Annotated in this window: 51 protein-coding genes, 2 tRNA genes, 3 rRNA genes and 1 other RNA gene (2 of these 57 cut by a window edge); 48 read left to right on the forward strand and 9 right to left on the reverse strand. The window is 58.1% G+C overall.

The window, feature by feature from the left end:
- From msrP to ACO06L_RS18740, 19 genes are all read left to right on the forward strand, one after another.
- Window positions 1-133, forward strand: partial view of a protein-methionine-sulfoxide reductase catalytic subunit MsrP gene (gene msrP / locus ACO06L_RS18650; protein ID WP_202348043.1) — the final stretch only. 842 nt of this gene lie to the left of the window's left edge; the window shows 133 of its 975 coding nt (coding positions 843-975); its start codon lies beyond the left edge, outside the window; its stop codon occupies window positions 131-133.
- The gene (locus ACO06L_RS18655) at window positions 133-756 is read left to right on the forward strand and encodes a sulfite oxidase heme-binding subunit YedZ (RefSeq protein ID WP_202348042.1); all 624 of its coding nucleotides are present in this window, start codon (window positions 133-135) and stop codon (window positions 754-756) included. Before msrP ends, ACO06L_RS18655 begins: the two co-directional genes overlap by 1 nt.
- Window positions 757-1,177: 421 nt before the next feature.
- Window positions 1,178-2,717 (forward strand): 16S ribosomal RNA (locus ACO06L_RS18660).
- Between the two features lie 91 nt (window positions 2,718-2,808).
- A tRNA-Ile gene (locus tag ACO06L_RS18665) sits at window positions 2,809-2,885 on the forward strand.
- Between the two features lie 123 nt (window positions 2,886-3,008).
- Window positions 3,009-3,084: transfer RNA gene (locus ACO06L_RS18670), tRNA-Ala, on the forward strand.
- A 322-nt stretch (window positions 3,085-3,406) separates the two neighbouring features.
- A 23S ribosomal RNA gene (locus ACO06L_RS18675) occupies window positions 3,407-6,299 on the forward strand.
- Between the two features lie 98 nt (window positions 6,300-6,397).
- A 5S ribosomal RNA gene (gene rrf / locus ACO06L_RS18680) occupies window positions 6,398-6,512 on the forward strand.
- Together the 16S, 23S and 5S rRNA genes with 2 tRNA genes alongside form the textbook arrangement of a ribosomal RNA operon.
- 130 nt (window positions 6,513-6,642) lie before the next feature.
- Window positions 6,643-8,193 (forward strand): 2-isopropylmalate synthase, encoded by a 1,551-nt coding sequence (locus tag ACO06L_RS18685; protein ID WP_202347028.1) that lies wholly within the window; start codon window positions 6,643-6,645, stop codon window positions 8,191-8,193.
- 36 nt (window positions 8,194-8,229) lie between these two features.
- A complete protein-coding gene (locus tag ACO06L_RS18690) occupies window positions 8,230-9,042 on the forward strand; it encodes a 2-isopropylmalate synthase (protein ID WP_202347029.1) in 813 nt (270 codons plus the stop codon).
- Window positions 9,042-9,527 carry a ribosomal protein S18-alanine N-acetyltransferase gene (gene rimI / locus ACO06L_RS18695; RefSeq protein ID WP_202347030.1) on the forward strand — a complete coding sequence of 162 codons (486 nt, stop codon included), beginning with the start codon at window positions 9,042-9,044 and terminating at the stop codon, window positions 9,525-9,527. The genes ACO06L_RS18690 and rimI overlap by 1 nt, the downstream gene beginning before the upstream one ends.
- Window positions 9,528-9,615: 88 nt before the next feature.
- Window positions 9,616-11,196, forward strand: a complete 1,581-nt coding sequence (gene prfC / locus ACO06L_RS18700) for a peptide chain release factor 3 (RefSeq protein WP_202347031.1) — start codon at window positions 9,616-9,618, stop codon at window positions 11,194-11,196.
- 21 nt (window positions 11,197-11,217) lie between these two features.
- Window positions 11,218-12,003 carry a TatD family hydrolase gene (locus ACO06L_RS18705; protein WP_202347032.1) on the forward strand — a complete coding sequence of 262 codons (786 nt, stop codon included), beginning with the start codon at window positions 11,218-11,220 and terminating at the stop codon, window positions 12,001-12,003.
- A gap of 193 nt (window positions 12,004-12,196) precedes the next feature.
- Window positions 12,197-12,625, forward strand: coding sequence for a 50S ribosomal protein L13 (rplM, locus tag ACO06L_RS18710; protein WP_008176556.1), 429 nt, complete (start codon window positions 12,197-12,199; stop codon window positions 12,623-12,625).
- 12 nt (window positions 12,626-12,637) lie between these two features.
- On the forward strand, window positions 12,638-13,030 hold the full coding sequence (gene rpsI, locus ACO06L_RS18715) for a 30S ribosomal protein S9 (RefSeq protein WP_064226992.1): 393 nt from the start codon (window positions 12,638-12,640) through the stop codon (window positions 13,028-13,030).
- A gap of 244 nt (window positions 13,031-13,274) precedes the next feature.
- Complete coding sequence (gene petA / locus ACO06L_RS18720; RefSeq protein ID WP_064226993.1) at window positions 13,275-13,868, forward strand: ubiquinol-cytochrome c reductase iron-sulfur subunit; 594 nt, start codon at window positions 13,275-13,277, stop codon at window positions 13,866-13,868.
- Window positions 13,868-15,100, forward strand: coding sequence for a cytochrome b (locus ACO06L_RS18725; protein ID WP_064226994.1), 1,233 nt, complete (start codon window positions 13,868-13,870; stop codon window positions 15,098-15,100). The genes petA and ACO06L_RS18725 overlap by 1 nt, the downstream gene beginning before the upstream one ends.
- Window positions 15,100-15,855 carry a cytochrome c1 gene (locus ACO06L_RS18730; RefSeq protein WP_064226995.1) on the forward strand — a complete coding sequence of 252 codons (756 nt, stop codon included), beginning with the start codon at window positions 15,100-15,102 and terminating at the stop codon, window positions 15,853-15,855. The genes ACO06L_RS18725 and ACO06L_RS18730 overlap by 1 nt, the downstream gene beginning before the upstream one ends.
- A gap of 108 nt (window positions 15,856-15,963) precedes the next feature.
- Window positions 15,964-16,593, forward strand: coding sequence for a glutathione S-transferase N-terminal domain-containing protein (locus ACO06L_RS18735; RefSeq protein WP_008176545.1), 630 nt, complete (start codon window positions 15,964-15,966; stop codon window positions 16,591-16,593).
- A 59-nt stretch (window positions 16,594-16,652) separates the two neighbouring features.
- Entirely contained in the window at window positions 16,653-17,069 is a 417-nt protein-coding gene (locus ACO06L_RS18740; RefSeq protein WP_227512626.1) for a ClpXP protease specificity-enhancing factor, read from the forward strand.
- Between the two features lie 44 nt (window positions 17,070-17,113).
- On the opposite strand, the gene ACO06L_RS18745 is transcribed toward ACO06L_RS18740, so the two are convergent.
- Genes ACO06L_RS18745 through ACO06L_RS18755 form a run of 3 tightly spaced genes read right to left on the reverse strand, consistent with a single transcriptional unit; the run spans window position 17,114 to window position 20,034 of the window.
- Window positions 17,114-17,704, reverse strand: coding sequence for a D-sedoheptulose-7-phosphate isomerase (locus ACO06L_RS18745; RefSeq protein ID WP_064226997.1), 591 nt, complete (start codon window positions 17,702-17,704; stop codon window positions 17,114-17,116).
- An 11-nt stretch (window positions 17,705-17,715) separates the two neighbouring features.
- A complete protein-coding gene (locus tag ACO06L_RS18750; protein WP_064226998.1) occupies window positions 17,716-18,081 on the reverse strand; it encodes a YraN family protein in 366 nt (121 codons plus the stop codon).
- Window positions 18,082-18,105: 24 nt separating this feature from the next.
- A complete protein-coding gene (locus ACO06L_RS18755) occupies window positions 18,106-20,034 on the reverse strand; it encodes a penicillin-binding protein activator (RefSeq protein ID WP_227715872.1) in 1,929 nt (642 codons plus the stop codon).
- A 75-nt stretch (window positions 20,035-20,109) separates the two neighbouring features.
- On the opposite strand from ACO06L_RS18755, the gene rsmI reads away from it, so the two are divergent.
- The 18 genes from rsmI to lpxC all read left to right on the forward strand — a co-directional run bounded on the left by rsmI (window position 20,110) and on the right by lpxC (window position 39,802).
- Window positions 20,110-21,006 (forward strand): 16S rRNA (cytidine(1402)-2'-O)-methyltransferase, encoded by an 897-nt coding sequence (gene rsmI, locus ACO06L_RS18760; protein ID WP_064227000.1) that lies wholly within the window; start codon window positions 20,110-20,112, stop codon window positions 21,004-21,006.
- A 53-nt stretch (window positions 21,007-21,059) separates the two neighbouring features.
- Window positions 21,060-21,409, forward strand: an RNA gene (gene rnpB / locus ACO06L_RS18765) — RNase P RNA component class A.
- Between the two features lie 304 nt (window positions 21,410-21,713).
- Window positions 21,714-22,166, forward strand: a complete 453-nt coding sequence (gene mraZ, locus ACO06L_RS18770) for a division/cell wall cluster transcriptional repressor MraZ (protein WP_064227001.1) — start codon at window positions 21,714-21,716, stop codon at window positions 22,164-22,166.
- Entirely contained in the window at window positions 22,163-23,146 is a 984-nt protein-coding gene (gene rsmH, locus ACO06L_RS18775; RefSeq protein WP_064227002.1) for a 16S rRNA (cytosine(1402)-N(4))-methyltransferase RsmH, read from the forward strand. The genes mraZ and rsmH overlap by 4 nt, the downstream gene beginning before the upstream one ends.
- A gap of 2 nt (window positions 23,147-23,148) precedes the next feature.
- On the forward strand, window positions 23,149-23,553 hold the full coding sequence (gene ftsL / locus ACO06L_RS18780; RefSeq protein ID WP_064227003.1) for a cell division protein FtsL: 405 nt from the start codon (window positions 23,149-23,151) through the stop codon (window positions 23,551-23,553).
- Window positions 23,554-23,587: 34 nt separating this feature from the next.
- A complete protein-coding gene (locus ACO06L_RS18785; protein WP_064227004.1) occupies window positions 23,588-25,327 on the forward strand; it encodes a peptidoglycan D,D-transpeptidase FtsI family protein in 1,740 nt (579 codons plus the stop codon).
- 4 nt (window positions 25,328-25,331) lie between these two features.
- Complete coding sequence (locus ACO06L_RS18790) at window positions 25,332-26,816, forward strand: UDP-N-acetylmuramoyl-L-alanyl-D-glutamate--2,6-diaminopimelate ligase (RefSeq protein WP_202347033.1); 1,485 nt, start codon at window positions 25,332-25,334, stop codon at window positions 26,814-26,816.
- A complete protein-coding gene (locus ACO06L_RS18795; protein WP_064227006.1) occupies window positions 26,813-28,201 on the forward strand; it encodes a UDP-N-acetylmuramoyl-tripeptide--D-alanyl-D-alanine ligase in 1,389 nt (462 codons plus the stop codon). The genes ACO06L_RS18790 and ACO06L_RS18795 overlap by 4 nt, the downstream gene beginning before the upstream one ends.
- The gene (gene mraY / locus ACO06L_RS18800; protein ID WP_064227007.1) at window positions 28,186-29,271 is read left to right on the forward strand and encodes a phospho-N-acetylmuramoyl-pentapeptide-transferase; all 1,086 of its coding nucleotides are present in this window, start codon (window positions 28,186-28,188) and stop codon (window positions 29,269-29,271) included. The genes ACO06L_RS18795 and mraY overlap by 16 nt, the downstream gene beginning before the upstream one ends.
- 15 nt (window positions 29,272-29,286) lie before the next feature.
- A complete protein-coding gene (gene murD, locus ACO06L_RS18805; RefSeq protein WP_202347034.1) occupies window positions 29,287-30,627 on the forward strand; it encodes a UDP-N-acetylmuramoyl-L-alanine--D-glutamate ligase in 1,341 nt (446 codons plus the stop codon).
- Complete coding sequence (ftsW, locus tag ACO06L_RS18810) at window positions 30,627-31,826, forward strand: putative lipid II flippase FtsW (protein ID WP_202347035.1); 1,200 nt, start codon at window positions 30,627-30,629, stop codon at window positions 31,824-31,826. The genes murD and ftsW overlap by 1 nt, the downstream gene beginning before the upstream one ends.
- A complete protein-coding gene (murG, locus tag ACO06L_RS18815) occupies window positions 31,819-32,904 on the forward strand; it encodes an undecaprenyldiphospho-muramoylpentapeptide beta-N-acetylglucosaminyltransferase (protein WP_064227010.1) in 1,086 nt (361 codons plus the stop codon). The genes ftsW and murG overlap by 8 nt, the downstream gene beginning before the upstream one ends.
- A complete protein-coding gene (gene murC, locus ACO06L_RS18820) occupies window positions 32,897-34,342 on the forward strand; it encodes a UDP-N-acetylmuramate--L-alanine ligase (RefSeq protein WP_064227011.1) in 1,446 nt (481 codons plus the stop codon). The genes murG and murC overlap by 8 nt, the downstream gene beginning before the upstream one ends.
- Before the next feature lies 1 nt (window position 34,343).
- On the forward strand, window positions 34,344-35,315 hold the full coding sequence (locus tag ACO06L_RS18825) for a D-alanine--D-alanine ligase (RefSeq protein WP_202347205.1): 972 nt from the start codon (window positions 34,344-34,346) through the stop codon (window positions 35,313-35,315).
- On the forward strand, window positions 35,308-36,147 hold the full coding sequence (locus tag ACO06L_RS18830) for a cell division protein FtsQ/DivIB (RefSeq protein WP_064227013.1): 840 nt from the start codon (window positions 35,308-35,310) through the stop codon (window positions 36,145-36,147). The genes ACO06L_RS18825 and ACO06L_RS18830 overlap by 8 nt, the downstream gene beginning before the upstream one ends.
- Before the next feature lie 36 nt (window positions 36,148-36,183).
- A complete protein-coding gene (ftsA, locus tag ACO06L_RS18835; protein ID WP_008176504.1) occupies window positions 36,184-37,419 on the forward strand; it encodes a cell division protein FtsA in 1,236 nt (411 codons plus the stop codon).
- Window positions 37,420-37,517: 98 nt separating this feature from the next.
- A complete protein-coding gene (ftsZ, locus tag ACO06L_RS18840; protein ID WP_008176500.1) occupies window positions 37,518-38,675 on the forward strand; it encodes a cell division protein FtsZ in 1,158 nt (385 codons plus the stop codon).
- Window positions 38,676-38,887: 212 nt separating this feature from the next.
- Window positions 38,888-39,802, forward strand: coding sequence for a UDP-3-O-acyl-N-acetylglucosamine deacetylase (lpxC, locus tag ACO06L_RS18845; RefSeq protein ID WP_008176497.1), 915 nt, complete (start codon window positions 38,888-38,890; stop codon window positions 39,800-39,802).
- An 11-nt stretch (window positions 39,803-39,813) separates the two neighbouring features.
- On the opposite strand, the gene ACO06L_RS18850 is transcribed toward lpxC, so the two are convergent.
- Window positions 39,814-40,260: a DciA family protein gene (locus ACO06L_RS18850; RefSeq protein WP_202347036.1), complete on the reverse strand. Its 447-nt coding sequence runs from the start codon at window positions 40,258-40,260 to the stop codon at window positions 39,814-39,816.
- A 215-nt stretch (window positions 40,261-40,475) separates the two neighbouring features.
- On the opposite strand from ACO06L_RS18850, the gene ACO06L_RS18855 reads away from it, so the two are divergent.
- The 6 genes from ACO06L_RS18855 to ribA all read left to right on the forward strand — a co-directional run bounded on the left by ACO06L_RS18855 (window position 40,476) and on the right by ribA (window position 48,000).
- Window positions 40,476-41,429, forward strand: a complete 954-nt coding sequence (locus ACO06L_RS18855; protein ID WP_202347037.1) for a M23 family metallopeptidase — start codon at window positions 40,476-40,478, stop codon at window positions 41,427-41,429.
- 181 nt (window positions 41,430-41,610) lie between these two features.
- Window positions 41,611-44,349, forward strand: a complete 2,739-nt coding sequence (gene secA / locus ACO06L_RS18860; protein WP_202347038.1) for a preprotein translocase subunit SecA — start codon at window positions 41,611-41,613, stop codon at window positions 44,347-44,349.
- Between the two features lie 127 nt (window positions 44,350-44,476).
- Window positions 44,477-45,694, forward strand: coding sequence for a bifunctional glutamate N-acetyltransferase/amino-acid acetyltransferase ArgJ (gene argJ / locus ACO06L_RS18865; RefSeq protein ID WP_202347039.1), 1,218 nt, complete (start codon window positions 44,477-44,479; stop codon window positions 45,692-45,694).
- Between the two features lie 2 nt (window positions 45,695-45,696).
- Window positions 45,697-46,680, forward strand: coding sequence for a Nudix family hydrolase (locus ACO06L_RS18870; RefSeq protein ID WP_202347040.1), 984 nt, complete (start codon window positions 45,697-45,699; stop codon window positions 46,678-46,680).
- A gap of 87 nt (window positions 46,681-46,767) precedes the next feature.
- Window positions 46,768-47,250, forward strand: a complete 483-nt coding sequence (gene moaC / locus ACO06L_RS18875; RefSeq protein ID WP_202347041.1) for a cyclic pyranopterin monophosphate synthase MoaC — start codon at window positions 46,768-46,770, stop codon at window positions 47,248-47,250.
- A 135-nt stretch (window positions 47,251-47,385) separates the two neighbouring features.
- The gene (gene ribA / locus ACO06L_RS18880; protein WP_064227020.1) at window positions 47,386-48,000 is read left to right on the forward strand and encodes a GTP cyclohydrolase II; all 615 of its coding nucleotides are present in this window, start codon (window positions 47,386-47,388) and stop codon (window positions 47,998-48,000) included.
- 79 nt (window positions 48,001-48,079) lie between these two features.
- On the opposite strand, the gene dxs is transcribed toward ribA, so the two are convergent.
- The 4 genes from dxs to ACO06L_RS18900 form a co-directional block, all read right to left on the reverse strand.
- Window positions 48,080-50,011: a 1-deoxy-D-xylulose-5-phosphate synthase gene (gene dxs / locus ACO06L_RS18885; protein WP_202347042.1), complete on the reverse strand. Its 1,932-nt coding sequence runs from the start codon at window positions 50,009-50,011 to the stop codon at window positions 48,080-48,082.
- Between the two features lie 133 nt (window positions 50,012-50,144).
- Entirely contained in the window at window positions 50,145-51,041 is an 897-nt protein-coding gene (locus ACO06L_RS18890) for a polyprenyl synthetase family protein (RefSeq protein WP_202347043.1), read from the reverse strand.
- Entirely contained in the window at window positions 51,041-51,295 is a 255-nt protein-coding gene (locus ACO06L_RS18895) for an exodeoxyribonuclease VII small subunit (protein ID WP_008176478.1), read from the reverse strand. Before ACO06L_RS18895 ends, ACO06L_RS18890 begins: the two co-directional genes overlap by 1 nt.
- A gap of 55 nt (window positions 51,296-51,350) precedes the next feature.
- Window positions 51,351-52,124: an NRDE family protein gene (locus ACO06L_RS18900; RefSeq protein WP_202347044.1), complete on the reverse strand. Its 774-nt coding sequence runs from the start codon at window positions 52,122-52,124 to the stop codon at window positions 51,351-51,353.
- Between the two features lie 89 nt (window positions 52,125-52,213).
- Between ACO06L_RS18900 and ACO06L_RS18905 the strand changes: the two genes are divergently transcribed.
- Genes ACO06L_RS18905 through ACO06L_RS18920 form a run of 4 tightly spaced genes read left to right on the forward strand, consistent with a single transcriptional unit; the run spans window position 52,214 to window position 55,179 of the window.
- The gene (locus ACO06L_RS18905) at window positions 52,214-53,011 is read left to right on the forward strand and encodes a sulfite exporter TauE/SafE family protein (protein WP_064227024.1); all 798 of its coding nucleotides are present in this window, start codon (window positions 52,214-52,216) and stop codon (window positions 53,009-53,011) included.
- A gap of 10 nt (window positions 53,012-53,021) precedes the next feature.
- Window positions 53,022-53,810: a prolipoprotein diacylglyceryl transferase gene (gene lgt, locus ACO06L_RS18910; protein ID WP_064227025.1), complete on the forward strand. Its 789-nt coding sequence runs from the start codon at window positions 53,022-53,024 to the stop codon at window positions 53,808-53,810.
- Window positions 53,807-54,646 (forward strand): thymidylate synthase, encoded by an 840-nt coding sequence (locus ACO06L_RS18915; RefSeq protein ID WP_064227026.1) that lies wholly within the window; start codon window positions 53,807-53,809, stop codon window positions 54,644-54,646. The genes lgt and ACO06L_RS18915 overlap by 4 nt, the downstream gene beginning before the upstream one ends.
- A 23-nt stretch (window positions 54,647-54,669) precedes the next feature.
- Window positions 54,670-55,179 carry a dihydrofolate reductase gene (locus ACO06L_RS18920; RefSeq protein ID WP_202347045.1) on the forward strand — a complete coding sequence of 170 codons (510 nt, stop codon included), beginning with the start codon at window positions 54,670-54,672 and terminating at the stop codon, window positions 55,177-55,179.
- Here ACO06L_RS18920 and ACO06L_RS18925 read toward each other — a convergent pair.
- Window positions 55,176-56,696 (reverse strand): DEAD/DEAH box helicase, encoded by a 1,521-nt coding sequence (locus ACO06L_RS18925; protein WP_202347046.1) that lies wholly within the window; start codon window positions 56,694-56,696, stop codon window positions 55,176-55,178. The genes ACO06L_RS18920 and ACO06L_RS18925 overlap by 4 nt on opposite strands.
- A 199-nt stretch (window positions 56,697-56,895) precedes the next feature.
- Between ACO06L_RS18925 and ACO06L_RS18930 the strand changes: the two genes are divergently transcribed.
- Window positions 56,896-57,011, forward strand: partial view of an acyl-CoA thioesterase gene (locus ACO06L_RS18930; protein WP_202347047.1) — the 5' end (the start) only. It continues 673 nt past the right edge of the window; only the first 116 of its 789 coding nucleotides appear in the window; its start codon is at window positions 56,896-56,898; the stop codon falls past the right edge of the window.

The raw sequence follows: 57,011 nt of genomic DNA on the forward strand, positions 1-57,011 counted from the left end.
GAGTCAGAAGCGTGAACGTAGGCTGCCTTCCGGTTTGCTTTCGCCTAACTGGATGGAGACCGTCAAGTTCAATGGTTATGGGGAGCAGGTCGCCGATCTGTACAAGGGTATGGATCTGAGCAAGTTTTATTGATGAGTGGTAAGCGAATGGTGGATCGCCCAGGCTTTGTCTTGGCTTTCCGCCTTCTGGTCGCGTTTCTCGCCTGTGTCCCTTTTCTGGCATTGGCTACCAATATTGCCAGCCAGTCTCTGGGGCCTGACCCGGGCCAGGAAGTGACAGAGTCACTGGGCCTTGCAGCATTCCAGTTGTTAATTGTGACCTTGGCCATGACTCCGCTTAGGCGCTGGTCTGGCTGGACAGGCTGGATCCGGGTTCGCCGAATGCTCGGCCTTTTTGCATTCTTCTATGCCGTACTGCACGTGTTGGCGTTTCTGCAATTCATACTCGGTTGGAGTGATCTTTGGGCTACGTTTACCAAGCGGCCCTATATTGTGGCGGGTGCACTATCTTTTCTTATGTTGGTGCCTCTGGCTCTGACCTCTACCAAGGGAATGATGAAGCGGCTGGGTAAAAGCTGGAAAGGATTGCACAAGCTGATCTACCTGATCGCCATCACCGCGTGGGTCCACTTTATCTGGCAGGCAAGAAGCGATATCGGTGAAATGGTCGCTTACGGCCTGGTAATCGTGGGTTTACTGGCATTGCGCTGGAAATGGAACGGGGCTCGTGGGTTGATTCCCTTTGCTAGAGGCTGATTTCAGCCTGAAAACTGAACGAAATGATCACTGTCTGATCAGCGAAGTACGTGGAAACCGAGACCGCTATAAATTAATTCAAAAACCTCGTTGACAGTTTTCCTGACGCCTGTAGAATGCGCACCACTTCTGAGGGACAAGCCACTAACGGCAACCTCCCAGACGAAAGGCAACTGTTTGAAAGTACTGAAGAAAACGAGTTTTAAAATTCTTCAGATTAACGGTTGACAAGGCAGCGGAACGATGTAGAATACGCGGCCTTGATTGAGCAACAGCTCAAACGCTCTTTAAAAAGTTGACCAAGTAATTCGTGTGGGCGCTGGCCGAGGTATTTCGGGTATGAAATATCAGGACAGTGACTCGTCGAAATTGAGTTTTGTCTTGAGCAAGAATAGAGAATCTTCGGATTCTTGTATGATTTAAACTGAAGAGTTTGATCATGGCTCAGATTGAACGCTGGCGGCAGGCTTAACACATGCAAGTCGAGCGGTAACAGGGGGTGCTTGCACCCCGCTGACGAGCGGCGGACGGGTGAGTAATGCATAGGAAACTGCCCAGTAGTGGGGGATAGCCCGGGGAAACCCGGATTAATACCGCGTACGCCCTTCGGGGGAAAGCAGGGGATCTTCGGACCTTGCGCTATTGGATGTGCCTATGTCGGATTAGCTAGTTGGTGGGGTAAAGGCCTACCAAGGCGACGATCCGTAGCTGGTCTGAGAGGATGATCAGCCACATCGGGACTGAGACACGGCCCGAACTCCTACGGGAGGCAGCAGTGGGGAATATTGGACAATGGGGGCAACCCTGATCCAGCCATGCCGCGTGTGTGAAGAAGGCTTTCGGGTTGTAAAGCACTTTCAGTGAGGAGGAAAACTCTGCGACTAATACTCGTAGGGCTTGACGTTACTCACAGAAGAAGCACCGGCTAACTCCGTGCCAGCAGCCGCGGTAATACGGAGGGTGCAAGCGTTAATCGGAATTACTGGGCGTAAAGCGCGCGTAGGTGGTTTGATAAGCGAGATGTGAAAGCCCCGGGCTTAACCTGGGAACGGCATTTCGAACTGTCAGGCTAGAGTATGGTAGAGGGTAGTGGAATTTCCTGTGTAGCGGTGAAATGCGTAGATATAGGAAGGAACACCAGTGGCGAAGGCGGCTACCTGGACCAATACTGACACTGAGGTGCGAAAGCGTGGGGAGCAAACAGGATTAGATACCCTGGTAGTCCACGCCGTAAACGATGTCTACTAGCCGTTGGGACTCTTGAAGTCTTAGTGGCGCAGCTAACGCACTAAGTAGACCGCCTGGGGAGTACGGCCGCAAGGTTAAAACTCAAATGAATTGACGGGGGCCCGCACAAGCGGTGGAGCATGTGGTTTAATTCGACGCAACGCGAAGAACCTTACCTGGCCTTGACATGCAGAGAACTTTCCAGAGATGGATTGGTGCCTTCGGGAACTCTGACACAGGTGCTGCATGGCCGTCGTCAGCTCGTGTCGTGAGATGTTGGGTTAAGTCCCGTAACGAGCGCAACCCCTATCCCTAGTTGCTAGCAGTTCGGCTGAGAACTCTAGGGAGACTGCCGGTGACAAACCGGAGGAAGGTGGGGATGACGTCAGGTCATCATGGCCCTTACGGCCAGGGCTACACACGTGCTACAATGGTGCGCACAGAGGGCTGCAAACCCGCGAGGGGGAGCCAATCTCACAAAACGCATCGTAGTCCGGATCGCAGTCTGCAACTCGACTGCGTGAAGTCGGAATCGCTAGTAATCGTGAATCAGAATGTCACGGTGAATACGTTCCCGGGCCTTGTACACACCGCCCGTCACACCATGGGAGTGGATTGCACCAGAAGTGGTTAGTCTAACCTTCGGGAGGACGATCACCACGGTGTGGTTCATGACTGGGGTGAAGTCGTAACAAGGTAGCCGTAGGGGAACCTGCGGCTGGATCACCTCCTTAAACGAAGCCGAAAGCTTCGGTCAGAGTCCACACGAATTACTTGGTTAGCTGAATAAAGAGAGCAGATGGGTCGTTGCAGGCCCGTGTTTTTGGGTCTGTAGCTCAGGTGGTTAGAGCGCACCCCTGATAAGGGTGAGGTCGGTGGTTCAAGTCCACCCAGACCCACCAGAATTGCGTGGCTCGTCGTTGCTTCCAAGCTCACGTGCTACTCGCACGCTACGCTTGCAAGCGCCTAGATCCACACAATTCTATAGCTGAGGTTGAATTGACCTGGCTTGTGTGGAAGATCGAGGGGCCATAGCTCAGCTGGGAGAGCGCCTGCCTTGCACGCAGGAGGTCGGCGGTTCGATCCCGCCTGGCTCCACCAAAAGCCTGAACGATCGATGCTTTAAACTGACTAACTCCGGTTAGTAGTGTACAGAAACGAATGTTTCATACTGATGAAGCCTTCCTTTCTGATCACTGGGTCAGATTTGCTCTTTAACAAATTGGACGAGATAGAACACGATTGATGGATTCCATTATCTCCGGAATTCATTGATCAGAGTGATAACGATTTCAAGCGTTATCCGGTGTTGTCGTTGAAGTGGTTGTTCTATTGCTTCAAGTGGCTGTCTCGAAACAGGGTTCTTTATCAGGCTTGCCTGGTGAGGGATGTTGAATCGTGATCAGTTGTCTTGGGGTTATATAGTCAAGCAACTAAGCGCATACGGTGGATGCCTTGGCAGTCAGAGGCGATGAAAGACGTGGAAGCCTGCGATAAGGTTCGGGGAGCTGGCAAACAAGCTGTGATCCGGGCATTTCTGAATGGGGAAACCCACCGACTTTCGGGTCGGTATCTTACACTGAATCCATAGGTGTAAGAGGCGAACCGGGGGAACTGAAACATCTAAGTACCCCGAGGAAAAGAAATCAACCGAGATTCCCTAAGTAGCGGCGAGCGAACGGGGACTAGCCCTTAAGCTAGACAACTGGTAGGAGAAGGCTCTGGAAAGTGCCGCCATAGTGGGTGATAGCCCCGTATCCGAAACCTGAGTCTGGTGAAATCGAGTAGGACGGGACACGTGATATCCTGTCTGAACATGGGGGGACCATCCTCCAAGGCTAAATACTCCTGACTGACCGATAGTGAACCAGTACCGTGAGGGAAAGGCGAAAAGAACCCCTGTGAGGGGAGTGAAATAGATCCTGAAACCGTATGCGTACAAGCAGTCGGAGCGGACTTGTTCCGTGACGGCGTACCTTTTGTATAATGGGTCAGCGACTTATGTTCAGTGGCGAGGTTAACCGTTTAGGGGAGCCGTAGGGAAACCGAGTCTGAATAGGGCGATTTAGTCGCTGGGCATAGACCCGAAACCGGGCGATCTATCCATGAGCAGGTTGAAGGTGCCGTAACAGGCACTGGAGGACCGAACCCACTGTCGTTGAAAAGCCAGGGGATGACTTGTGGATCGGAGTGAAAGGCTAATCAAGCCCGGAGATAGCTGGTTCTCCCCGAAAGCTATTTAGGTAGCGCCTCGGACGAATACCACAGGGGGTAGAGCACTGTTTCGGCTAGGGGGTCATCCCGACTTACCAACCCGATGCAAACTCCGAATACCTGTGAGTACTATCCGGGAGACACACGGCGGGTGCTAACGTCCGTCGTGAAGAGGGAAACAACCCAGACCGCCAGCTAAGGTCCCCAAGTACCAGTTAAGTGGGAAACGATGTGGGAAGGCTCAGACAGCTAGGAGGTTGGCTTAGAAGCAGCCATCCTTTAAAGAAAGCGTAATAGCTCACTAGTCGAGTCGGCCTGCGCGGAAGATGTAACGGGGCTCAAACTGGTCACCGAAGCTGCGGCTGCATACTTTGTATGCGGGGTAGGGGAGCGTTCTGTAAGCCTGCGAAGGTGTGTTGAGAAGCATGCTGGAGGTATCAGAAGTGCGAATGCTGACATGAGTAACGACAATGCGGGTGAAAAACCCGCACGCCGGAAGACCAAGGGTTCCTGCGCAACGCTAATCGGCGCAGGGTGAGTCGGCCCCTAAGGCGAGACCGAAAGGTGTAGTCGATGGGAAACGGGTTAATATTCCCGTACCTTGGATAGCTGCGATGGAGAGACGGAGAAGGCTAGGTGAGCCGGGCGACGGTTGTCCCGGTTTAAGCGAGTAGGGAGTGGACTTAGGCAAATCCGGGTCCACAATCTCGAGACGCGACGACGACTGCTCTTAGAGCGGGAAGTCATTGATGCCATGCTTCCAGGAAAATCTTCTAAGCTTCAGGCTATTCGAGACCGTACCCCAAACCGACACAGGTGGTCAGGTAGAGAATACCAAGGCGCTTGAGAGAACTCGGGTAAAGGAACTAGGCAAAATGGTGCCGTAACTTCGGGAGAAGGCACGCTGGTGGTAGGTGAGACCCCTTGCGGGTGGAGCTGACGCCAGTCGAAGATACCAGGCCCCTGCGACTGTTTATTAAAAACACAGCACTGTGCAAACACGAAAGTGGACGTATACGGTGTGACGCCTGCCCGGTGCCGGAAGGTTAATTGATGGGGTTAGCGCTTGCGCGAAGCTCTTGATCGAAGCCCCGGTAAACGGCGGCCGTAACTATAACGGTCCTAAGGTAGCGAAATTCCTTGTCGGGTAAGTTCCGACCTGCACGAATGGCGTAACGATGGGGGCGCTGTCTCTACCCGAGACTCAGTGAAATTGAAATCGCCGTGAAGATGCGGTGTATCCGCGGCTAGACGGAAAGACCCCGTGAACCTTTACTATAGCTTCACAGTGAACTTTGAGCATGTTTGTGTAGGATAGCTGGGAGGCTTTGAAGTGGGAACGCCAGTTCTCATGGAGCCAACCTTGAAATACCAGCCTGACATGTTTGAGGTTCTAACTTGGTCCCCTTATCGGGGATGAGGACACTGTGTGGTGGGTAGTTTGACTGGGGCGGTCTCCTCCCAAAGCGTAACGGAGGAGCACAAAGGTGGGCTAAGCATGGTCGGACATCATGCGGTTAGTGTAATGGCACAAGCCCGCTTAACTGCGAGACAGACACGTCGAGCAGGTACGAAAGTAGGTCATAGTGATCCGGTGGTTCTGTATGGAAGGGCCATCGCTCAACGGATAAAAGGTACTCCGGGGATAACAGGCTGATACCGCCCAAGAGTTCACATCGACGGCGGTGTTTGGCACCTCGATGTCGGCTCATCACATCCTGGGGCTGAAGCCGGTCCCAAGGGTATGGCTGTTCGCCATTTAAAGTGGTACGCGAGCTGGGTTTAGAACGTCGTGAGACAGTTCGGTCCCTATCTGCCGTGGACGTTGGAGATTTGAGGAAAGCTGCTCCTAGTACGAGAGGACCGGAGTGGACGAACCTCTGGTGTTCGGGTTGTGACGCCAGTCGCATTGCCCGGTAGCTATGTTCGGACAGGATAACCGCTGAAAGCATCTAAGCGGGAAGCCCCTTCCAAGATGAGATCTCCCTGGACCCTCGAGGTCCCTGAAGAGCCGTTCAAGACCAGGACGTTGATAGGTCGGGTGTGTAAGCGCTGCGAGGCGTTGAGCTAACCGATACTAATTGCTCGTGCGGCTTGACTATATAACACCCAAGACAATTGCGGATAACGCAGAGCTAATCGCTCAAACGAAATCAATACCACTCAGTTCCATCTCGTCCCCCAGTGATCAACCGTTTTGCCTGACGACCATAGCGGTCTGGAACCACCTGATCCCATCCCGAACTCAGAAGTGAAACAGACCAGCGCCGATGGTAGTGTGGCGTTGCCCATGTGAGAGTAGGTCATCGTCAGGCGCCTAATACCCTAAACCCCAGCATCCTTGATGCTGGGGTTTTTTATTGCCTGAAACTCGGGCCCTCGCTCACCTCCACCCGGTGATATACTCTCTCCATAACGAACGAAATCTCTGAATGGAGCCTGCAAATGCCTGCCACTGATCACCTGGTCATCTTCGATACAACGCTCCGTGATGGTGAGCAAAGCCCCGGTGCCACCATGAACAAAGCGGAAAAGCTCCGCATTGCCAAAGCGCTGGAAAAGCTCCGTGTCGACGTTATTGAGGCAGGGTTCGCGATTGCCAGCCAGGGTGATTTCGAGGCGGTCAAAGCGATCGCGGAGTCCATCAAGGATTCGACAATCTGCAGTCTCGCCCGGGCGCTCGACAAGGATATCGACCGCGCAGCAGAGGCCATCCGGCCGGCACAGCGCGGCCGCATTCACACGTTTATTGCCACGTCGCCCATTCACATGAAGCACAAGCTGCAGATGCAGCCTGATGAAGTGGTAGAGCAGGCGGTTCGTTCGGTTAAACGCGCCCGGAGTCATGTCGACGATGTTGAGTTTTCATGCGAGGACGCCGGACGCTCGGAACTGGACTTTCTGTGCCGGATTATAGAAGCGGCAATTGATGCCGGCGCCAGCACAATCAACATTCCGGATACGGTGGGCTACGCCATTCCCGAGCAGTTCGGGGAAACCATCCGTCAGCTTATGAACCGGATTCCAAACGCCGACAAGGCCATTTTTTCGGTGCATTGCCACAACGATCTCGGCCTGGCAGTCTCCAACTCTCTGGCAGCCGTCTCCCAGGGCGCTCGTCAGGTGGAGTGCACCATCAATGGCTTGGGTGAGCGTGCCGGTAACGCAGCGCTCGAGGAAATTGTGATGACGGTTCGCACCCGCCAGGACCTGTTCCACATAGACACCCGCATTGATACCCAGCACATCGTGCCTGCGTCGCGCCTGGTGTCCACGATCACCGGGTTTCCGGTCCAGCCCAACAAGGCCATCGTTGGCGCCAATGCCTTTGCCCATGAGTCCGGCATTCATCAGGATGGGGTTCTGAAGCACCGCGAAACCTACGAGATCATGCGGGCACAGGATGTGGGTTGGCACACCAACAGCCTGGTGCTGGGTAAACATTCCGGCCGTAACGCGTTCCGCACCCGTTTGCTGGAACTCGGGATTCAGTTTGAGACCGAAACGGAGTTGAACGAAGCGTTTACAAGGTTCAAGGCACTGGCAGATCTGAAGCATGAAATTTTCGACGAAGATCTCCAGGCGATTGCCAGCGATACCCGACAGAAAGAGGAAGATGGCCGGTATGGCCTGGTTTGTATGCAGGTATGCTCCGAGACCGGAGTCGTGCCCAAGGCCAATCTGACCCTGACGGTAGACGGCAAAGAACACAAGGTTGAGGCCGAAGGCAGCGGGCCGGTCGATGCCACGTTCAAGGCAATCGAATCCCTGGTGGATTCCGGCTGCAACCTTCAGCTGTATTCAGTGAATAACATCACCAGCGGCACCGACGCCCAGGGTGAAGTGACTGTGCGCCTGGAGCGCGGGGGTCGGATCGTTAACGGCGTGGGTGCTGATACTGATATCATCATCGCCTCTGCCAAGGCCTACATAGAGGCCCTGAACCTGATCAGTAAGGGCGGAATCCGACAGCATCCCCAGGTTGCGGATGTGTGAGAATGTGAATTCGGTGAACCCGGACAGGCGAAGTTAATGATTGGATCGGAAGCAGAGCGTCAGTTTTACCTGGGAGCCGCAGGAATACGGATGTGGTATGCCCGGCAACCGCTGCCGGGTGCGGCGCCAAGTCCTGAGTTTGAATTTCCCGAGGCAACTGAGGTTCCACAAACTATCCCGGTCGTTTCCGAGCCTGTCTCTCGCCCGGTAAGCAATGCAGCTCGCCCGGCTCCGGGTAAACCGGCAGCGCCAAATCGAACCGAGGGCGTTGCCCGAATCGCGGATCTGCAGGCGTTAATGGAAGCTGATGCTGGCGTTCCGGGAAAAACCTCCCGACAGCCCCCCGAATCGCCTTCCTTGCCGGAGGCCATTACGCACTCCCCGGAACCAGAGCCGCCAGAGGAGACGGCAGCGCGATCGTCTGTGATCCCCGCAGAGCGGGTCAATCTCATGGTCTGGGCAGGGAGCGGTGCTGCGCTGATCGGAGGCATGTCCGCGGATGCCAGCAGTCGGCTCCAGGAAACCCTCGCGTTGAATATCCTCAAGAGCCTGGGCGAAAGCCAGCCCAGTGCGCTTGGGCATGTGGCCTGGCCCATCTTCAACAATCTGCTGGTGCCCGGGAACTCGGGCCATGACTTTGTCGAGGTGATGCGCAGTGTTCTGTCGGGTCTGGAGCGTCAGCCGGTTGTGCTTCTGCAGGGCGCCGGAGACTCAGATCACAGCTGGCTGCTGGAAGCGCTTGGTCGTGACGCCGCGGTTCGGTTTCCGCACACCCTCGCCGAGATTGCCGGTGACCCGACCCTGAAGCGGTCGCTCTGGCAACAAATACGGCCCCTGGTCGCCCGTTAATGGCCTGTCCGGAAACCTACCAGAAAGTCCTCCACGCCGATCTGCTGGTTCGGCCCCTGGCGCCAGACGATGTTCCGGCTGTACTTGATATAGAACGCCAAGGTTATTCCCATCCCTGGAGTGAGTCGGTGTTTCTTGATTGTTTCAAGGACAACTACCGGCTCTGGGGTGTCTGTCATGGAGACATGCTGATGGCCTACGCTGTCGTGGCCTATATCGTTGATGAAGCCCATTTGCTGAATATCTGCGTCCACCCGAGGGGCCGCGGTGAGGGTGTCGGGCGCTATCTGCTGAGGCACGTGCTGGCAACCGCAGCCCATGAGGGCATGTCCCAGCTGTTGCTCGAGGTCAGGGTCAGCAATCATGCCGCCATCGCTTTGTACCAGAGTGAGGGCTTTCACGAGATCGGCCAGCGACCCGGGTATTATCCGGCTGCCAACGGCCGGGAGGATGCTCGCGTTCTGATGCGTGCCCTCGGCCGTTGACCGCTTCAGTGCGAGTTAGCGTCGCAGCGGCATAGGGCCTATAATGGCCGCCTTTTCCAGAACATCAGATTCAGGTTGCTTTTCGATTATGTCTAACCTTTCCCAGGAAGTGGCCAAGCGCCGCACCTTTGCCATTATTTCGCACCCGGATGCCGGTAAAACCACCATTACCGAGAAGGTGCTGTTGTTCGGGCAGGCGATCCAGAAAGCCGGTACCGTCAAGGGAAAGAAATCCGGCCAGCACGCCAAGTCTGACTGGATGGAAATGGAGAAAGAGCGGGGAATCTCGGTAACCACGTCCGTTATGCAGTTTCCCTATGGCGGAAAGCTGGTGAACCTTCTGGATACGCCGGGCCACGAGGATTTCTCTGAGGATACCTACCGGACCCTGACTGCGGTGGACTCCTGCCTGATGGTGATTGACAGCGCCAAGGGTGTCGAGGCGCGGACCATCAAGCTCATGGAAGTTACTCGCCTGCGGGATACCCCCATTCTCACGTTCATGAACAAGCTGGACCGGGATACGCGGGATCCGGTGGAACTGATGGATGAGGTTGAGGACGTACTGAAGATTGCCTGCGCGCCGATCACCTGGCCTATTGGTATGGGCAAGAGCTTCAAGGGTGTGTATCACCTGCTTCGGGATGAGGTCATTCTCTATCAGTCCGGTCAGGGGCACATGATTCAGGACAAGCGGGTTATCTCAGGTCTTGATAACCCGGAGCTGGACGACGCCATTGGCGCCTATGCGGGCGATCTGCGTGATGAAATTGAGCTGGTCAAAGGCGCGTCCCACGAGTTTGATCAGGAAGCCTTTCTTGCTGGCGAGTTGACGCCGGTATTCTTTGGTACCGCCCTGGGTAACTTCGGTGTCGACCACATGCTGGATGGTCTGGTGGAATGGGCCCCGGCGCCACAGCCACGGGAAACCGACCAGAGACTGGTCCAGCCTGCAGAGGACGGCTTCTCGGGCTTCGTCTTCAAGATCCAGGCTAATATGGACCCGCAACACCGCGATCGCGTTGCGTTTCTCCGCATTGTTTCCGGCAGTTACAACCAGGGCATGAAAGCCCGTCATGTACGTATCGGCAAGGAAGTGCGCTTTTCCGACGCGCTGACCTTCATGGCCGGTGACCGTGAGCACGCCGAGCAGGCCTTTGCCGGCGATATTATCGGCCTGCACAATCATGGCACCATTCAGTTGGGCGATACCTTTACTGCCGGTGAAGACATGAAGTTCACCGGTATCCCGAACTTTGCCCCGGAACTGTTCCGTCGGATTCGCTTGAAGGATCCGCTCAAGGCCAAGCAGCTCCAGAAAGGGTTGATTCAGCTGTCGGAAGAGGGTGCCGTTCAGGTATTCAGGCCGCTGCGCAATAACGATCTGATCGTTGGCGCAGTGGGTGTTTTGCAGTTCGACGTGGTGGTCAGCCGCCTGAAAAGTGAGTACAAGGTCGAGGCGATCTATGAGCCGATTAACGTCGCCACGGCTCGGTGGGTGACCTGCAGTGATGACAGGAAGCTGGACGAGTTCCAGCGCAAGAACAACGACAACCTGGCCCTTGATGGCAGTGACCGGCTCGCCTATATCGCTCCGACCATGGTGAACCTGAATCTGGCCCAGGAGAGGTATCCGGACATCCAGTTCCACAAGACCCGGGAGCATTAACGGTTCCGGGCGGAGGTGACTGTGCAGCTGATCGACGCCCATTGCCATTTTGATTTTCCCCAGTTCGATGGCCGCCGCGATGCGGAACTTGAGCAGGGTCGCTCGCGCGGACTTCGTGGGCTGGTAATACCCGGTGTCAGGCGGCCGGATTGGGGCCGGGTTCGTGACACAGCGCTGGCGCACAAAGGCCTGTTTTACTGTCTTGGCATACATCCCTGGTTCGTTGAAGAGCATTCGGAGGAGGATCTGACGGAGCTCCGCCGGCTGCTGGAGGCTCACCCCGAGCGCTGTGTGGCAATCGGTGAGTGCGGGCTCGACCGGCTGCGGGGAAGTCTCGAACTGCAGTGGCCCTGGTTTGAGGCGCAAGTGGAGCTGGCTCAAGAGCTAAATATGCCGCTGGTGATCCATTCCGTTAAGACCCATGACGAAGTACACAGTCTGCTTAATGGTCGGCAGTGGGGTGGCCGGGCCCTGCTTCACGGCTTCAGCGGAAGTTTTCAGCAGGCCCGCAAGCTGGTTGACCTGGGGTGCTTCATCGGAGTGGGGGGCGTGATTACCCATCCCAGGGCGCGAAAGACCCGCGATGCAATCGCAAGGCTGCCACTGGAAGCGCTGGTGCTCGAAACGGATGCGCCGGACATGGCACCGGAAGGCGTGCAGCAGGGGCAGAATTCCCCACGGTACCTGTTGGATATTCTGGACGCGCTCGCGGAGATCCGTGGCGGGACGCCGGAGCAATTGGCGCCTGTACTTCTGGATAATGTTTACCGGTTATATGGTTGGTCCAGTGCCGGCATAGGGGAATAACGAAACGAATCGACACAGGGTTGGCTTTCCTGGGTGGTTCGAGTATACTTCGCGCCCTGGCTTTTCAAGGCGATGTCATTATCTCAGCCCCGAATGATGGCAGCGCAACACAGGTATGGAACCTCCTCCGGATGCCTTGCATTTACCGGTGGTGGTTTTTAACGTTTCTTATATAGCGTTCAAGGCGGAATCAATGAAGACTCTGAGTGCGAAACCAGAAACAGTAAAACGTGACTGGTACGTTGTAGACGCAGCCGGCAAGACGCTGGGTCGTCTGTCAACCGAAATCGCCCTACGTCTGCGGGGCAAGCATAAGCCTGAGTACACCCCTCACGTAGACACTGGCGATTACATTGTTGTGATCAACGCGAGCCAGGTGCGGGTTACCGGCAAGAAAGCATCTGACAAGATGTACTACAGTCATACCGGCTTTCCGGGTGGAATCAAATCCATCAACTTCGAGAAGCTGGTCGACAAGGCTCCCGAGCAAATCATTCAGAAGTCTGTCAAAGGCATGCTTCCGAAAGGCCCGCTCGGTCGCGCCATGTTCAAGAAGCTGAAAATCTATGCCGGCGCTGAGCATCCTCACGCAGCCCAGCAGCCCAAAGAACTCGACATTTAACGGAAGGCGGATATGTCTGTAGCACAAAATTACGGTACTGGTCGCCGCAAGACATCCACGGCTCGGGTTTTTATCAAGCCGGGAAGCGGTAACATCTCCATCAATGGTCGCTCAATCGAAGATTTCTTCGGTCGTGAGACTCTGCGCATGATCGTTCGTCAGCCGCTGGTTGTTGCCGAATCTACCGATCGCTTTGATATCAACATCACCGTCAAGGGTGGTGGTATCAGTGGCCAAGCTGGCGCGATTCGCCATGGTCTGACCCGCGCTCTGATGGATTACGACGAAACTCTGCGTCCGGCGCTGCGTAAGGCGGGTTACGTTACCCGTGACGCGCGTGAAGTCGAGCGTAAGAAAGTGGGTCTGCGCAAGGCGCGTAAGCGTCCTCAGTACTCCAAGCGTTAATTTCGCTGGAGCAGGATCCTGGAAAACCCGGCCCTTTTCGGTCGGGTTTTTTTATGTTCGGGCGATTTGTCAGCAAATTGATCTGGAACAGGGATGAGGCGCCAGCGGCGGCTTTCCGACTTGTAAGCCCCTGGTAATTTCATTACCATTTGGGCGCTTATATTTTTGGGTTGTGAAGTCCTTTTAGATGCACATTGCCGGCGGTTTTGCGGGCTGTGACATCGCCTGATGGGAGAAAACCATAATGAGTAATGGCGACGTGAGCCAAGGCCGGCGCCGGTTTCTGATCGGTGCTACGTCTGTGGTGGGTGGAGTCGGCGTCGTCGGTGCGGCCGTTCCTTTCGTGGCATCCTGGAATCCCAGTGCCAAAGCGGAAGCAGCGGGTGCACCGGTAACCGTCAATGTCAGCAAGATTGAACCGGGTCAGCAGATTACGGTCGAGTGGCGGGGTAAGCCGGTCTGGATCATCCGCCGTACCGAAGAGATGCAGGCGAATATCGAGAAGCTTAACGACCGGGTGAAAGACCCCCAGTCGGAAGCACCTCAGCAGCCACCGTATATTGATGGCATCCTGCGCTCCCTGAAGCCGGAATTTGCCGTGCTTGTAGGGCTGTGTACCCATCTTGGCTGTGTTCCGTCCTACCGACCGGAAGTTGCTCCGGCGGATCTCGGTGACGAGTGGCTGGGTGGTCTTTTCTGTCCGTGTCACGGTTCCCGATATGATATGGCCGGAAGGGTCTACGAGGCGCAGCCTGCTCCCCTGAACCTCGAGGTGCCGCCTTATCGTTTTGACGACGATGCGACCCTCACGATTGGTCTTGATCCGGAGGCAGCGTAATGCAAAAGCTGATTAACTGGGTAGACGAACGTCTGCCGATCGTAGATGCCTGGAACAAGCATCTGGGCAAGTATTACGCGCCGAAAAACTTCAACGTGTGGTACTTCTTTGGCTCCCTCGCCATGCTGGTTCTGGTAAACCAGCTGGTTACCGGGATCTGGCTCACCATGAGCTATAACCCCTCCGGTGAAGGTGCGTTTGCATCTGTCGAGTACATCATGCGTGATGTCGAATGGGGTTGGTTGCTGCGTTACCTGCACTCTACCGGTGCTTCGGCATTCTTCGTCGTGGTGTATCTCCACATGTTCCGGGGGCTGATGTATGGCTCCTACCAGAAGCCGCGTGAATTGATCTGGATCTTCGGTATGTTGATCTACCTGATCCTGATGGCTGAGGCGTTCATGGGTTATCTGCTGCCCTGGGGCCAGATGTCCTACTGGGGTGCGCAGGTTATCGTTAACCTGTTCGGTGCTATTCCGGTCATTGGTGAGGATCTGTCACTGTGGATTCGTGGCGATTACCTGATTTCCGGCATTACCCTGAACCGCTTCTTCGCGTTGCATGTGGTGGCGCTGCCGATCGTTCTGCTTGGTCTGGTTGTGCTTCACATCCTGGCGCTGCATGAAGTGGGCTCAAACAACCCTGACGGTATTGATATCAAGAAAAACAAGGACGAAAACGGCATTCCGAAAGACGGTATCCCGTTCCATCCTTACTACACTGTGCACGACCTGCTGGGCGTTGGTGTATTCTTCTTTATCTTCTTCATCGTCGTGTTCTTCTTCCCGGAAGGCGGTGGGCTGTTCATTGAGAAGCCGAATTTCGAGCCGGCAAACCCGCTGAAAACGCCAAATCACATTGCTCCGGTCTGGTACTTCACACCTTTCTACGCAATGCTGCGTGCGGTAACCATTGACCTGTTCGGTCTGGATGCCAAGTTCTGGGGTGTTGTGGTGATGGGTGCGGCGATCGCCATTCTGTTCGTGCTGCCCTGGCTGGACAAGAGTCCGGTGCGTTCAATGCGTTACAAGGGCTGGTTGAGTCGGATTGCCCTGGCCATCTTCGCAGTCAGCTTCGTGGTGCTTGGCTATCTCGGCCTGGTACCTGCGACTGAAGGCCGCACCATGGTTGCCCAAGTTCTGACGGTGCTGTACTTCCTCTACTTTATCCTCATGCCGTTCTATACGCGTATGGAGAAAACCAAGCCAGTTCCAGAGAGGGTGACAGGATAATGAGAAAGCTGATTTTTGGTCTTTTCATCGCGGTCCTGCCAGCTCTCGGGCTGGCAGCGGGTTCAACTGTGCCGCTGGACAGCTTTGAGTCAGATCACTCTGACAAAGCATCTTTGCAGCGCGGTGCAGCCCTGTTCACCAACTACTGCATGGGCTGTCACTCCATGGAATATGCCCGCTACAAGCGTGTGGCTGACGACCTGGAGATTCCCGACGAGCTGTATGAGGAGAATCTGATCTTCACCAGCGCCAAGATTGGCGAGCTGATGAAAAACTCCATGAACAAGGACATGGCGGCTGACTGGTTCGGTGCGCCGCCACCGGACCTTACGCTGGAAACCCGTTTGCGTGGCGAAGCGTGGGTGTATTCGTACCTGCGTGGTTTCTACAAAGACGAGTCCCGTCCGCTGGGCGTGAACAACGTGGTGTTCCCGGCTGTGGGCATGCCCCATGTCCTGGTTGGTATGCAGGGGCTGTGTGCCGTCGAGCCTAATATTGGTACCCCGGCCAGCGTTGAGCCTTTGAGTGGCAACATTAACAACGCGGACGTTTGCCCGGAGTACGCTATCGAAGGCAGCATGTCAGGAGCCGAGTTTGACCAGGCCATGTATGACCTGACCAATTTCATGTCTTACATGGGTGATCCGGTCAAGCTTGAGCGTGAGCGTCTGGGGATCTTTGTCTTGATCTTTGTGGCCATCTTCTTCGTGTTCGCCTACCTGCTCAATCGTGAGTACTGGAAGGACGTACACTGAGAAATAGGGTATAATCCCGTCCCCTGAGTTCCAGCGGGCATAACCGGCCCGCTGGATTTTTGCGTTTTTTCAGGATCATTTCGGTTTGTTTACTCGTGAGGTAGTTCTATGGGCGTTGTGACCAAGCGGTCATCAATGACGTTTTTCTCGGATCCGGCCAGCCATTACAGCCACAGAGTGCGCATTGTTCTGGCAGAGAAGGGTGTTACCGTCGATATCGTTGATGTGGATCCCGACAATCCGCCGGCTGAGCTAGCCGACCTGAACCCGTACAACGCCCTGCCGACACTGGTGGATCGTGATCTGGTGCTTTATGAGCCCAACATCATGATGGAGTACCTCGACGAGCGTTTCCCGCATCCCCCCTTGTTGCCGGTGTACCCGGTTGCCCGTGCCAACAGCCGTCTGATGATTCATCGGATTCAGAAAGACTGGTGTGGCCTGGTTGACCAGATCCTGGCGCAGCCGAACGCCAAGGCCTCTGAAACAGCGCGCAAAGAGCTGAAAGAGAGCCTGTTGGCAACGGCACCGCTGTTTGGAGAGATGCCGTTCTTCCTGTCTGAAGAGTTCACTATCGTGGACTGTTGTATTGCTCCGATCCTCTGGCGCCTTCCGTCGCTCGGTATCGAGCTGAACGAAAAGCAGGCCAAGCCACTGCAGAAGTACATGGAGAGCATCTTCAGCCGGGAAGGGTTCAAGGCAAGCCTGTCCGATCTGGAAGAAGACATTCGCAGCTGATTTGGTAACGTTCCGCTGGCCGGAGCAGGAGAGTGGCAGTGGCTGAGAGTAAAAACACCATGACGTCCAGCCGCCCGTACCTGGTACGAGCATTCAATGAGTGGATACTGGACAATGACTGTACCCCCTACATCGTGGTGGATGCAGGCATTCAGGGTGTGCAGGTGCCGACTGAGCATGTCGCGAATGGACAGATTGTTCTGAATATCAGTCCGGGAGCGGTGCGTGGCCTGGTGATCGGCAATGGCGCACTGGAGTTCAGTGCCCGTTTTGGCGGCGTGCCCATGCAGGTGTTCATTCCGCTGCAGGCGGTTATGGCAATCTACGCCAAGGAAAACGGTGAGGGCATGGTGTTCGGTAGCGAGCCAGGCTCCCCGGATCCTGACGGCACTTCCCGTGAGCGTGAAGGCGAGCAGTCTTCATCCGGGCAGGAGGATCGCCCTTCGGGCAGGCCAACCCTCAAGGTCGTTAAATAAACCTCGCCCCACCGTCTTGAGAAAGCCAGCATTTGCTGGCTTTTTTATCCCCCGAAGATCTTCGCGTCGATCAGCCCACAAAGGGCGTTAATGATGAGCAGTAATAGTGGCGTTGCCTCGGTTGGGCTGAGATTGTTCAGTGCAATTTCGTGATCTTCCGGGTGTAATAGCGACGTTATATCCGATTTTTCCCGTGCACTGAGAACCACAACGCTCATTTCCCGGTCATGGGCGACCTGGATCGCCTGGATGAGGTTGGCCTTGTGCCCGTCATCAACAATGACGAAAAGCAGGTCTCCGGGTTTGCCAATTGCCCTGACCTGGCGGGAGAAGGTGTCGTTGAAACGGTTATCCCGGCAGATCGCCGAATAGGTCGTCGCATCGGCGCCAAGGTTGATGGCGGGTAGTGCGGGTCTGTCCTGGTCGAACCGGTTCAGAAGGGCGGTGCAGAAGTACTGTGCCAGAATGTTGGCATTGCCATTGGCGCAGGTGATGATTTTTCCGTCCTGGAGCAGAGTTCCCACGAAGGCATTGGCAACCTCCTCAATATCAGGGCCCACCGTGCTGGCGGCCTGGGCAGTATGCTCCATATGGCTTGCGAACCACTGATTGATCTGGTGTTCGGTGTCGGTCATTTTCGGTATCACTATCCTGCCAGAATTGCGTTCCTGATCCATTGTACCCGGTATTTTTTGACGGTACCCGGGCTGATGGCAACCACGTCTATTCGCGAGAGGTTGTTCCAGAGCCCATGTCTGTGCAAATAGAATGAAACTGCACGAATCAGGCGTTTCTGTTTGGGGTAATTGATTGAGCTTGCCGGGTCAACAAGGCTACCCGCGCCTCGATAGCGGACCTCAAAGAACACAAGGGTATCGCCATCCTGGCCCACGAGGTCGATTTCGCCGCCGCGATTGTAAATATTGCGTTCGATTATCCGCACGCCCCGACTTGCAAGGTATCGGGCTGCTACGCCTTCGAAGTGATTGCCCAGGGTTTTGGTGCCATCCATGGCAGCTGATTTGCTCCTGTGGTGTTATTCGCTGAGGGGCGCGGTTTCCTGTTCCGGGGTTGCTGCCTCGCTCTCTTCGGTCACGGGGTCAGGGATGAGCTCGGGAACCCCATTTCGGAACTGTGCCCACAGCTGTTCCCGATGAATGCTGCCCTGTGGTGTCATGGTAAGTACACCGGTCTGCCCTGATATCGAGGCGCTTTCGACCTGTTTCAGCAGTGGCAGGCGTTTACTCAGTTGCCACGCATCGGCGCCCATGGCGAACAGGCGACCGGGTTGGCCACGGGTGCCTGACAGGTTTTCCGTGGCCCGGGTGCGCAGTTCGTTGTCGTCGCCCAGAACCCACGGAATGTCAGTGAAAATAACCCCGTTCAGGTCTCGGTCCCGGGACGGTGCGGGTGTGCCCTCATAGATAATGGAAGGCGAGTAAACTGGCAGGTCACCCCCGAAATAAAACGCGAACAGGGGCTTGAACTGCCTTGCCACCGTGGGCTCTGCCACCATGACGATGGCGTCCGCGTCCTGCCGGCGCCTTGGCTCGAACTCGACGTCCATGCCGATAGTCCGTTCAACCTGAATGGCCCGGTCCCGGGAAACGGTGATGCCCAGCAGATCGGCCGTTACCGCCCGAAGGTTGTCCTCCCGGTAGAAGCGTTCAATATCCAGGGCAACGCCGTCATGGGAGGCCATGCGTTTCAGCAATGCCGCCTCGACGCGATCGCCCCATTCGCCGCCGGGGATAAGAACCAGAACCTGACGCAACTGTTCGGCGGCGAGCCGGTCGGCAATCTGCCGCGCCTCGTCTTCGGCGGAGAGCCCGAATTGATAAAGCCCGTCAGCAGGCTTGGTATCGGCGGGCAGGTAATTCAGCCCCAGCGCGGGCACCGGCAGTGTATTCATTGAGCCAAGGCCGGCAAGCGCTTCTTTTTCCAGGGGACCAACAATCAGGTCGATATCCTGCTCGGACAGCTGTTTGTAGAGATCGCTGAACGATGTTCCCGCGGTGTTGAAGATGCGAATGTCGGTTTCACCCCGGTCAGCAGAGTCGTCGAGGTAGTAGGCCGCCAGAAAGCCATCGCGAATCGCCTTGCCGGCGGTTGCCAGCGGCCCCTCGAGGGGCAGGACGAGGGCGATTTTTTCAGGGCGGCTTTCGGCCAGCGTGGCGATCAGTTGCAGCTCCGAGGGCAGTACCTGGGCGGCAGGATGACCGGGCCAGTTGTTCTGCCAGCCACGGATGATTCGCCCCTGTTCGTCAATGCCGGCGTCCGGTGTCCGGACGAGGCTGGCCAGTTCCAGCCATCCCTGGGATTCGTAGCCGATGGCCTCGGCAGAGGCTGAGTTGAGCTCGCTGTCGGGAACCACTTCCAGCAGAGACCAGACCCGGTTGTGAATCTGTTGTGCATCCGCGGTGTTGTCCGTCTGGGCCAGCAGGATCAGGGTCATGGCTGCAGGCATGGGCTCACCGGCCAGGGCGAAGGTGTCCGCCTGCAGGTTGGCTGCCCGGGCAATCAGGTCCGCCGGGTAGTCTATAAAGGTCGACGGTGTGAGTTCGCCGGCGATCTCTTTTGCCCAGGATTCATCTTCGAGGGCGGTGGCGCTTGCCATGGTCAGTAGCAGTTTCTGGTTGCCAAGCCCCGTAGCGGGTTGCGCCAGCTGCTGACTTTGAAGTAGCGTTCTGGCCGCCGCGTGATTGCCCTGGTCCTGGAACCTGCTGGCGATCCGGAGCAGGTAAGCCTGGGCGGTTTCGATGCTGTCTTCGTTGCTCGCCAGTTCCAGGGCCTGATCGGCGGTTTGTGCAACATGGGTTTCGAGGTTCACGGTGGCGCAACCAGCCGACAAAAGGGCGGCAGTAAATACGCTGGCCAGGGCTCGTTGATGAATGCGGATCTTTATCATGGCAGGCTCGACATACTCCGGATGATTGGGCTTGTAGCGCCAGACTAACGGTGGCAAGTTTAACAGCTCCGGGGTTAATTCACATGACGTAACTGTCACGGTCCCGGACTCCCCACAAGAGAGGCAGAAGCTTTGAAAAACGAGGTCAGCGATTTCCCGTCGTCAGATAGCCGCAAGGGTGAGTCGGGTGGCACGCTTTATGTCGTTGCCACGCCCATCGGCAATCTTGACGATCTGTCTCCACGGGCAACCCGGACGCTGGCCAGTGTGGATGTGGTGGCTGCCGAGGATACGCGGCACAGTGGTCGGCTGCTGAGTCATTTGGGTATACAGAAGCGAATGATCGCGCTCCATGATCACAACGAAAAGGATCGCGCTGCCGGTATTCTGGCTGAACTTCAGGCCGGACGTGATGTGGCTCTGATCTCCGATGCCGGTACGCCGCTGATTTCGGATCCCGGTTATGTTCTGGTGCGTGAGGCCAGGGCGGCCGGGCACAGAGTCAGCCCGATCCCGGGGCCCTGTGCCCTGGTGGCGGCATTGAGTGCTGCCGGCCTGCCGACGGACCGATTTCTTTACGTGGGGTTTCTGCCGGCGAAACGCTCTGGTCGCAAAGCCAGCCTGGACTTGCTGAGCAGTGAAGTAGCGACTCTGGTTTTTTACGAATCGCCTCATCGAATCCTGGAATCGGTGCGTGATATCGGTGAGGTGTTGGGATCCGATCGAGAGATTGTCCTTGGTCGCGAGATTACCAAGACCTTCGAAACCTTCTATTCCGGTTCAGTGGCAGAGGTTCTGGCAGAGTTGGAGCGAGACCCTCACGGAAGCCGCGGCGAGTTCGTGGTTATGGTTCGGGGTGCGATGGCCCAGCCGGGTAACAGTAAGGAAGCTACTATGGATGTGGACCGGGTGCTTCGTGTTTTGCTGGCTGAGCTGCCGGTCAAGAAGGTCGCCAAAATGGCTGCCGAGTTGACCGGGTTATCGAAAAATGAGCTTTACCAGCGGGCTCTGGAGCTGAAGGATGGCTGAACACCGTGGCAGTTTCCCTTGCAAGGCCATGGGCGCAGGAGTATTGTCTCGCCCGAGCTCGCCAGACAGTCGCCGCCGGTTTTCCGGGGGAGGAAAGTCCGGGCTCCATAGGGCAAGGTGCCAGGTAACGCCTGGGCGGCGCGAGCCGACGGAAAGTGCAACAGAAAGTATACCGCCTAAGCGCCTTCGGGCGCCGGTAAGGGTGAAACGGTGCGGTAAGAGCGCACCGCGTGGCTGGCAACAGTCCACGGCGATGGTAAACCCCACCTGGAGCAAGACCAAATAGGAATCCAATGGCGTGGCCCGCGCTGGATTCGGGTAGGTTGCTTGAGGTCTGTGGTGACGCAGACCCTAGATGAATGACTGTCCAAGACAGAACCCGGCTTATCGGCGAGCTCGCTTTTTTTTCCCTTCCTGAAATGTCTGTCATTCTCAACAGGCGTTCTTTATAGCCAAAAAATCTTAAACCTCACTTGCAGTCTTCAGAGTTTTTTGCAGGTATTTGATTTTACTTCTTTTCTTTTCCGTAATCTCACCATTTCATCGAATCTGGCTCTGTAACCTCTTGTCATAAAAGGAAGTTTTCCAAGTGTGGCGCTGTTTGCGGCGCTTGCATTGTGTATTGCGTGTTTCTATAGTGTGCAGAAGTGGGAAAAAGTGGATTCTAGTGGTTTTTTGTGGATATCAGGCACCCAGAGACAGCGTAAATGAGTAATTTTCTCGGCAGTCATGCCATCAATATGGATGCGAAGGGTCGCCTGGCGATCCCCGCCAAGGTGCGCGAAGAGCTCGCGCAGGCCTGTGGTGGGCGCATTGTATTGACTGCAAACGCTGACGAGGAGCGGTGCCTGCTGCTTTATCCCGAACCTGAATGGGAGGTTCTGCGGCCCAAAATCGAGGCGCTTCCGAACATGAACAAGGCGGCCCGGCGCCTGCAACGGCTGATTCTGGGTAATGCTGCACCCATGGAGCTGGACTCTGCCGGGCGCATCCTGATTCCTCCAACTCTGAGAAGTTATGCCCATCTGGAGAAAAAACTGATGCTGATCGGGCAGGGCAAGAAGCTTGAGCTCTGGAGCGAAGAGCGCTGGTTCGCCTGGCTGGATGAGTCCTCTGATGATGAAGAGATGCCGCCCGAGATGGAGGCGCTGTCCTTATGACCTCCGATCGCAGTCAGGAGGCCGGGGCGGCGTACTCGCATCGCTCGGTACTCCTGGATTCGGCGGTCGACTATCTGGTCAGCGACCCCGATGGCTATTACGTGGATGGCACCTTCGGACGGGGTGGCCACAGTCGCCTGATCCTGGGCCGTCTCGGAAAGTCGGGGCAGCTCCTTGGAATTGACAAGGATCCCGAAGCTATCCGCGAGGCAAGAGAGCTGGAAGCCCAGGATAGCCGCTTCCATTGCTTTCATGGCTCCTTTGCGGAGCTCGGCACCGCGTTAGTCGGTCAGGATTGGCAGACAGTTAACGGCGTTTTGCTGGATCTCGGCGTGTCATCGCCGCAGCTTGATGATGCCTCCCGTGGTTTCAGTTTCATGCGCGATGGGCCGCTGGACATGCGCATGAATACTGAGCAATCGCCCAGTGCGGCGGAGTGGCTCGCAACGGCGGAGGAGTCGGATATCGCGAATGTGATCTTCCGCTATGGCGAGGAGCGGTTCTCCCGGCGCATTGCCCGGCTCCTGGTCGAGCGTCGCCAGGAAGCGCCCGTCGAAACCACTCGCCAGTTGGCTGAGCTGGTCAGCGAGGCGGTGCCCAAGAAAGAAAAGCACAAGCATCCGGCCACCCGGACCTTTCAGGCAATCCGGATCTTTATCAACCGGGAGCTGGAGGATCTGGAAGTGGGTCTTCAGTCTGCTGTTGATCACCTTGCCCCGGGAGGGCGCCTGGTGGTCATCAGCTTCCATTCGCTGGAAGACCGGTTGGTCAAGCGGTTCATGAGGGATCTGGCCCGCGGGCCGCAGTTGCCTAAAGGTGTTCCGGTAACGGCAGAGCAGGAGGCCTCGGACTTCCGTCTGGTTGGTAAGGCCAGTAAGGCCGGAGCTGACGAAGTAAGTGACAACGTACGTGCCCGCAGCGCAGTCATGCGGGTGCTGGAACGCACAGATCTCAGGAAAAACTCGCAGGGGAGCGCGTAACCATGGGCGCGGTAGCTATTGAAGAGCCGGTAAAAACGGCGAAGCTCAACAAGCAGAAGGTCCGCGACGGCGTTGCAACCGCAGTCCGGATTTCCAGGCAGGTATTCGCCGCTACGAAGCAAGGCAAAGTGCTGGTCTCGCTCGGGCTGGTTGCCGTGTTGCTGGCTTCCTCCATCGGCGTGGTAGTGAGTGCCCACGAGAACCGGGAACTATTTAATACCCTTTCGCAGCTTCAGTCCGAGCGCGACCGCTATCAAAGTGAATGGAGTCAGCTGCTGCTTGAACAGAGTGCGCTTAGCGCCCACGGTCGAGTCGAAAAGCTGGCGGCTGAGCGTTTTAGCATGGTAGTGCCCGGGCGTCAGGATATCGTGCTGGTACCGCTGATGTCGCCGGTTGCAAACCGATAATAAACGAAAACAACAACGATTCAGGGTGATCGACGTGTCCGATCAGGGAAAGAAGACAACATGGGGGCAGCGTTTGGCGTCCGGGCTGGCAGCCTGGCGTTTTGGCTCCGTTGTGGGCGTCTTTCTCCTGGTCGTGGGTGTGCTTGGCTGGCGCCTGGTCGACCTCCACGTCGTGGATAACGATTTCCTGCGCAAGCAGGGTGATGTCCGGACCATCCGGGTTGAGAGTATTGATGCTCACCGTGGTGTTGTCACCGATCGTTATGACGAGCCGCTGGCCGTCAGCACGCCAGTACAGACCATCTGGGCCAATCCGTCAGAGGCTGACCCTTCCGAGGCACGTCTGACCAACCTCGCGCGTCTTCTGGACATCAACGAGGCCTCCCTCCGGCAGCGACTCAAAGAATACTCCGGTCGGGAGTTCATTTACCTGCGCCGCAAGATTCAGCCGGATCTGGCCAGAAAGGTTCTGGATCTGGAGATCGATGGGATATACACCCGTCAGGAATACCGTCGCTATTACCCCGCGGGCGAAGTGACCGCTCACGTTGTGGGTTTCACGGATATCGATGAGCGTGGCCAGGAAGGAATCGAACTGGCGTATAACCAGTGGCTGTCTGGTGAAACCGGCCGCAAGCGCGTTCTGAAAGATAATCGAGGTCGTATCATCAAGGATCTGACCCTGATTCGCGATGCCAGCCCTGGTCAAAATCTCGCGCTCAGCATTGATTTGCGCCTCCAGTACCTCGCCTACCGGGAACTCAAAGCTGTTGTGGCGGCTCATAATGCCAGAGGGGGCACACTGGTCATGCTCGACGTGGATACCGGTGAGGTTCTGGCAATGGTCAATCAGGGGTCCTACAACCCCAATGACCGCAGTCAGCTAGCCGCTGAGAATCTCCGGAACAAGGCCATTACCGATCTGTTCGAGCCCGGCTCAACCATGAAGCCGATCACCATGGCGGCTGCACTGGAGTCCGGCAGCTATTCGGTTAACAGCACTATCGATACCAGTCCCGGTTTTCGCCGTTTTGGCCGTTTTACCATCCGGGATCATCGCAACTATGGCGTGATGGATATGGCTGAGATCATCGTCAAGTCCAGCAACGTCGGAATCAGTCGAATTGCCACCGATCTCGGTGGCGATGTGATCCGCGATCTATACGCCCGTCTCGGGCTAGGGCAGCCAACCGGTATCGGCTTCCCGGGCGAAGCGGTGGGTGTGTTGCCCTCTCCACCCAAGTGGCGCCCCGTGGAAGAGGCAACGCTGTCTTACGGGTACGGTATGAGCGTGAACGCCCTGCAACTGGCTCAAGCCTATATGGTGATCGCCAACGGTGGTGTGCGCTATCCACTGAGTCTGGTCCGGCAGGATGAGAAGCCGGAGGGTCAGCGGGTGCTTTCGGAGCAGGTAACCCATCAGGTTCGCAATATGTTGCGCGAGGCGGTTTCGAGGGGGACTGGCAAACGTGCACAGCCGGGATTCTACTCGGCCGGCGGCAAAACCGGGACAGTTCATCTTGTTGGTGCCCAGGGTTACGAAGACAGCCAGTACAAGGCGATTTTTGCCGGTATGGCGCCTATTGATAATCCCAGACTGGTTACGGTTGTGGCCGTTGATGCGCCGCAGTCCGGAGAATATTACGGTGGCGAGGTTGCTGCGCCGGTATTCTCACGGGTGATGAGTGACGCACTGCGACTGTTGAATGTGAAGCCTGAACTGGAAGTAGGCGAGGCCGAAATGGCTTCGTCTGCATCCGGAGAGCGAGGGTAGGCCTATGTGCATCACATCTCTCAGCACGTTATTGCAAGGCATTGTAGCGGTTCCGTCGGTGTTCGATGTGACCATTCACGGTCTGAAAACCGACAGTCGCGAGGTCGCCTCCGGCGATGCGTTTATAGCCCTGTCGGGTGCCCGAACGCCTGCCGATTTTTATGTCGATAAGGCCATTGAGGCTGGCGCGACGGTTATTCTCCTCGAAGCCGAACAGGCCGGCGAGTGCACTGAACACCATGGCGCCCTGATTGTGCCCGTTGCCGGCCTGCGAAGCCTGGTGGGCCGAATTGCGGACCGGTTCTTTGAGCATCCTTCGCAACGGCTCCGCCTGATTGGTGTGACCGGGACCAATGGCAAGACGTCGGTCTGCCAGTATGTGGCGCAGCTGCTTAAAGAAACGGGGACCCCCTGCGGCATCCTGGGCACTTTGGGGTATGGCATGCCCGGTGCGCTTCAACCAGCAACTCACACCACGCCGGATGCGGTTCAGGTTAACCGGGTCCTGTCCCGGATCGTGAAGCAGGAAGGTCGCGCTGCTGTGATGGAAGTGTCCTCCCACGCACTGGATCAGGGCCGGGTGGACAACATCTCCATGACCGGGGCCGTGTTTACCAATCTGACCCGGGACCATCTCGACTACCACGGCTCCATGGAAGCATACGGCGCAGCCAAGGCCCGGTTGTTCGAGCGAGAGGAGCTGCACTTTTCAGTGATCAATTTTGACGATCCTTTCGGCCGGCAACTCTTCGAACAGCTGGACGGCAAATGTGATCGCGTGCGGTACAGCCTTCACGAGGCACAGACTGAACTCTGGTTGCGTGAGTTCCGGCCAACCGACGAGGGCTTTGAAGCTGACGTGGATGGCGAGTGGGGCAGGTTTGCTATCGCCGTTCCCCTGATGGGCAGCTTCAACGCGAGCAATGTTTTGGCGGCGATGGCGACAGTACTCACACTCGGTGTTCCGGTAGAGCGTGTTCAGCAGGCCACCGGCCGACTCACACCGCCCCCTGGCAGACTCGAAAGATTCGGTGGCGCCAATGGTGTCAGAGTGGTGGTCGATTACGCCCATACCCCGGATGCCCTGGCGAATGCCCTGGCAGCTCTGCGACCGCATGTGACTGGTGAGCTGATTTGTGTATTTGGCTGCGGCGGTGACCGCGATTCCGGCAAGCGTCCGGACATGGCTCGGGAAGCCGAGAAGCTTGCGGATCGCGTAGTGGTGACGGACGACAATCCCCGAAGTGAAGATCCCAAAGTAATTGCGCAGGATATTCTTGCCGGATTCTCGGATTCAGCAAAGGTGACGGTCATTCATGACCGGGCCGAGGCCATCCTGTCGACGATCCGTTCGGCCACTCCGAACGACCTCGTTCTGATTGCAGGGAAAGGGCACGAGGCTTACCAGGAAATCGCCGGCCAGAGATACCCGTTCAGCGATGCCGAGCAGGTTCGCCACGTCTTGAAACTCAATGGGGGTGTGGCATGATGCGCGCCTTTTCGCTGGCAGAAGCCAGGAGCTGGCTGGGTGCCGAGTGCACTTCGGGCAATCCTGCGTCAGTGAGCTTCAACGGGGTTTCCACCGATACCCGTACTCTGGAGCAAGGGCAGCTGTTCGTGGCCCTGCGAGGCGAAAATTTTGATGGCCACCGGTTCCTGCAACAGGCGCAGGACAAGGGCGCAGTTGGCCTGGTGGTTGACACGCCTGACAGCAGAATTGATCTGCCCCAGCTGGTGGTAGGCGACACGCTGGAGGCCCTGGCCCGGCTCGCGGCGGGCAACCGTGAAGAAAGCAAAGCCGGCATTCTTGCGATCACCGGTAGCAGTGGCAAGACCACGGTCAAGGAGATGTGCGCCGCCATTCTCTCGCAGATGGGCAAGACGCTTTCGACAAAAGGCAACCTGAACAATCACATCGGTGTGCCGCTTACGCTGTTCGGCCTCTCTCCGGAACACCAGTATGGCGTGATTGAACTGGGTGCCAGCGGGCTGGGTGAAATTGCCCATACCGTTTCCCTGGCGAAGCCCCGCGTAGCCATTCTCACGAATGCTGGCGAAGCCCATCTGGAAGGGTTTGGCAGTTACGAGAATATTGTTCTGGCCAAGGGCGAAATCATTGATGGCGTCGCGGCAGATGGGCTGATGGTGCTCAACCGCGACGACCCGGCTTTTGAGCAGTGGCGAACCCGTGCCGGCGCCCGCCGTGTCGCCGGAGTCAGCCGTCTTGGTGCCGAAGCGGATTATCACGCGGTCATCGAAAACCAGGACGCCGGAACCAGAACCATTCAGGTGAGCGGGCCGGATGGCTGGCAGTGCCGGGTGACACTGGGACTGGAAGGCGATCACAACATCACCAACATGCTGCTGGCCATTGCTGCCACCCGCGAGCTGGGTGCCAGTGATCAGGCGATTGCTGTCGGGTTGGCCAGTGTTGCGCCGGTGAAAGGGCGGCTTCAGGTTCTGAAGCTGTCGCCGGAACTGACGTTGATTGACGACAGTTACAACGCCAACCCGTCGTCCATGAAAGCCGCGCTCGGGGTTCTGGCCCGGCGCGAGGGGCAGAAGATTGCGGTACTTGGCGCCATGGCAGAGCTTGGCGCTGAGGCAGGGGCATTGCATCGGGAGGTCGGAGAGTGCGCGAGGGAGCGCGGTATTGACCGACTGATCACTGTGGGCCCGGGTTGTGAAGGTTATGCCGACGGGTTTGGAGAGTCCACGGAGCTTGGGCTGAGCCATGAGCAGGCCGTTGAATCGGCTGTTGGAGATAAAAACACACCGTTGACAGTGTTGGTCAAGGGTTCTCGGAGTTCCGCCATGGAGCGTGTGGTGGAGGGAATTAAAGAAAAGGTGAATAACTCATGCTGCTCTGGCTGACAGAGGTCCTATCACAGTATTTCTCGGCACTGACGGTGTTTCAGTACCTGACCCTGCGTGGAATCCTGGGCACACTCACCGCGTTGCTGATTTCGCTGATCATTGGCCCGGTGATGATCCGCAAGCTGAGCCAGTACCAGATTGGCCAGGCGGTAAGGGATGACGGTCCCCAAACCCATCTCAGCAAAGCCGGCACGCCGACCATGGGTGGCGCGCTGATCCTGGTGGCCATCGGTATCAGTACGCTGCTCTGGGCCGACCTTGGTAACCGCTATGTCTGGGTTACCCTCCTGGTGACGCTTCTGTTCGGTGCGATCGGCTGGGTCGACGACTATCGGAAGGTGGTGGAGCGCAACCCGAGAGGTCTGCCGGGCCGCTGGAAATACTTCTGGCAGTCCGTCATTGGCGCCACGGCGGCGGTGGTGCTGTTCTTCAGCTCGGCGTTGCCGCAGGAGACCTCTCTGTACGTGCCGTTTGTAAAGCAGGTGTCCCTCACCCTTGGCCCGGTATTGTTCATCCTGCTCAGCTACTTCGTCATTGTTGGTAGCAGCAACGCGGTCAACCTTACTGACGGTCTGGATGGGCTCGCCATCATGCCCACGGTCATGGTGGCCGGCGCACTCGGCATCTTCGCGTACCTGTCCGGGCACGCCCAGTTCGCCAACTACCTGCTGATCCCGCATCTTCCGGGCACCGGTGAGCTTATCGTTTTCTGCGGTGCCCTCGTCGGAGCCGGACTTGGTTTCCTCTGGTTCAACACCTACCCGGCCCAGGTATTCATGGGGGATGTGGGCGCTCTGGCCCTTGGCGCAGCTCTGGGTGTGGTCGCGGTTATTGTTCGCCAGGAAATTGTCCTGTTCATCATGGGCGGGGTGTTCGTGATGGAGACCATATCGGTGATCCTGCAGGTTGCGTCGTTCCGCCTGACCGGCCGACGGATCTTCCGCATGGCGCCGCTGCACCACCACTTTGAATTGAAAGGCTGGCCGGAGCCGAGAGTGATTGTCCGGTTCTGGGTTATCACCGTCGTTCTGGTCCTGATTGGCATCGCCAGTCTGAAACTGAGATAGGAAAACGCTGCAACTATGAGTGTCATTGTTTCGGATCGTCGCACACTGGTCGTAGGGCTCGGTAAAACCGGGCTTTCCTGCGTGCGCTATCTGTCCGAACAGGGGCGGGACGTAGCTGTGGCCGATAGCCGCACGGCTCCTCCGGGCCTTGATCAGCTTAAGGCAGGCTGGCCGGATATTCCGGTCCATCTGGGCACCTTTGACAAAGAACTGTTTGCCGGTTTCAACGAGTTGGTGGTGAGCCCCGGGATCAGCATCGCGGAGCCTGCCATTGCAGCCGCCGCACGCCAGGGAGCAAGAATCCGCGGTGACATTGATCTGTTCGCCGAGGCTGCTGATGCGCCCATAGTCGCCATTACGGGCTCCAACGGTAAAACCACCGTTACCACCCTGGTGGGTGAAATGGCGAAAGCCGCGGGCCGGAAAGTTGCTGTCGGCGGCAACATCGGCACACCGGCGCTGGATCTTCTGGGTCAGGGCGCCGACCTGTATGTACTCGAGCTGTCGAGTTTCCAGCTGGAAACCACCGATGAACTGAATGCTCTGGCGGCGACGGTACTGAACGTCAGCGACGATCACATGGACCGTTACCCGAACAAGATGGCCTATTTCCAGGCCAAACAGCGGATTTTCCGGGGCTGCAAGAACGCCATTGTTAATCTGGACGACGCCCTTAGCACCCCCATGGCACGGGACAACCTGAGGTTCCTGTGTTTCGGTTTTCACCGGGTGAACCCGGAAACCTTCAGCACCCGGGACGATGACCAGGGCACCTGGATTACCTTTGGTTTCGATAACCTTCTGTTGGCCAGCGAGCTGAAGCTGATGGGGCATCACAATATCAGCAACGTGATGGCCGCTCTGGCACTTGGCCATGCCGCCGGGCTGCCCATGGATGTGATGCTGACGGTTGCCCGTGAATTTCCAGGGCTGCCGCATCGCTGCGAGTTTGTGCGCCGCCTGAACGACGTGGATTTCATCAATGATTCCAAGGGCACCAATGTCGGAGCCACAGTGGCCGCCATTGAAAGCCTTGCACCGGACAATGGCAAAGTCGTGTTGATCGCGGGTGGTGACGGCAAAGGTGCCGATTTCACCGCTCTGGAAGCGCCCATAGCCCTGTATTGCCGGGCTGTGCTGTTGATTGGTCGCGATGCGCCGGCCATCGCCGATGTGCTGGGCAGCGGTATCCCAGTTCATCGCATGGGTAGCCTCGCCGAGGCGGTCGACCGTTCCGCTGAGCTGGCGGTGCCCGGGGATCGGGTATTGCTTTCGCCGGCCTGCGCGAGCTTTGACATGTTCCGTGATTATCTCGATCGCGGTGACCAGTTCCGTTCTCTGGTGGAGGCCCTGTGATGCACGCAGATCTTTCCCTCCGGAACCGGAATCAATGGCTTGGTGAAGTCCAGCCTCTGCCCATGCTGGTGATCAGTTCGGTCGCCTTGCTGGTGATGGGCGTTGTCATGATTTCCTCGGCATCCATGGATATGGCTGCTGAAACCATGGGTAACAGCTACCACTATGTGATTCGCCAGCTGATGTTTGCCGGTCTTGGTTGCCTGCTGGCGCTGGTCGCCGTCAACGTTCCGGTAGCCTGGTGGGAGCGCAGTGGCTGGCTGCTCCTGGGCATCGGGCTGCTAGCTCTTGTTCTGGTACTTACGCCTCTGGGACGTACCGTTAACGGCTCCACCCGCTGGATCCCGTTTGGTCTGTTCAACGTCCAGGTGTCGGAAGTGGCAAAACTCTGCCTGATTGCTTACCTGGCAGGTTACGTGGTCCGTCGCCGGAACGAACTGCTCAATACCTGGTCCGGCTTCCTCAAGCCACTGGTTGTTCTTGGTCTGGCCTCGGTTCTGCTGGTCATCCAGCCGGACTTTGGTGCCACTGTGGTCCTGGTGACAGCAGCGGCAGGCATGATCTTCCTGAGCGGTGTGCGGCTTAGCCGGTTTGTACCCCTGATCGGTACACTGGTGGTTCTTGGTGCCATTCTGATCGTTACCCAGCCCTACCGTCTGAAGCGGGTCGTCAGCTATCTCGACCCCTGGAAAGACCAGTTCGACAGTGGTTACCAGTTGACCCAGTCGCTGATCGCGTTTGGTCGCGGGGACTGGGGCGGTGTAGGACTGGGCAATTCCATCCAGAAGCTGTTCTATCTGCCAGAGGCCCACACCGACTTCATCTTCGCCATTATCGCCGAGGAATTCGGTCTCCTGGGATCCTTGTTGGTACTTAGTCTGTTCACCCTGCTGGTGGTGACCGGGTTCGTCATTGCCCGCCGGGCCGAGAAGGCGGATATGCCGTTCGGCGCCTGTTTCGCCTATGGGCTGACCCTGCTGATCGGCTTGCAGGCAGGGATAAACATGGCGGTCAGCACCGGGCTTCTGCCCACCAAGGGGTTGACTCTGCCGCTGGTGAGCTACGGTGGATCCAGTTTGATGATTACCTGTATCTGCATTGGCGTGCTTGCCCGTGTGGAGATGGAGCGCCTGGATCAGGAAAAGCTGGCCCGAGAGAAAACCGGTCCGAAGACGCGGGGAGGTGCGGTGTATGACTGAACAGCGTCGCTTCCTGATGATGGCCGGCGGTACCGGCGGGCACGTGTTCCCGGCCCTGGCGACGGCACGGGCACTTGAGGCTCGTGGTCACCAGGTGTACTGGCTTGGCGCCAGTGGTGGCATGGAGCAGAGGCTGATCGGGGAAACCGACATTCCACTGTCACTGATTCATATTTCCGGTTTGCGGGGCAAGGGCAAGCTTGCTCTGGTGCTGGCGCCGTTTCGTCTGATGCGGGCACTGGGCGAGGCGTTCACCATCCTGCGACGGATCCGCCCGGATTGTGTCGTGGGTATGGGTGGGTTCGTCACCGGGCCCGGTGGCGTGGCCGCCTGGCTGAGCCGGACACCGCTGGTGATTCATGAGCAAAACGCCATTGCCGGCATGACCAACCGGATTCTGGTGAGATTTGCAGAAACCGTGCTGGAGGCGTTCCCGGGCAGCTTCGGGCCGAAAGTCGTCACCCGCTGCACCGGCAATCCGGTTCGCGAGGATCTCGCGGCCCTGCCGGTGCCCGAACAGCGGCTGGCAGGGCGCGAAGGTGCCCTGAGGTTGTTGGTGATTGGCGGCAGTCTTGGCGCCCAGGTTTTCAACGAGCAGCTGCCCGAGGCGCTGGCCATGTTGCCGGAAGCTGATCGACCCTTGGTTCGCCACCAGTGCGGTGAACGTCACGCAGATGCGGCCCGGCAGGCCTATGAGCAACACGGGGTTGAAGCCAACGTGGAGCCGTTTATCAAGGACATGGCCGAAGCCTATCAATGGGCAGACCTGGTGCTATGTCGGGCCGGTGCGCTGACGGTTTCCGAATTGTGTGCGGCAGGCATCGGAGCGGTACTGGTGCCGTTTCCCCACGCCGTGGATGACCACCAGACGAAAAACGGTCAACAGATGGTGACGGCAAAAGCGGCCATCCTGATCCCCCAATCAAAGATGACCCCGGCGGTGCTGGCGGAAACCCTGGGCGATCTGGCCCGGGATCGCAGCCGGGTAACTGATATGGCGAAGGCCGCGCGAACGCTGGCCCGCCCTGATGCAACGGAGAGAGTCGTGAATTACTGTCTGGAGGCCGCCAATGGCTGATGCAACCAATCCACCCCTGGTCTATCAGGTGCCTGAAATGCGCCGGATCCGTCACATCCACTTTGTGGGGATTGGTGGTGCAGGGATGAGCGGCATCGCCGAGGTTCTCAAGAACCAGGGCTACGACGTTTCCGGATCGGATCTCAAAGAGGGGGCTGTGACGGATCGCCTCAAAGCGATGGGCGTTGAAGTCCAGATCGGCCACCGGGAAGAGAACAGCGCCAGTGCTGATGTTGTTGTGGTTTCTTCAGCGGTATCGGCGGAAAACCCGGAAGTCATGGCCGCTCGCAGTCGCCGGGTGCCGATCGTCCCCAGGGCAGAAATGCTTGCGGAAATCATGCGCTACCGGCACGGCATCGCGGTGGCCGGAACCCATGGCAAGACCACGACCACCAGCCTGATTGCATCCATTCTGGGCGAGGCGGGTCTGGACCCGACCTTCGTGATTGGCGGCAAGCTGAACAGTGCCGGCACCAATGCCCAACTGGGAGGGTCCCGCTATCTGGTGGCAGAGGCCGATGAGAGCGATGCGTCTTTCCTGCACCTGACGCCGGTGATTTCAGTGGTGACCAACATCGAAGCGGACCACATGGACACCTACGGCGGCGATGTCGAGAAACTGAAGCAGACCTTCGTGGATTTCCTGCACAACCTGCCGTTTTACGGTGTTGCGGTGATGTGTGTGGATGATGGTTACGTTCAGGAGATTATTCCCCGGATTTCCCGGGCGATTATTACCTACGGCATCGAAAACCCGGAGGCGGATTACCGGGCCGAGAGCATCAATTCCGATGGTTTGCGGACCCACTTTGTGGTGAAGCGTCCGGCCGGTCGTAGTGATCTGACAGTCGAGCTGAAAATGCCGGGCCGACACAATGTACTGAACGCGCTGGCGGCTATTGCCGTGGCCACAGACGAGGGCGTTGCCGATGATGCGATCTGTCGCGGACTGGCTGGCTTTGCCGGGGTCGGGCGCCGGTTCCAGGTTTACGGCGATTACAAGACACCCAAGGGCACGGTGACGTTGGTAGACGATTACGGGCATCACCCGACGGAAGTGGAGGCAGTTATTCGCGCGGCACACGATGCCTGGCCGGATCGTCGTCTGGTCATGCTTTACCAGCCGCACCGCTTTACCCGGACCCGTGACCTTTATGAGGACTTTGTCCGGGTGCTGTCGGAGGTGGACGGCTTACTGCTGATGGATGTTTATTCCGCCGGCGAACCGGCGATTCCGGGTGCCGACGGCCGGGCCCTGTGTCGCAGTATTCGGCAGCGTGGCCAGGTGGAGCCGGTCTTTGTCGAGGACAACCGTGAAATTGAATCCCTGCTGGCCAATGTCCTGCAGGATGGCGACCTTCTGATAACCCAGGGAGCCGGCGATATCGGTGGTGTGGCTTCGCGGCTGGCGGCCGCAGGAGTGATTGCGGGTGAGTGATATGCATCATACCGAAGCACAGACCTATCAGGCAGATCCCGAACTCGTGAGGGCGCTCGGAAGGGTTGCGGTCTTCATGGGCGGCGATTCCGCCGAGCGGGAAGTGTCCCTGAAGAGCGGCAAGGCGGTGCTGGCGGCGCTGGTGTCGGCCGGCGTGGATGCCTTTGCGATGGATGTCCGCGGCTGCTTGCTGAGAACCGTTGACAACCCTGATTTTGACCGGGTGTTCATTGCGCTGCATGGCCGGGGCGGCGAGGACGGTACCCTGCAGGCCATTCTCGCCCAGGCAGGTATTCCGTACACCGGCAGTGATGTGCTGGCCTCCGCTCTGGCCATGGACAAGCTCAGAACGAAATACGTGCTCGAAGGTTACGGCCTGCCAACGCCGAAGTTCCGGACCATGTCCGGTGCAGACCAGGCGAACCAGATTATCGGCGAACTGCGGGCGCCACTGAGCGTGAAGCCTTCCCGGGAAGGCTCCAGTATCGGCATCCGCAAAGTGTATACCGCGGCAGAATTGGCAGAAGCCTACGAAGCCGCGGCCGCACTGGACAGCCTGGTACTGGTGGAGGAGTGGATCGAGGGGCCGGAGTTCACCGTCAGTCTGTTGCAGGACCAGGCGCTTCCGGCCATTGGCCTGAGCGCCAGCACCGACCACGTCTTTTACGATTACGACGCCAAGTACCTGGCGGACGACACCCGCTATCAAATTCCCTGTGGCCTGGCGCCTGAGGATGAAGTTCGCCTCCAACACCTGGCACTGGATGCGTTCCGGGTTGTCGGCTGCCGGACCTGGGGCCGGGTCGACATTATGCAGGACAGCGACGGCCAGTTCTGGCTCCTGGAAGTGAATACCGTGCCCGGGATGACCGACCACAGCCTCGTGCCCATGGCGGCAAGGGCGGCAGGAATCAGTTTTGAGGAGCTCGTGGTCCGGATACTGAAGGACACCCTGGAGGGCGCCGATGCTTGAGACACTGCTGATCCGGAGCCGGGCGACACCGTCCGAGCCACCGCGGCGCCGGGGGGCAACGTCCCTCGGCCCTGAGCGGGACCGGTTTGGCGTGTTGAAGGGTGTGCTGGCGGCTGTGCCCTGGCTTCAGGTGGGCATGGGCGCCGTGATTGTACTGTTGGCCGCTCTGGTGCCCTGGGGTACCGGCAAGGTGCTGGGTGCCATGGATCAGCAGATCCTGGCGGTGGATGTAAAAGGCGATTTTGTGGGCGACAGCCGGGTAGCCATCGAGCGCGCTGCTGGCGACTGGATCGGCAAGAGCTATTTCGCCACGGATCTTTCGGAAATCAAGGAGAGCCTGGAGCGCCGGCCCTGGGTTGAGTCCGCCGCAGTGCGTCGGGTGTGGCCGGACCGGCTGGTCATCGACATCCGGGAGAAGAAGCCGCTGGCCTACTGGACCGACGGGCGCCTGGTCAGCCGGACCGGCGAGCTGTTCGCGCCGTCCAATCCGGAAGTTGCAGGTCGGTTGCCGCGACTCGCCGGGCCCGATGAAAGAGTGCGGGATGTGATCAATATGGCGCGGACCATGAGTGACAAGCTGGTTGCCCGGGGTCTCGGGTTTTCGGGCCTGGCTCTGGAACATCGGGGCGCCTGGACCCTGCAACTGGCCAATGGCATCGAAGTGGTGCTTGGCCGGGACCAGGTGGAACAACGGTTCGAGCGGTTTATCACGGTTTATGAAAACCGGCTGGCAGCAAGGTCGGACGAAGTCAGTCGGGTGGATGCCCGTTACACCAATGGTGTGGCGGTCAAGTGGAAAGCTGTTGAGACAGCCTCCAGCCCAAAATCATAGCAACGGTTAATTCAGACCTACGGTTTGGTGGAACACATGTCATCGGTTGAAACGGAAAACATGATTGTCGGCCTCGATATCGGTACCTCGAAGGTGGTTGCGATTGTCGGCAAGCGCAAGATGGACGGCACCATCGAAGTGGTGGGCATTGGTTCCCATCCTTCCCGGGGCCTCAAGCGTGGAGTGGTGGTAAATATTGAAACCACTGTCCAGGCCATTCAGCGCGCGGTGGAAGAGGCGGAGTTGATGGCCGGGTGCCGCATTCATTCGGTGTATGCGGGCATTGCCGGAAGCCATATCAAGAGCCTGAACTCCCACGGAATTGTTGCCATCCGTGATCGTGAGGTCACCCAGGCCGACATTGACCGGGTGATCGATGCCGCCCAGGCGGTTGCGATTCCTGCGGACCAAAAGATTCTTCACATTTTGCCCCAGGAATTCGTGATCGACAGCCAGGAAGGCATCAAGGAACCAATGGGTATGTCCGGCGTGCGTCTGGAAGCAAAGGTGCACCTGGTGACCTGTGCGGTGAATGCCGCCCAGAACATTGAGAAGTGCGTGAAGCGCTGTGGTCTTGAGGTGGATGACATCATCCTGGAGCAGCTGGCATCCAGTCACGCCATCCTCACCGAAGACGAAAAGGAACTCGGGGTCTGTGTGGTGGATATCGGTGGCGGCACCACCGACATTGCGGTGTTTACCGGCGGCGCTATTCGACACACGGCGGTGATTCCGATTGCCGGCGACCAGGTGACCAACGACATCGCGATGGCGTTGCGCACACCGACCCAGAATGCTGAAGAAATCAAGATCAAGTATGCCTGTGCACTGACCCAGCTGGCCGGTGCGGATGAAACCATCAAGGTGCCCAGTGTTGGCGATCGCGCGCCGCGGGATCTGTCCAGGCAGGCCTTGGCAGAGGTGGTGGAGCCGCGCTATGAGGAGCTGTTCACTCTGGTGCAGTCAGAATTGCGCCGGTCCGGGTTCGAGGATCTGATTCCGGCAGGCATCGTGATAACCGGCGGTTCCTCCACCATGGAAGGCGTGGTGGAACTGGCCGAAGAGATCTTCCACATGCCGGTAAGGCTGGCCTGTCCGCAGGCAGTCTCCGGCATGACGGAGGTGGTCAACAATCCGATCTACGCCACTGGCGTTGGGTTGTTGATTCATGGTTTCCGCCAGATGGATCTGGGGCGGGCACCGGTGCTCAAGGGTGAAGATGCACCCTCGCTGTTTGAGCGCATGAAAGCCTGGTTTACCGGTCATTTCTGACGGAACCGGGCAGGTAGTACACGAAGGTATCTCGAAAACACAATCTCGAACAAACAGCCTGGAACAAGGGCTGAAAACAGCACGAAGGAGTAGGGGAAATGTTTGAACTCGTCGATAATGTCCAGCAAAACGCTGTCATTAAAGTCGTCGGTGTAGGCGGTGGTGGCGGCAACGCCGTTCGCCATATGCTTAACAGCGACATCGAAGGTGTGGAATTCATCTGCGCCAACACAGATGCCCAGGCGCTGACCGATATGGATGCGCGCCAGATCATCCAGCTCGGTGGCAATATCACCAAGGGGCTGGGTGCCGGCGCCAATCCGGAGGTTGGTCGTCAGTCCGCCCTGGAGGATCGTGATCGCATCGCCGAAGCCATCAAAGGCGCGGACATGGTTTTCATTACCGCGGGCATGGGCGGTGGTACCGGCACCGGTGCTGCGCCGATCGTGGCGGAAGTGGCCCGTGAACTGGGTATTCTGACCGTTGCCGTTGTCACCAAGCCTTTCATGTTCGAGGGCGGGAAGCGCATGAGCGTTGCCGAATCCGGCCTGAAAGAGCTGGAAGAAAGCGTCGACTCCCTGATCACTATCCCCAATGAAAAGCTGTTGGCGGTTATGGGCAAGAAAACCAGCCTGCTGGATGCTTTTGCCGCAGCCAACGATGTGCTTCTGGGCGCAGTTCAGGGTATCGCTGATCTGATTACCCGCAACGGTATGATCAACGTCGACTTTGCCGACGTGAAGACGGTCATGTCCGAGATGGGTATGGCGATGATGGGCACCGCTCGCGCCACTGGCGAAAACCGTGCGCGGGAAGCCGCCGAAGCGGCCGTTCGCAGCCCGCTGCTGGAAGACATCAACCTGCAGGGTGCCAAGGGTATTCTGGTCAACATTACCGCGGGCATGGATCTCAACCTGGGCGAATTCTCCGAGGTTGGCGACATTGTGCGTGAGTTTGCTTCTGACTCTGCCACCGTTGTTGTCGGTACCGTCATTGATCCTGAAATGACCGACGAACTGAAGGTAACGGTTGTTGCGACCGGCCTGGGCGGTGATCGCGAGAAGCCAACAAAGGTTGTGGACAATACCCGCACTCTGGATGGAAAAACCGATTACAACCAGTTGGACCGCCCCGCTGTTCTGCGTCGCCGGGCCGTTTCTCACGGAAACGTGGCCATCGACCAGAGCAAGGACAGTGAGGAGCAGGGTGTCGACTATCTCGATATTCCCGCATTCCTCCGTCGGCAGGCTGACTGATAATCTGGTGCAATTGTGATCCGGTTCCGGTTTGTGTACGAAATATGGAACCCGAAAACCGGTAAATACGTGCACTGATTGCCATGGGTTGCGTGCTGGATGAACATTCAGCAACAACGGATTGGTTAAATGGTATTCAGTCTTATTTTCTGATATTCTCCGGGCAGATTTTTGCCTAGAATATCGCCTTTTTGTGACGGAATTATGTACCGATGATCAGACAACGGACACTTAAAAACACCATCCGTGCCACCGGTGTTGGCTTGCACTCGGGTGAGAAGGTCTACCTGACCCTCAAGCCTGCCCCGGTGGACTCCGGTATCATCTTCCGCCGTACCGATCTTGACCCCATGGTTGAGATTCGTGCCTGTGCGGAAAATGTGGGTGAGACCATGCTGTCCACGACGCTGGTAAAAAACGGTGTCCGTGTGGCGACGGTAGAGCATCTGCTCTCGGCCATGGCTGGTCTCGGGATTGATAACTGTTTCGTCGAGCTTAGCGCCGCGGAAGTGCCCATCATGGACGGCTCTGCCGGTCCATTTGTGTTTCTTCTGCAATCCGCCGGTATTGCCGAGCAGGATGCGGCCAAGCGTTTTATCCGCATCAAGCGTGAGGTTACGGTTGAGGAAGGTGACAAGAAAGCGACTCTGCTGCCATTCGAAGGCTTCAAGGTCAGCTTCGGAATCGACTTTGATCACCCGGTGTTCAAAGGCCGCGCCCAGACTGCAACCGTCGATTTTTCCAGCACCTCCTTTGTGAAGGAAGTGAGCCGCGCGAGGACCTTCGGGTTCATGCGTGACATCGAAAAATTGCGTGCCATGAACCTCGCCCTTGGTGGCAGTGTGGATAACGCCATCGTCGTTGATGACTACAAGATTCTCAACGAAGACGGGCTGCGCTATGACGACGAATTCGTGAAGCACAAGCTGCTTGATGCCATCGGTGACCTTTATCAGTTGGGCAATAGCCTGATTGGTGAGTTCCGCGGTATCAAATCCGGCCACGATCTGAACAACAAGCTGTTGCGCAAGCTCAGGGCAGAAGAGGATGCCTGGGAAGTGGTTACTTTTGATGATGAGGCCACTGCCCCGATTTCCTATATGAAGCCTGTGCTGGCGGCGGGTTAAAGCCGGACGCTTTAATCCCTGACGTGGCTAGCGAGTTTTTCGAGAACCTCGCGTAATGCTTTATCCTTCGTGTGCCCGGCTTCCTCTTTGAGGAGCCGGGCATTTTCTTTGCTCAAGGGCTCTTTTTTGAACACCGGCTTTTCCCGGAATCTGGGCGGGGCAACCTTGACCTTCAGTTTCCAGACGAACCGGAATAGTTCGTTCTCTCGAAGTTTCTCCATGATCTCGTGTTGGCGAAACCGAATTTGACTGGCTTTGCCGGCGGTTTCGGCGGTCAGAATCAGTTCGCCGTACTTGCAGCTGACAAAACGTGTCCCCCTGACCAGATCCTGCGGAAGGGCTGCCAGAACTTCCTCCTCTGCCTGTCGATGCAGCTCGGCCTTTGCCACAAGATCCTTGAGTACCGGGGTTCTGCCAAGCTTGTCGAAGGTCATTTTTTGCTCGCTTTTCCGTTTCATGGCGGCGTTTTTACTCGACGGCTCCGTTTACGATTGGTTACACTTCGGCACGGTTTGTGCGTAGTGCCTGTATTACACTCGTTTTACATTGTGATAAATGAGTATGTCTACCGGGCGCTGCAATTTTTTCAGTATGTAGCTGTTGCCAAAGGATGGCAGACCCCCTTCGGATTTTTCCGGGGCGCAACGCTACAGGATGCGGTTGCGGCTCAACGATGAAACCAGATGACGATATGAACATTATTCTCGTTGGCAAACACCACGGAAAGTCCCGTGTATTGTCGATCAACAGTACGCTTGCCGTCGGCCTGCTCTTTTTAGTGCTTTCCCTGCTAGTCGCCGCTGGCCGGGCAGGTTATCAGATGGCCGTTGAGCAGGTTGAGGCCAGAGAGCCCACCAACTCCGAGCTGGTGGCCGAGTGGCAGCTAAAACTGGCAGAGCAGAAGGCGGAGCTGGCCAGTATTGAAGAGAACGTCCAGCAACAGGTTGATGCGCTGACGCTGCGTCTGGGCGAGATTCAGGGCCGTCTGTTGCGCCTGGATGCCCTGGGGCAGAGGTTTGTGGAATCCGGCCTGGTGGCCAGCGATGAATTCAACTTCGATCAGCCGGCCGCTGTGGGTGGCCCGGAAGACGCCTTGTCCGGTGATTCCTTTTCCGCGCCTGAGCTGACTCGCATGATCGAAGAAATGGAGTGGCGGATCGAGGACCGTGAACAGCAATTGCGGTTACTGGATCAGCTGGCATCCAGCAAGCGGCTTGAGGATGAGCTTTATCTTGAAGGTCGCCCGATAACCTGGGGTTGGCTGTCTTCCAAGTACGGCTACCGTTCTGATCCGTTTACCGGCAAGCGCACCTGGCATGCCGGGGTTGATCTGGCCGGCAAGGATGGCAGCGATATTATCTCGGTCGCCGGTGGTGTGGTGACCTACGCCGGGGAGCGCTATGGCTACGGGAACCTCGTGGAAGTCGACCATGGTGATGGTTTGATCACCCGTTATGCCCACTGCAAGACTATCAAGGTAAAGGTGGGTGATGTTGTCCAGAAGGGCCAGGTAGTGGCGCTCATGGGCAGCACCGGGCGCTCAACCGGCCCCCATGTGCACTTCGAAGTCATCCGGAATGGCAAGTCTGAAAACCCGGAAACCTATATCAAACGGGCGAGCCGCTGATCCGGTTCCGGCTCACCCGCCTTCAGAACCTCTACGCCATTCGGCGCCCGGCCAGTTTTTATCCGTGAATCCGGTGCCTCATCGGCGACTTATGGCGCCTGTGTGAGGCCTGCCTTTTGTCCTGTTACAAAATAAGGTTAGAATGCCGGCTTCCTCCGTTTAATCAAAGAAGCAGTGGTCTATGTTCACAAAGCTTGCAACCAAGATGTTCGGCAGTAAAAACGCCAGAGAAATCAAGAGAATGCGTAAGGCTGTCATACGCATTAATGAGCTTGAAGAGCAGTATGGCAATCTGTCCGACTCCGAATTGCAAGGCAAGACCGCGGAGTTCCGTCGCCGGATCGACGAGGGCGAATCCCTTGACGCCCTGCTGCCCGAAGCCTTTGCCACCGTGCGTGAAGCTGGCCGCCGGGTTATGGGCATGCGCCATTATGATGTCCAGCTGATCGGGGGTATTACCCTTCACGAAGGCCGGATCGCGGAAATGAAAACCGGTGAGGGCAAGACCCTGGTTGCAACCGCTTCTGTGTATCTCAACGCGCTGTCCGGCAAGGGCGTCCACGTTGTAACCGTGAACGATTACCTGGCCCGTCGTGACGCGGACTGGATGGGCAAGCTGTATCGCTTCCTCGGAATGCAGGTGGGTGTGGTTGCCTCGGGCCAGCCGGCGGAGGAAAAGCGTGCTGCATACCAGGCGGATATCACCTACGGCACCAACAACGAATTCGGCTTTGACTATCTGCGCGACAACATGGCGTTCAGCACGGAAGACAAGGTCCAGCGGGGGCTGAACTACGCGATCGTGGACGAAGTGGATTCGATCCTGATTGATGAAGCCAGAACGCCGCTGATCATCTCCGGTGCCGCCGAGGATAGCTCGAAGCTTTACCAGGCCATCAATGAACTGATTCCCAGCCTGGAGAAAGGTGAAGTGCCTGAAGAAGGCGAGCCTACCGGCGACTTCACCATTGACGAGAAGTCCCGCCAGGTCGAGCTGACGGAAGGCGGTCACGAGAAAGTTGAGGAACTGCTGCTTGAGCGTGGCCTTCTGAAAGAAGGGGAGAGCCTGTATTCCGCGGCCAACCTCAGCCTGTTGCATCACGTGCACTCCGCACTGCGCGCCCACCATCTGTTCCAGAAAGACGTGGACTACATTGTTCAGGGCGGCCAAGTGGTCATTGTTGACGAGCATACCGGGCGTACCATGCCGGGTCGTCGCTGGAGCGAGGGCCTGCACCAGGCCGTTGAGGCCAAAGAAGGCGTCAAGATCCAGGCCGAAAGCCAGACGCTCGCTTCCACCACCTTCCAGAACTATTTCCGGCTGTACGACAAGTTGGCCGGTATGACTGGTACGGCAGATACCGAAGCCTTCGAATTCCGCCAGATCTACGGCCTCGACGTGGTGGTTATTCCGCCCAACAAGCCGATCCAGCGGACCGATTACAATGATCTGGTGTATCTGACTCAGGAAGAGAAATTCCACGCGATCATTGACGAGATCAAGGATGTCACCGCCGAGGGGCGTCCGATCCTGGTGGGTACCGCGTCTATCGAGGCTTCCGAGCTACTCTCCATGCTGCTCAAGAAGGCACGGATCGAACACAAGATCCTGAACGCCAAGCAGCACGAATCGGAAGCCCACATCATCGCCCAGGCGGGTCGGCCCGGCGCAGTAACCATCGCCACCAACATGGCCGGCCGTGGTACCGATATCGTGCTTGGTGGTAACTGGGAGCACGAAGTCGCGGCCATGGAGAATCCCTCGGAAGAGGAAGTTGCCCGGGTCAAGGCAGAATGGAACGAGCGCCATAATCAGGTCCTTGAGGCCGGCGGCCTGCACATCATCGGTACCGAGCGCCACGAGTCCCGCCGGATTGATAACCAGCTTCGCGGGCGTGCCGGTCGTCAGGGCGACCCCGGCTCCTCACGGTTCTTCCTTTCCCTGGAAGACAACCTTATGCGCATCTTTGCCCCTGACCGGGTCAAGAGCCTGATGCAGGCGATGGGCATGAAGAAGGGCGAGGCCATTGAACACCGGATGGTGACCAACGCCATTGAGAAATCCCAGCGCAAGGTGGAAGGCCGCAACTTTGACATGCGGAAGACGCTGCTGGAATACGACGACGTGGCCAACGATCAGCGGACGGTCATCTATGACCAGCGCAACGAAGTCATGTCCTCCGACGACATTTCGGACATGGTCAAGACCATCCGGGAAGACGTTGTCGATTCGCTGATCAGTGAATACATCCCGCCCCAGAGTATGCCGGAGCAGTGGGACATCGCCGGTCTCGAAGCCCAGCTTCAGTCCGAGATGGCGATTGATCTGCCGATTCAGAAATGGCTGGAAGAAGACTCCAAGCTGTTTGAAGAAAGCCTGCGCCAGAAGATTCTGGACGAAATTGTCGCCGCCTACGAAGCCAAGGAAGAAATCGCCGGCTCCGAGGCCATGCGCAAGTTCGAGAAGCAGGTGTTCCTGCAGGTGCTGGATACCCTGTGGAAAGAACATCTTTCCAACATGGACCATCTGCGCCGGGGTATTCACCTTCGGGGCTATGCCCAGAAGAACCCCAAGCAGGAATACAAGCGCGAGGCGTTCAACCTGTTTGAAACCATGCTCGATACCATGAAGCGTGATGTGACCCGCGTTCTCTCGCATGTGCGTGTCCAGAGCCGTGAGGAGATGGAAGAAGTCGAGCGCCGTCGCAAGCAGGAGCTGGAAGAAGAGCTTGCCCGCGCGCGCCTGCGCCACGATGAGACCAGTGCCACGGCCCAGAGTCAGGGGGAAGGCGACGCTGACGAAGCGCGGCAGTCGACTCCGGAAACCTTTGTTCGACAGGAGCGCAAGGTGGGCCGAAACGAACCCTGCCCCTGCGGGTCCGGCAAGAAGTACAAGCAGTGTCATGGCAAGGTCAGCTGATTCAGAGAACTGATCACACCATCGGAACCCGCAATCTGCCAGCCAGGACTGGTGGGCTGCGGGTTTTTTCGTTTCCAGTGGGTGTTGTGATCGTTAGAACCGATCCCTAGAAAAGAGGAGTGGCAGAATGGCGGTAGGTCCGGGAACCTTACCTGAGTTTCACCCGGTGGCCGGGGTAAAGATTGGTATTGCCAGCGCCGGCATCAAGAAGCCTGGGCGCAAGGACGTGGTTGTGTTCGAACTGGCGCCTGAAAGCCGGGTTGCCGGTATCTTCACGAAGAACCAGTTCTGTGCGGCTCCGGTTACCCTCAGCCGCCGCCATCTGGCCGTGACCTCGCCCAGGTTCCTCCTGATCAATACCGGTAATGCCAACGCCGGAACCGGTGAGCAGGGTATGCGGGATGCGGTTGCCTGCTGCCAGGCCCTGGCAACGCAGGCGGGCGTGACGGAGGCCGAGATTCTGCCGTTTTCAACGGGGGTGATTGGCGAGCCGCTGCCGGTCCAGAAGATTGTTGGTGCCCTTCCGGAGGCGTTGGCGAACACGGCCGGGGATCGCTGGGCTGAAGCCGCCAGTGGCATCATGACCACGGACACCCGCCCCAAAGGTGCCTCCTGTCAGGTGGAACTCGATGGCCATACGGTGATTATCTCCGGCATCAGTAAGGGCGCGGGCATGATTCGTCCCAACATGGCGACCATGCTCGGCTTCATTGCCACCGATGCCCGGATTGCGCCCGAGCTGCTGCAGACGCTCGCCTCGGAGCTGGGAGAGCAATCTTTCAACCGCATTACCATCGATGGCGATACCTCCACCAACGATGCCTGCATGCTGATGGCCAGTGGTCAGTACTCCGGCCCCGAGATTACGGCGTCCAGCCCGTCGCTGCCGAAGCTTCGGGAGGCGCTGCAAAAGGTCTATCTGGAACTGGCCCACGCCATCGTCCGCGACGGCGAGGGCGCAACCAAGTTTGTCACCATCGATGTCAGCGGCGCAGCCAGCCAGCAGGAAGCGCTGGATGTGGCCTATACCGTGGCGCATTCGCCGTTGGTGAAAACTGCATTGTTCGCTTCGGATCCGAACTGGGGCCGGATCCTGGCAGCGGTGGGGCGCGCCGGTGTCGACGGGCTGGACCTCAACGCCCTGGAGATCCATCTGGGCGATGTCTGCCTGGTACGCAACGGTGGCAGGGCCGATGACTACTCGGAAGCCCGTGGACAGGCCGTGATGGACCGGGAAGAGATCACCATTGCCATTGATCTCAAGCGGGGTGGTGTTCGGGAGACGGTATGGACCTGTGACTTCTCCCACGATTACGTCACCATCAACGCCGAGTACCGCACCTGACTATGTTTGAGTCTGAGTCTGCTTCGAAAGCCGGGGTCAAAGAAGTTCACGTTGCCGTTGCGGTTATTGTCCGGGATGGCCGGGTGCTGATTGCCCGACGGCCGGATCATGTCCATCAGGGGGGCTTGCTGGAGTTTCCCGGTGGCAAGGTGGAGCCCGGGGAGAGCGTTCAGGCGGCGCTGGTACGGGAGATTGCAGAAGAAACCAGTCTCCGGGTGCCTGAGGCCTCCCTGGAGCCTGTTATCGGCATTCGCCACGATTACGGTGACAAGCGGGTTTTCCTGGACGTATGGGAAACCAGAGCCGCCGAAGGCGAAGCCGAGGGATGTGAGGGACAGCCGGTTGAATGGCTTGCCCCGGAACAGCTTCGCGATGAGGATTTCCCCGCCGCCAACCGGCCGATCATTCGCGCTCTGAGGTTGCCCCGTCAGCTTGCGATCACCGGAGCAGCGAGTGATCCGGATCAGGCGGTTGCGCGGCTTCTGGCGGGCCTTGAAGTTGCCAGGCCACCCCTGGTGGTGCTCCGGGCTCCGTGCATGAGCGCGCAGGCCTATCGGGAGTTGGCGGCGAAAGCGTTGCCGGTGTGTGAAAAAGCTGGAGCCGCCCTGATTGTCCACGGCGGCCCCGAGGTATTCCGCGCCACACCCGATGCCCGGGGTCTGCACCTGCCCTGGCGCGAGGCAGCCGGGCTCTCGGCCCGACCGGTTCCGCAGGATGTCTGGCTTGGGGTTTCATGTCATGACCGGCGCCAAATCGATCATGCAACGGCGATCGGAGCGGACTACGTGACTCTGGGGCCAGTAAAGCCCACGGAAAGTCACCCGGGTGCGCCCACGCTTGGCTGGCCGGCCTTTACCGACCTGGTGTCCGAAGCGGCGCTGCCGGTATTTGCCCTCGGTGGGCTGTCGCCCGGCGATCTGCGGGAAGCCCGTCAGCGAGGCGGCCAGGGCGTCGCCGGCATCGGCTTCTGGTGGCCGCAAAGCTGATACTTGTCAGCGACGCCGGGGCCTTGTCTGATATGCTGTTGCCTCTGCATTTTTCATCATCCTGCAAAACCGATTCCGGGAGATACCGTGAGCAAACTGACCCATCTCGATGACAAGGGCGAAGCCCGCATGGTGGACGTGACCGACAAGGCGGCCACCGAACGTGAGGCACGCGCGGAAGCCACCATCAGCATGGCACCGGAAACCCTGAACATGATTATTGAGGGTGAGCATCCGAAGGGGGATGTCCTGGCCGTTGCCCGGATCGCGGGCATCATGGCCGCAAAGAAAACCCATGATCTGATTCCCCTGTGTCACGCACTGAACCTGACATCGGTGAAAGTCGAACTGACCCCGGGCAGCGATGGCGCTTCTGTGCATATTCTTACCCGCTGCAAACTGTCCGGCCAGACCGGTGTCGAGATGGAGGCGCTTACCGCGGCGAGCGTTGCGGCACTCACGCTGTACGACATGTGCAAGGCCGTGGACCGTGGTATGGAGATCGGTTCGGTGCGTCTGCTGGAGAAGAAAGGCGGTCGTAGTGGCCACTGGGTTGCCGATAAAGCCTGATCTGGCGGACCTCCGCGCTCGTAAGTCTTGGTTACACAAGATCACGCCGGAGGAGCGACAGTGCCGAGACTACGCCAAGCGGGCGGGCCCGTGATAGAATGCGCGGCCCGATTGACTGAACCACGAGGAAACACTGTGGCTGTTCGTTACATCCAGACCTGCCGGTTGCCGACCCCGTTCGGGGTATTTGATATGCACGGCTTTGAAGAACCGGATACCGGAAAGGAACACGTTGCCCTGACCCTGGGCGACCTGGACAGTGACGAACCCATGCTTGCCCGCACCCACTCGGAATGTCTGACCGGTGACGCCCTCTACAGCATGCGTTGCGATTGCGGTTACCAGCTGGAAGAGGCGCTGCGAAGCATCGCCCGGGAAGGCCGGGGTATTCTGATGTATCTTCGTCAGGAAGGGCGGGGCATCGGGTTGCTGAACAAGATCCGGGCCTACCACCTGCAGGACCAGGGCGCCGACACCGTTGAAGCCAATGAGCGCCTGGGGTTTGCCGCCGATCTGCGCGATTACAGCATGTGCAAGGACATGCTGGAGCACCTGGGTATCAAGAGCCTGCGACTGATGACCAACAACCCCCGCAAGGTAAAAGCGCTGTCCTCTTACGGTATCGACATTACCGAGAGGGTACCGCTGCACGTGGGCCGAAACCCCCACAACGAACACTACCTCGATACCAAGCAGAGCAAGCTGGGTCACTGGTTGGAGACCCATCAGGACGACGATCCCGAGGTCTGATCCTGTCCTTGATCTGCATCTGCATACGAAAAAGCCCGCGACAGTCGCGGGCTTTTTGGTTCTGAAGTAAGCGTTCTGCTTATTTGACGACCTTCAGGCTCTGGTGGCGAAGGGTCTCCATTCGGGTGCGGATGGCCGATTCAATACCTTTGGCATCCAGGCCGCAATCGGTCAACAGTTCCCCATGCTTGCCATGGTCCATGAAGGTATCCGGCAGACCCAGTTGAAGCACCGGCATGGCGACCAGACGGCTGTTCAGGAATTCGGTCACGGCGCTGCCGGCACCGCCGGCAATGGCGTTCTCTTCCAGAGTCACCAGCAGCTCATGCTGCTCCGCCAGTTCCAGCACCAGTTCTTCATCCAGCGGCTTCACGAAGCGCATGTCGGCGACCGTGGCGCCGATGGCTTCTGCAGCCTCCAGAGCAGGCGCCAGCAGGGTGCCAAAGTTGAGGATGGCAACACCTTTGCCGCTGCATATCCGCCGGCCCTTGCCAATCTCCAGGGGGGTCAATTCCTGCTGTATCTCGGCGCCCGGCCCGCTTCCACGAGGGTAGCGTACTGACGCCGGCCCTTCATAAAGCATGCCGGTCTGGAGCATCTGGCGGGTTTCGTTTTCGTCCGACGGTGTCATCACCACCATGTTCGGCACACAGCGGAGGTAGCTGATGTCGAAAGCGCCAGCATGGGTCGGGCCGTCTTCACCGACCAGGCCCGCGCGATCAATCGCGAACAGCACATCCAGGTTCTGGATGGCGACATCGTGAATCAGTTGATCGTAAGCCCGCTGCAGGAACGTCGAGTAGATGGCGACAACCGGCTTGGCCCCATCGCAGGCCAACCCGGCGGCAAGGGTGACCGCGTGCTGTTCGGCGATGGCGACATCGAAATAGCGCTCCGGGAAACGCTGTGAGAACGCCAGGAGATCCGACCCTTCACACATGGCCGGGGTGATGCCCACCACTCGCTCGTCCTGCTCGGCAGAATCGCACAGCCACTGACCGAAGACGTTGGCGTATTTGGGTTTTTTCGGTTTCGGTTTGACCGGTTCCGGCTTGCTCGGTGGCACCGGTTCGATCTTGTTGATGGCGTGGTAGCCAATCGGATCGGCTTCGGCCGGGGCAAAGCCCTTGCCCTTGGTGGTTACGACATGGAGGAACTGCGGCCCTTCCAGCTCGCGTATGTTCTCCAGGGTTTCCACCAGCAGGGGCAGGTCATGGCCGTCAATGGGGCCGATGTAGTTGAACCCCAGCTCCTCGAACAGGGTGCCCGGGGCAATCATGCCCTTGAAGTGTTCCTCGGTTTTCTTGGCCAGCGCCATCAGGTGCGGCGCTCCCTGCAGAACTTTCTTGCTGCTGTCGCGGACCTGGTTGTAGGTGCGGCTGGACAGCAGTTTGGCAAAGTAGTTGGACAGTCCGCCAACATTCCGGGAGATCGACATGTCGTTGTCGTTGAGGATAACCAGCATGTCAGCGTGCAGGTGGCCGGCATGGTTAAGGGCCTCGAATGCCATGCCGGCAGTCATGGCGCCGTCACCAATGACGGCAATGCTCTTGCGACCGGTCTGTTGCAGTCGCGCGGCGATGGCCATGCCCAGTGCTGCACTGATGGAGGTGCTGGAGTGGCCAACACCAAAGGTGTCGTATTCGCTTTCGGCCCGTTTCGGGAAGCCAGCGAGCCCGCCCTTGCGCCGGATGCTACCCATCGCCTCCTTCCGGCCCGTCAGGATCTTGTGGGGATAGGCCTGATGGCCGACATCCCAGACCAGACGGTCGCTCGGAGTTTCAAAGACGTAGTGAAGGGCAACGGTAAGCTCAAGCACGCCCAGGCCCGCGCCGAAATGGCCGCCGGTCTGGCCCACTGACCATAACAGAAATGCCCTGAGCTCCCGGGCCAGCAGGGTCAGCTGTTCCGGGGCCAGCTCTCTCAGCTGGGCCGGTTCGTCAATCCGGTCCAGCAGAGGCGTGTTGGGCCGCTGCGACGGGATTTCCTTGAAAATATAAGTGTCCTGCATCTGCTCGGGTCTTTTCCGGTACGTTCAGTAACTGACTGGCATTATAAGGGAACAGGGGAAGCTGTTTCACACAAAGCGGGCCAGTTGTTACGAAAATATTTACGGCCAGTGTGCGCCTTCGGGGCGCCGGGGTTCAATGGGTTCTTGCCACCACGTAATCGGCCATGGCCCGCAGGGGGTCGGCTTCGGGGCCGAAATCCCGCAGGCTCTGCTGGGCCTGTTCGAGAAGGTCTGCCAGATGCTCGCGGGCGCCGGCCACTCCCAGCAGGGCGGGATAGGTGGGTTTGGCGCGGGCGGCATCCGAACCCTGCGGTTTGCCAATGACCGTGGTGTCCCCTTCTATGTCCAGCAGGTCATCCTGAACCTGGAAGGCCAGGCCCAGTGCCTTGGCGTACTGTGTAAGCGAGGCCAGAGCCTGCTCGCTGACCGACGGTGCGGTCAGGGCACCGATCCGCACGCTGGTTTCGATCAACGCGCCAGTCTTGTGCCGGTGCATGGTTTCAAGCTGGGTCAGCGCCAGGGTTTTGCCCACGGATTCAAGATCTATGGCCTGGCCACCAACCATTCCGCCGTGGCCGCTGGCCCGGGCCAGTTCCCTGACCATGATCAGACGCACCGACTCAGACAGTCCCGGCGCTTCGGCAAGCCAGCCGAAAGCCAGTGCCTGCAGGGCATCTCCGGCCAGGATGGCAGTGGCTTCGTCGAAGGCAATGTGCGTAGTGGGCCGTCCGCGGCGCAATTCGTCGTCGTCCATGGCCGGCAGGTCATCGTGGATCAGAGAGTAGGCATGGATCAGTTCTACCGCGCAGGCTGGAATCAGGGCCTCGTCACCAGCCTGTCCCAGTGCCTTTGCTGCCGCCAGGCATAAGGCCGGCCGGATTCGCTTGCCACCGCCCAGCACGCTGTAGCGCATGGCTTCCTGCAGTCGGCCAGAGGCAGAATCACGGGTGATGCACCGGTCCAGTTCTGCATCAACGCGGGCCCGGCAGGTTTCCAGAAAATCGGAGGCAAGGGGGTTCAGTCCGGGCATCAGTCGGCATCATCCGGAGAAAACGGGCGTGTTTCCAGGGTGCCGTCGCTGTTCTGGACCAGTTGTTCGACCCGTTGCTCGGCGCTCTTCAGTGCCTGCTGACATTCACGGGTCAGCTTTACACCACGTTCAAACGCCGTCAGGGATTGTTCCAGAGACAGCTCGCCCTGTTCCAGATCGCGAACCAGCTTTTCCAGTTCATCAAGAGATTTTTCAAAATCGGCTATCGATGTGGCGCCTTGTTCACCGGCCATCAGGGGCCCTCCGATCGGGTGGCAGAATTTCGCGGATTATACCAGAGCCTGATCGCTATCGCTGCCAATGGAAGTGACGGCGTTCACCGGTTTCGGCGTCCGGGCCCCAGCTCTGTTCGGTTACCTCGATGTCGCCGCTGGCAGACACGGTCACCACGGTAGTTGCCCGGGTGCCGTAATCCGAACCGACGATGAAGGGCGACGAAAGAAAGCGCTCGGTCTCCGGGCCAACCCCGGTGTCGGGCAGCAGGTGGTCTGGTGCCGGCGTATTGTCCTTGAGTAGAGGAATCAGCTCCTTGTGCAGTTTTTCTGCGTTATGGCCTGCGGCGGCAATGGCATTCCCTGCGGCCTCGCGCAGGCGCAGAAGTTTGGGCCACGGCGTCTGCAGAAGGTGGTTGCTCAGGCCATACACCCCACGGTGGATTTGCCGGCCGGGATGGGCATCCCGATTACTGAAATACCAGCCGTCTCCGGTGGTCAGGTGAACAAGATTGAAGCCGGAGAACTGATCGGCGCTATCGAGCAGATAGCCCTCAAGCTGATCCCGGGAATCGGCCAGGGCCCGTAAAGGCAGTTCACCCCGACTGATTCGACCGGTTTCCGGTGTGCCTTCGCGCACATTGGTCACAGCGCTGACCTCGCCGCGGGTATTTACCGCAAGCCAGGTGCCACCGGAGAGCAGGTCGCGGCCGGCAAGCACGCGGGTGCCGGATTCTGTGGTCCACCAGTCCATGGCGGCCGTCGGGCGACGGAAGAATTCATCGCGATTGGCGGCAACAACCAGTGGGAAATGAGGGTTCTGTCCAAGGGCGAAGGCGATCAGACACATGGCGGAGGATGGCGCTCCCGGAGTTAATGAAGTTGACTCTTACGCTGTGTATCATACCAGCCTTGGTTTTCCCGGGTGCGTCTCAAACTATGACCCTGTTTTATGTAATAGCATCGTATCTGGCCCTTGGTGCCCTGGCAGGCACCGTTGCGGGCCTGTTCGGCATTGGCGGCGGGCTGATCATTGTGCCTGTTCTGATGTTCAGTTTTGGTCTGCAGGGAATCAATCCGGACATTATTCCCCATCTGGCGGTTGGCACGTCCCTGGCGACCATCGTTTTTACCTCGGTCAGCTCCATCCGATCCCATAACAAACATGGCGCCGTGCGCTGGGATCTGTTCCGGCCCATGACTGCGGGGATTGTGGCCGGCGCCCTGGTTGGCGCCTGGACCGCGTCCCTGATGAGCGGGCGCGCCCTGGAGCTCGTCATCGGCATTTTCGTGATCCTGGTGGGCCTGAAAATGTTTTTCCAGGTCGACCCCAAGCCCGGTCGGGACGTTCCAGGCACCGCCGGTCTGGGCGTTGCCGGCGGCGGTATCGGCTGGGCTTCGGCGATTTTCGGAATCGGCGGTGGAACTCTTACGGTTCCCTATCTGAGCTGGTGCAACGTGCGGATGCAGCAGGCGGTGGGCACATCGGCTGCCTGCGGCCTGCCGATCGCCATTGCGGGTGCTCTGGGTAACATCTGGACAGGGTGGCACAATCCCTCGCTGCCGGAACTGAGCGCCGGCTTCATTTATCTGCCGGCCCTGATCGGTATTATTCTCACCAGCGTTTTCTTTGCCCGGATTGGCGCCAACTTGGCCCATCGGCTGAACGCCCGGATTCTCAAGCGTACTTTCTCCATCATGCTCCTGCTGGTGGGGCTCCGTTTTCTCCTGAGCTGAGAGGTAGTTGATGCTGCAGCATCCCCAGATTGATCCGGTGGCCATCGCCATCGGTCCCCTCAAGATCCACTGGTATGGTCTGACCTATCTGTTCGGCTTTGTGGCCGGCTGGTGGCTTGGGCGCATCCGCACCCGTAAGCCTTGGTCGCCCATCAACGAAGAGCAGATGGGTGACCTGCTTTTCTATCTTGCCCTGGGGGTGATCCTGGGCGGCCGTTTCGGCTATGTCCTGTTTTACAACTTTGACGCCTTCCTGGCTGACCCGCTCTGGTTGCTGAGGGTCTGGGAAGGCGGCATGTCTTTCCACGGCGGTTTGTTGGGCGTGATGTTTGCCATGTGGTGGTACGGCCGCAAAGTGGGCAGTGGTTTCTGGCGCATGGCCGACTTTGTAGCGCCGCTGGTGCCCCTGGGTCTTGGCGCGGGGCGGATCGGAAACTTCATCAACGGCGAGTTGTGGGGCAAGCCCACCGACGTTGCCTGGGGCATGGTGTTTCGCACGGCGCCGGATTCGCTCGCCCGGCATCCCTCCCAGCTGTATCAGTTTGCCCTGGAAGGTGTCGCCCTGTTCGTCATCCTGTGGTGGTTCTCATCCAGGCAGCGGCCGACCATGGCAGTGTCTGGTCTGTTCCTGATCTGCTACGGCGTGTTCCGGTTCCTGGTGGAATTCGTGCGCCAGCCGGATCCACAGCTGGGCTACCTTGCTTTTGACTGGCTGACCATGGGGCAGGTACTGTCCTTCCCGATGATCGTTGCCGGCGCCGCCCTGATGTTTATTGCCTACCGGAGACAACCCCGATGAAAGCCTATCTTGACTTGATGCAAGACGTTGTTGATAACGGATTCGACAAGGGGGACCGCACCGGTGTTGGTACCAGGTCAGTTTTCGGTCGTCAGATCCGCTTCAACCTGCAGGAAGGCTTTCCTTTGGTAACCACCAAAAAAGTCCACCTGCGCAGCATCATTTTCGAACTGCTCTGGTTTCTCCGGGGCTCCACCGATAACACCTGGCTGCGCGAGCGCAAGGTCTCGATCTGGAATGAGTGGGCCCTGGAAAACGGCGACCTTGGGCCCATCTACGGCAAACAATGGCGGAGCTGGCAGTGCCCCAATGGCGAGGTGGTCGACCAGATCAGCGAGGTGATCGAACAGATTCGCACCAAGCCCAACTCCCGCCGCCTGATTGTCTCTGCCTGGAACCCGGCGGAACTCCCGGACGAATCCATTGGTCCACAGGATAATGTTCGCGAGGGCCGTATGGCGCTGGCGCCCTGTCACTGCCTGTTCCAGTTCTACGTGGCCGAGGGCAAGCTCTCCTGCCAGCTGTACCAGCGCAGCGCCGATCTGTTCCTGGGGGTGCCGTTCAATATTGCCTCCTATGCCTTGCTGACGCACATGATCGCCCAACAGTGTGACCTGGATGTCGGTGAGTTTGTGCATACCTTTGGCGATTGCCACCTTTACCAGAACCACCTGACCGATGACATCGTCTTCGAGCAGCTGAAGCGCGAACCCCGGGCCCTGCCGCAACTCGTGATCAAACGGAAGCCCGCGAGCATCTTCGAGTACGAGCTGGAAGATTTCGAGTTCGAGGGCTATGAACCCTATCCCGGCATCAAGGCGCCCATTGCCATCTGACGGAACCCCGAAGAGACGAGTACATGAGAAAAGCCCTGATCGTTGCCATGTCCCGTAACCGGGTTATTGGCCGTAACAACAAACTGCCCTGGTATCTTCCGGGTGACCTTCGTTATTTCAAGCAGGCCACCATGGGCAAGCCTATTATCATGGGCAGGAAGACCTGGGATTCCATCGGCCGGCCGTTGCCTGGAAGAATGAACGTGGTGATTTCCAGGAATGAAGCCTGGGAAGCACCAACCGGAACGGTGGCTGCGAAGTCTTTGCCCGAAGCGCTGGTGAACGCCGAGGCGCAGGCGGAGCTGGAAGGTGGCGACGAAGTGATGATTATCGGTGGCGGGCAGATCTACGCCGAGGCATTGCCGATGGTTGATCGCATGTACATCACCCAGGTGCACGCTGAGGTGGACGGGGATGCGTTTTTTCCGGAAGTGAACTGGGATGAGTGGGAAGAAATCGGACGGGAGGATTTCTCCGCGTCCGATAACAACCCTTACGACTACAGCTTCGTGGTCTATCAGCGTCAGGCTTAAGCCTGACGAGGAGAGCGCTTGCCTGCGGGCTTGCCGCCCTTGCCGGGCGGTTTGCCTCGACCACCGGGGCCGCCACGACCCTTCGGGCCACCTTTCTTGAAACCGCCTTTCGGTCCCTTGCGATTCTCGCCCGGACGGCCGCCGCCACCTTTACGATCACGGCGGGGAGGTGTTGCCGACACGGTTGGCAAGGCCTCTGGCTGCTCTAGGGGCAGGGAGCCTGGCTGAGCTGCTTCCATCCAGCAGGCGAGGGCGCCGGCTACCATGGCCATGTCCATGTCATTGCGCTCGGCGATTTCGTCCAGCAGCGACATCGCCTTTGCCAACTTCTTGTCTTCCGCAAAGCCCAGCAGTTGGGATTCGAACTGCTGCTCCCTCATTTTCTTGAGCTCGACGGGAGACGGCAACTCGTAAGCTTCCATCGGCGAGTTTGTTGCGCGTTCAAGCGTTCGCAGCCAACTACGCTCGCGGGGTGTTACCAGCAGAATCGCCTTGCCTTCGCGACCGGCACGACCAGTGCGGCCAACCCGATGGATGTACGCTTCAGTGTCGTAAGGAACGTCGTAGTTGATGACGTGCGTGATACGGGACACGTCCAGACCGCGTGCTGCCACGTCGGTGGCAATGATAATGTCTTTCTTCCCGCGCTTCAGATCTTCAACCGTTTGTTCACGCTGGCGTTGGTTCAGGTCACCGCTCAGGGGTGCGACCGCATGGCCCCGAGCAGAAAGCTTTTCGGCCAGCATGGTGGTTTCCGCTTTGGTGCGCACAAAAATAATGGCGGCATCAATCGGCTCAACTTCCAGAATGCGGGTCAGGGCATCCAGCTTGCGCTCAGCATAGACCGGCAGAACGAACTGGGAGATACGCTCGACCGTGCGGGTTTCGCTTTCGATACGAACTTCCGTGGCGTTTCGCAGGTAGGTCTGGGCCACTTTCTTGATCTGCGGTGGCATGGTGGCCGAGAACAATGCCCGTTGGCAGTTCTCCGGAGTCTTCGCCAGGATTGCTTCCACGTCGTCGATAAAGCCCATACGCAGCATTTCGTCTGCTTCGTCCAGAACCAGCGCTTTCAGGCTGTCCAGCTTCAGGGTGCCCTTACGGAGGTGGTCGAGCATTCGGCCCGGGGTGCCCACGATCACCTGGGCACCGCGACGCAGGCCTTTGATCTGAGGATAAAAGTCCTGGCCACCGTAAATGGGCAGAACGTGGAAATTCCGGAACTTGCTGGCGTAGGTGGTGAAAGCTTCCGCCACTTGGATGGCAAGTTCCCTTGTTGGGGCCAAAACCAGAATCTGGGGATCGGTAACAGAGGCGTCAATCCGGCTCAGCAGAGGCAGTGCAAACGCCGCGGTTTTACCGGTACCGGTCTGGGCAACGCCCAGCAGATGGTTGCCGGCCAGCAGCGCGGGGATCGCCTGGGCCTGGATGGGAGACGGGGTTTCATAGCCAACGGCGGACACAGCTTCAAGTACGGCTGGATCAAGCCCCAGTTCGGCAAAGGACAATTCAGACATTGATTCACTCGGAATTCGGGAGGTAGAGCATTGCCGGGCAATGCATGATGTGCGGCCATTATAGCGGTTTTGTTGTTGCTTTAATACGCTAAACCGGGGCGGGGCTGTAGGTAGTTGCCGGGGACGGGCCCATTGCGTTGCCGTCCGATCTTCGGCAGGCTTCGTATCTATCCCGATAGGTTGCTAACAGGAACTTGAGATGACCTTTGACGAATTATTGCGGGCGGCCCGTGGCAGTGAGGAACTGGTAATGCCCGGGAGCTGGTCCCAGGGTAGAGCCACATTCGGTGGTCTTACGGCTGCGCTGATGTTCGA

It is taken from the genome of Marinobacter sp. (assembly GCF_965229985.1).
Classification (GTDB): domain Bacteria; phylum Pseudomonadota; class Gammaproteobacteria; order Pseudomonadales; family Oleiphilaceae; genus Marinobacter.

Excerpts from the sequence above, each read along its gene's own strand:
- ACO06L_RS18655 (WP_202348042.1), top strand. The coding sequence starts at position 133 with ATGAGTGGTAAGCGAATGGTGGATCGCCCAGGCTTTGTCTTGGCTTTC.
- ACO06L_RS18685 (WP_202347028.1), top strand. The coding sequence starts at position 6,643 with ATGCCTGCCACTGATCACCTGGTCATCTTCGATACAACGCTCCGTGAT.
- ACO06L_RS18690 (WP_202347029.1), top strand. The coding sequence starts at position 8,230 with ATGATTGGATCGGAAGCAGAGCGTCAGTTTTACCTGGGAGCCGCAGGA.
- rimI (WP_202347030.1), top strand. The coding sequence starts at position 9,042 with ATGGCCTGTCCGGAAACCTACCAGAAAGTCCTCCACGCCGATCTGCTG.
- prfC (WP_202347031.1), top strand. The coding sequence starts at position 9,616 with ATGTCTAACCTTTCCCAGGAAGTGGCCAAGCGCCGCACCTTTGCCATT.
- rplM (WP_008176556.1), top strand. The coding sequence starts at position 12,197 with ATGAAGACTCTGAGTGCGAAACCAGAAACAGTAAAACGTGACTGGTAC.
- rpsI (WP_064226992.1), top strand. The coding sequence starts at position 12,638 with ATGTCTGTAGCACAAAATTACGGTACTGGTCGCCGCAAGACATCCACG.
- petA (WP_064226993.1), top strand. The coding sequence starts at position 13,275 with ATGAGTAATGGCGACGTGAGCCAAGGCCGGCGCCGGTTTCTGATCGGT.
- ACO06L_RS18725 (WP_064226994.1), top strand. The coding sequence starts at position 13,868 with ATGCAAAAGCTGATTAACTGGGTAGACGAACGTCTGCCGATCGTAGAT.
- ACO06L_RS18730 (WP_064226995.1), top strand. The coding sequence starts at position 15,100 with ATGAGAAAGCTGATTTTTGGTCTTTTCATCGCGGTCCTGCCAGCTCTC.
- ACO06L_RS18735 (WP_008176545.1), top strand. The coding sequence starts at position 15,964 with ATGGGCGTTGTGACCAAGCGGTCATCAATGACGTTTTTCTCGGATCCG.
- ACO06L_RS18740 (WP_227512626.1), top strand. The coding sequence starts at position 16,653 with ATGACGTCCAGCCGCCCGTACCTGGTACGAGCATTCAATGAGTGGATA.
- ACO06L_RS18745 (WP_064226997.1), bottom strand. The coding sequence starts at position 17,704 with ATGACCGACACCGAACACCAGATCAATCAGTGGTTCGCAAGCCATATG.
- ACO06L_RS18750 (WP_064226998.1), bottom strand. The coding sequence starts at position 18,081 with ATGGATGGCACCAAAACCCTGGGCAATCACTTCGAAGGCGTAGCAGCC.
- mraZ (WP_064227001.1), top strand. The coding sequence starts at position 21,714 with ATGAGTAATTTTCTCGGCAGTCATGCCATCAATATGGATGCGAAGGGT.
- rsmH (WP_064227002.1), top strand. The coding sequence starts at position 22,163 with ATGACCTCCGATCGCAGTCAGGAGGCCGGGGCGGCGTACTCGCATCGC.
- ftsL (WP_064227003.1), top strand. The coding sequence starts at position 23,149 with ATGGGCGCGGTAGCTATTGAAGAGCCGGTAAAAACGGCGAAGCTCAAC.
- ACO06L_RS18790 (WP_202347033.1), top strand. The coding sequence starts at position 25,332 with ATGTGCATCACATCTCTCAGCACGTTATTGCAAGGCATTGTAGCGGTT.
- ACO06L_RS18795 (WP_064227006.1), top strand. The coding sequence starts at position 26,813 with ATGATGCGCGCCTTTTCGCTGGCAGAAGCCAGGAGCTGGCTGGGTGCC.
- mraY (WP_064227007.1), top strand. The coding sequence starts at position 28,186 with ATGCTGCTCTGGCTGACAGAGGTCCTATCACAGTATTTCTCGGCACTG.
- murD (WP_202347034.1), top strand. The coding sequence starts at position 29,287 with ATGAGTGTCATTGTTTCGGATCGTCGCACACTGGTCGTAGGGCTCGGT.
- ftsW (WP_202347035.1), top strand. The coding sequence starts at position 30,627 with ATGCACGCAGATCTTTCCCTCCGGAACCGGAATCAATGGCTTGGTGAA.
- murG (WP_064227010.1), top strand. The coding sequence starts at position 31,819 with ATGACTGAACAGCGTCGCTTCCTGATGATGGCCGGCGGTACCGGCGGG.
- murC (WP_064227011.1), top strand. The coding sequence starts at position 32,897 with ATGGCTGATGCAACCAATCCACCCCTGGTCTATCAGGTGCCTGAAATG.
- ACO06L_RS18825 (WP_202347205.1), top strand. The coding sequence starts at position 34,344 with ATGCATCATACCGAAGCACAGACCTATCAGGCAGATCCCGAACTCGTG.
- ACO06L_RS18830 (WP_064227013.1), top strand. The coding sequence starts at position 35,308 with ATGCTTGAGACACTGCTGATCCGGAGCCGGGCGACACCGTCCGAGCCA.
- ftsA (WP_008176504.1), top strand. The coding sequence starts at position 36,184 with ATGTCATCGGTTGAAACGGAAAACATGATTGTCGGCCTCGATATCGGT.
- ftsZ (WP_008176500.1), top strand. The coding sequence starts at position 37,518 with ATGTTTGAACTCGTCGATAATGTCCAGCAAAACGCTGTCATTAAAGTC.
- lpxC (WP_008176497.1), top strand. The coding sequence starts at position 38,888 with ATGATCAGACAACGGACACTTAAAAACACCATCCGTGCCACCGGTGTT.
- ACO06L_RS18850 (WP_202347036.1), bottom strand. The coding sequence starts at position 40,260 with ATGAAACGGAAAAGCGAGCAAAAAATGACCTTCGACAAGCTTGGCAGA.
- ACO06L_RS18855 (WP_202347037.1), top strand. The coding sequence starts at position 40,476 with ATGAAACCAGATGACGATATGAACATTATTCTCGTTGGCAAACACCAC.
- secA (WP_202347038.1), top strand. The coding sequence starts at position 41,611 with ATGTTCACAAAGCTTGCAACCAAGATGTTCGGCAGTAAAAACGCCAGA.
- argJ (WP_202347039.1), top strand. The coding sequence starts at position 44,477 with ATGGCGGTAGGTCCGGGAACCTTACCTGAGTTTCACCCGGTGGCCGGG.
- ACO06L_RS18870 (WP_202347040.1), top strand. The coding sequence starts at position 45,697 with ATGTTTGAGTCTGAGTCTGCTTCGAAAGCCGGGGTCAAAGAAGTTCAC.
- dxs (WP_202347042.1), bottom strand. The coding sequence starts at position 50,011 with ATGCAGGACACTTATATTTTCAAGGAAATCCCGTCGCAGCGGCCCAAC.
- ACO06L_RS18890 (WP_202347043.1), bottom strand. The coding sequence starts at position 51,041 with ATGCCCGGACTGAACCCCCTTGCCTCCGATTTTCTGGAAACCTGCCGG.
- ACO06L_RS18895 (WP_008176478.1), bottom strand. The coding sequence starts at position 51,295 with ATGGCCGGTGAACAAGGCGCCACATCGATAGCCGATTTTGAAAAATCT.
- ACO06L_RS18900 (WP_202347044.1), bottom strand. The coding sequence starts at position 52,124 with ATGTGTCTGATCGCCTTCGCCCTTGGACAGAACCCTCATTTCCCACTG.
- ACO06L_RS18905 (WP_064227024.1), top strand. The coding sequence starts at position 52,214 with ATGACCCTGTTTTATGTAATAGCATCGTATCTGGCCCTTGGTGCCCTG.
- lgt (WP_064227025.1), top strand. The coding sequence starts at position 53,022 with ATGCTGCAGCATCCCCAGATTGATCCGGTGGCCATCGCCATCGGTCCC.
- ACO06L_RS18915 (WP_064227026.1), top strand. The coding sequence starts at position 53,807 with ATGAAAGCCTATCTTGACTTGATGCAAGACGTTGTTGATAACGGATTC.
- ACO06L_RS18920 (WP_202347045.1), top strand. The coding sequence starts at position 54,670 with ATGAGAAAAGCCCTGATCGTTGCCATGTCCCGTAACCGGGTTATTGGC.
- ACO06L_RS18925 (WP_202347046.1), bottom strand. The coding sequence starts at position 56,696 with ATGTCTGAATTGTCCTTTGCCGAACTGGGGCTTGATCCAGCCGTACTT.